60 protein-coding genes, 1 pseudogene and 1 riboswitch (2 of these 62 only partly in view) are annotated in these 57671 nt (G+C 36.5%); of the genes and pseudogenes, 50 read left to right on the forward strand and 11 right to left on the reverse strand.

Translation table 11 applies throughout. The annotated features are described in order from the left end of the window. Window positions 1–107, forward strand: partial view of a 5'-3' exonuclease gene (locus tag H131_RS02305; RefSeq protein ID WP_196228854.1) — the final stretch only. 781 nt of this gene lie to the left of the window's left edge; 107 of the gene's 888 nt are visible here — the last part of the coding sequence; its start codon lies off the left edge, out of view; it ends in the stop codon at window positions 105–107. On the opposite strand, the gene H131_RS02310 is transcribed toward H131_RS02305, so the two are convergent. Together H131_RS02310 and H131_RS02315 are read right to left on the reverse strand one after the other, a co-directional pair. Next, on the reverse strand, window positions 100–609 hold the full coding sequence (locus H131_RS02310; RefSeq protein WP_010857434.1) for a C39 family peptidase: 510 nt from the start codon (window positions 607–609) through the stop codon (window positions 100–102). The genes H131_RS02305 and H131_RS02310 overlap by 8 nt on opposite strands. Before the next feature lie 99 nt (window positions 610–708). Then, window positions 709–1023 carry a thioredoxin family protein gene (locus tag H131_RS02315; RefSeq protein ID WP_010857435.1) on the reverse strand — a complete coding sequence of 105 codons (315 nt, stop codon included), beginning with the start codon at window positions 1021–1023 and terminating at the stop codon, window positions 709–711. A 467-nt stretch (window positions 1024–1490) separates the two neighbouring features. Between H131_RS02315 and H131_RS02320 the strand changes: the two genes are divergently transcribed. From H131_RS02320 to H131_RS22965, 16 genes are all read left to right on the forward strand, one after another. Next, a complete protein-coding gene (locus H131_RS02320) occupies window positions 1491–3875 on the forward strand; it encodes a 3-hydroxyacyl-CoA dehydrogenase/enoyl-CoA hydratase family protein (RefSeq protein WP_036130953.1) in 2385 nt (794 codons plus the stop codon). Window positions 3876–3927: 52 nt separating this feature from the next. Next, window positions 3928–5100 (forward strand): acetyl-CoA C-acetyltransferase, encoded by a 1173-nt coding sequence (locus H131_RS02325; protein WP_010857437.1) that lies wholly within the window; start codon window positions 3928–3930, stop codon window positions 5098–5100. Window positions 5101–5236: 136 nt separating this feature from the next. Next, on the forward strand, window positions 5237–7021 hold the full coding sequence (locus H131_RS02330; RefSeq protein WP_010857438.1) for an acyl-CoA dehydrogenase family protein: 1785 nt from the start codon (window positions 5237–5239) through the stop codon (window positions 7019–7021). Window positions 7022–7202: 181 nt separating this feature from the next. Further along, window positions 7203–7559, forward strand: coding sequence for an arsenate reductase family protein (locus H131_RS02335; protein ID WP_010857439.1), 357 nt, complete (start codon window positions 7203–7205; stop codon window positions 7557–7559). 81 nt (window positions 7560–7640) lie between these two features. Next, entirely contained in the window at window positions 7641–8021 is a 381-nt protein-coding gene (gene gcvH / locus H131_RS02340; RefSeq protein ID WP_010857440.1) for a glycine cleavage system protein GcvH, read from the forward strand. A gap of 96 nt (window positions 8022–8117) precedes the next feature. After that, complete coding sequence (locus H131_RS02345) at window positions 8118–8459, forward strand: small primase-like protein (protein ID WP_010857441.1); 342 nt, start codon at window positions 8118–8120, stop codon at window positions 8457–8459. A 14-nt stretch (window positions 8460–8473) separates the two neighbouring features. After that, window positions 8474–8785, forward strand: a complete 312-nt coding sequence (locus H131_RS02350) for a thioredoxin family protein (RefSeq protein WP_010857442.1) — start codon at window positions 8474–8476, stop codon at window positions 8783–8785. A gap of 76 nt (window positions 8786–8861) precedes the next feature. After that, a riboswitch (SAM riboswitch) is annotated at window positions 8862–8967 on the forward strand. 84 nt (window positions 8968–9051) lie between these two features. Next, window positions 9052–10080 (forward strand): methionine ABC transporter ATP-binding protein, encoded by a 1029-nt coding sequence (locus H131_RS02355; protein ID WP_010857443.1) that lies wholly within the window; start codon window positions 9052–9054, stop codon window positions 10078–10080. Further along, window positions 10070–10738, forward strand: a complete 669-nt coding sequence (locus tag H131_RS02360; RefSeq protein WP_010857444.1) for a methionine ABC transporter permease — start codon at window positions 10070–10072, stop codon at window positions 10736–10738. Before H131_RS02355 ends, H131_RS02360 begins: the two co-directional genes overlap by 11 nt. A 61-nt stretch (window positions 10739–10799) precedes the next feature. Further along, on the forward strand, window positions 10800–11651 hold the full coding sequence (locus H131_RS02365) for a MetQ/NlpA family ABC transporter substrate-binding protein (protein WP_010857445.1): 852 nt from the start codon (window positions 10800–10802) through the stop codon (window positions 11649–11651). A 264-nt stretch (window positions 11652–11915) separates the two neighbouring features. Next, entirely contained in the window at window positions 11916–12749 is an 834-nt protein-coding gene (locus tag H131_RS02370; RefSeq protein WP_010857446.1) for a hypothetical protein, read from the forward strand. Between the two features lie 761 nt (window positions 12750–13510). Further along, window positions 13511–14407 carry a response regulator gene (locus tag H131_RS02375; RefSeq protein WP_010857447.1) on the forward strand — a complete coding sequence of 299 codons (897 nt, stop codon included), beginning with the start codon at window positions 13511–13513 and terminating at the stop codon, window positions 14405–14407. A gap of 2 nt (window positions 14408–14409) precedes the next feature. Continuing rightward, a complete protein-coding gene (locus tag H131_RS02380) occupies window positions 14410–15453 on the forward strand; it encodes a HEAT repeat domain-containing protein (protein WP_010857448.1) in 1044 nt (347 codons plus the stop codon). After that, window positions 15450–16874: a glycosyltransferase family 2 protein gene (locus H131_RS02385; RefSeq protein WP_010857449.1), complete on the forward strand. Its 1425-nt coding sequence runs from the start codon at window positions 15450–15452 to the stop codon at window positions 16872–16874. The genes H131_RS02380 and H131_RS02385 overlap by 4 nt, the downstream gene beginning before the upstream one ends. Next, window positions 16871–20062: a hypothetical protein gene (locus tag H131_RS02390; RefSeq protein WP_010857450.1), complete on the forward strand. Its 3192-nt coding sequence runs from the start codon at window positions 16871–16873 to the stop codon at window positions 20060–20062. The genes H131_RS02385 and H131_RS02390 overlap by 4 nt, the downstream gene beginning before the upstream one ends. A gap of 22 nt (window positions 20063–20084) precedes the next feature. After that, window positions 20085–21179, forward strand: a complete 1095-nt coding sequence (locus tag H131_RS22965; protein WP_010857451.1) for a polysaccharide deacetylase family protein — start codon at window positions 20085–20087, stop codon at window positions 21177–21179. A 216-nt stretch (window positions 21180–21395) separates the two neighbouring features. Here H131_RS22965 and H131_RS02400 read toward each other — a convergent pair whose 3' ends face one another. Next, the gene (locus tag H131_RS02400; protein ID WP_010857452.1) at window positions 21396–22298 is read right to left on the reverse strand and encodes a glutamate biosynthesis transcriptional regulator GltC; all 903 of its coding nucleotides are present in this window, start codon (window positions 22296–22298) and stop codon (window positions 21396–21398) included. 589 nt (window positions 22299–22887) lie between these two features. Here H131_RS02400 and sufC point away from each other — a divergent pair. From sufC to H131_RS02455, 11 genes are all read left to right on the forward strand, one after another. Beyond that, a complete protein-coding gene (gene sufC, locus H131_RS02405; RefSeq protein WP_196228903.1) occupies window positions 22888–23673 on the forward strand; it encodes a Fe-S cluster assembly ATPase SufC in 786 nt (261 codons plus the stop codon). Between the two features lie 18 nt (window positions 23674–23691). Further along, window positions 23692–24999, forward strand: a complete 1308-nt coding sequence (gene sufD, locus H131_RS02410) for a Fe-S cluster assembly protein SufD (RefSeq protein ID WP_010857454.1) — start codon at window positions 23692–23694, stop codon at window positions 24997–24999. Further along, window positions 24999–26228 carry a cysteine desulfurase gene (locus H131_RS02415; protein WP_010857455.1) on the forward strand — a complete coding sequence of 410 codons (1230 nt, stop codon included), beginning with the start codon at window positions 24999–25001 and terminating at the stop codon, window positions 26226–26228. Before sufD ends, H131_RS02415 begins: the two co-directional genes overlap by 1 nt. Then, window positions 26218–26646: a Fe-S cluster assembly sulfur transfer protein SufU gene (gene sufU / locus H131_RS02420; RefSeq protein ID WP_010857456.1), complete on the forward strand. Its 429-nt coding sequence runs from the start codon at window positions 26218–26220 to the stop codon at window positions 26644–26646. Before H131_RS02415 ends, sufU begins: the two co-directional genes overlap by 11 nt. Before the next feature lie 130 nt (window positions 26647–26776). Next, window positions 26777–28174, forward strand: coding sequence for a Fe-S cluster assembly protein SufB (gene sufB, locus H131_RS02425; RefSeq protein WP_010857457.1), 1398 nt, complete (start codon window positions 26777–26779; stop codon window positions 28172–28174). Window positions 28175–28476: 302 nt separating this feature from the next. Then, the gene (locus H131_RS02430; protein WP_036130960.1) at window positions 28477–28914 is read left to right on the forward strand and encodes an Rrf2 family transcriptional regulator; all 438 of its coding nucleotides are present in this window, start codon (window positions 28477–28479) and stop codon (window positions 28912–28914) included. Between the two features lie 90 nt (window positions 28915–29004). After that, the gene (locus H131_RS02435) at window positions 29005–29604 is read left to right on the forward strand and encodes a DsbA family oxidoreductase (protein ID WP_010857459.1); all 600 of its coding nucleotides are present in this window, start codon (window positions 29005–29007) and stop codon (window positions 29602–29604) included. A 188-nt stretch (window positions 29605–29792) separates the two neighbouring features. Then, window positions 29793–30395 (forward strand): nitroreductase family protein, encoded by a 603-nt coding sequence (locus H131_RS02440; RefSeq protein WP_010857460.1) that lies wholly within the window; start codon window positions 29793–29795, stop codon window positions 30393–30395. A gap of 239 nt (window positions 30396–30634) precedes the next feature. After that, window positions 30635–32068 carry an ABC transporter permease gene (locus H131_RS02445; RefSeq protein ID WP_010857461.1) on the forward strand — a complete coding sequence of 478 codons (1434 nt, stop codon included), beginning with the start codon at window positions 30635–30637 and terminating at the stop codon, window positions 32066–32068. Window positions 32069–32077: 9 nt separating this feature from the next. After that, entirely contained in the window at window positions 32078–32755 is a 678-nt protein-coding gene (locus tag H131_RS02450) for an ABC transporter ATP-binding protein (RefSeq protein WP_010857462.1), read from the forward strand. Between the two features lie 124 nt (window positions 32756–32879). Then, window positions 32880–33239, forward strand: coding sequence for a hypothetical protein (locus H131_RS02455; protein ID WP_010857463.1), 360 nt, complete (start codon window positions 32880–32882; stop codon window positions 33237–33239). A gap of 513 nt (window positions 33240–33752) precedes the next feature. Here H131_RS02455 and H131_RS02465 read toward each other — a convergent pair. Then, on the reverse strand, window positions 33753–35213 hold the full coding sequence (locus tag H131_RS02465; RefSeq protein WP_010857464.1) for a sensor histidine kinase: 1461 nt from the start codon (window positions 35211–35213) through the stop codon (window positions 33753–33755). Further along, complete coding sequence (locus H131_RS02470; protein ID WP_036129750.1) at window positions 35206–35871, reverse strand: response regulator transcription factor; 666 nt, start codon at window positions 35869–35871, stop codon at window positions 35206–35208. Before H131_RS02470 ends, H131_RS02465 begins: the two co-directional genes overlap by 8 nt. 195 nt (window positions 35872–36066) lie before the next feature. On the opposite strand from H131_RS02470, the gene H131_RS02475 reads away from it, so the two are divergent. The 9 genes from H131_RS02475 to H131_RS02515 all read left to right on the forward strand — a co-directional run bounded on the left by H131_RS02475 (window position 36067) and on the right by H131_RS02515 (window position 43434). After that, window positions 36067–36924: a DUF72 domain-containing protein gene (locus H131_RS02475; protein WP_010857466.1), complete on the forward strand. Its 858-nt coding sequence runs from the start codon at window positions 36067–36069 to the stop codon at window positions 36922–36924. Beyond that, window positions 36924–37745, forward strand: a complete 822-nt coding sequence (locus H131_RS02480) for a sulfite exporter TauE/SafE family protein (protein WP_010857467.1) — start codon at window positions 36924–36926, stop codon at window positions 37743–37745. Before H131_RS02475 ends, H131_RS02480 begins: the two co-directional genes overlap by 1 nt. Window positions 37746–37762: 17 nt before the next feature. Beyond that, window positions 37763–39130 (forward strand): bifunctional metallophosphatase/5'-nucleotidase, encoded by a 1368-nt coding sequence (locus tag H131_RS02485; protein ID WP_010857468.1) that lies wholly within the window; start codon window positions 37763–37765, stop codon window positions 39128–39130. Between the two features lie 36 nt (window positions 39131–39166). Beyond that, window positions 39167–40276 carry an HD-GYP domain-containing protein gene (locus tag H131_RS02490; RefSeq protein ID WP_010857469.1) on the forward strand — a complete coding sequence of 370 codons (1110 nt, stop codon included), beginning with the start codon at window positions 39167–39169 and terminating at the stop codon, window positions 40274–40276. Window positions 40277–40299: 23 nt separating this feature from the next. Beyond that, window positions 40300–41097: a sporulation protein YunB gene (gene yunB, locus H131_RS02495; RefSeq protein ID WP_080647613.1), complete on the forward strand. Its 798-nt coding sequence runs from the start codon at window positions 40300–40302 to the stop codon at window positions 41095–41097. A 116-nt stretch (window positions 41098–41213) separates the two neighbouring features. Then, window positions 41214–42137: a lipoyl synthase gene (lipA, locus tag H131_RS02500; RefSeq protein ID WP_010857471.1), complete on the forward strand. Its 924-nt coding sequence runs from the start codon at window positions 41214–41216 to the stop codon at window positions 42135–42137. A gap of 33 nt (window positions 42138–42170) precedes the next feature. Continuing rightward, window positions 42171–42524 carry a YutD family protein gene (locus H131_RS02505; RefSeq protein ID WP_010857472.1) on the forward strand — a complete coding sequence of 118 codons (354 nt, stop codon included), beginning with the start codon at window positions 42171–42173 and terminating at the stop codon, window positions 42522–42524. 125 nt (window positions 42525–42649) lie between these two features. Then, entirely contained in the window at window positions 42650–43177 is a 528-nt protein-coding gene (locus H131_RS02510; protein ID WP_010857473.1) for a D-glycero-alpha-D-manno-heptose-1,7-bisphosphate 7-phosphatase, read from the forward strand. 77 nt (window positions 43178–43254) lie between these two features. Next, window positions 43255–43434 (forward strand): hypothetical protein, encoded by a 180-nt coding sequence (locus H131_RS02515; RefSeq protein WP_010857474.1) that lies wholly within the window; start codon window positions 43255–43257, stop codon window positions 43432–43434. 228 nt (window positions 43435–43662) lie between these two features. Here the strand turns inward: H131_RS02515 and H131_RS02520 are convergent, their stop codons facing one another. Continuing rightward, window positions 43663–43929 carry a DUF3055 domain-containing protein gene (locus tag H131_RS02520; protein WP_010857475.1) on the reverse strand — a complete coding sequence of 89 codons (267 nt, stop codon included), beginning with the start codon at window positions 43927–43929 and terminating at the stop codon, window positions 43663–43665. Between the two features lie 88 nt (window positions 43930–44017). Between H131_RS02520 and H131_RS02525 the strand changes: the two genes are divergently transcribed. Both H131_RS02525 and H131_RS02530 read left to right on the forward strand, forming a co-directional pair. Next, window positions 44018–44470, forward strand: coding sequence for a DUF86 domain-containing protein (locus H131_RS02525; protein ID WP_010857476.1), 453 nt, complete (start codon window positions 44018–44020; stop codon window positions 44468–44470). Next, window positions 44467–45219: a TIGR01457 family HAD-type hydrolase gene (locus H131_RS02530; RefSeq protein WP_010857477.1), complete on the forward strand. Its 753-nt coding sequence runs from the start codon at window positions 44467–44469 to the stop codon at window positions 45217–45219. The genes H131_RS02525 and H131_RS02530 overlap by 4 nt, the downstream gene beginning before the upstream one ends. 76 nt (window positions 45220–45295) lie before the next feature. Here H131_RS02530 and H131_RS02535 read toward each other — a convergent pair whose 3' ends face one another. Next, window positions 45296–45532: a YuzB family protein gene (locus tag H131_RS02535; RefSeq protein ID WP_010857478.1), complete on the reverse strand. Its 237-nt coding sequence runs from the start codon at window positions 45530–45532 to the stop codon at window positions 45296–45298. A 174-nt stretch (window positions 45533–45706) separates the two neighbouring features. Here H131_RS02535 and H131_RS02540 point away from each other — a divergent pair, with 174 nt between their 5' ends. Then, complete coding sequence (locus H131_RS02540) at window positions 45707–46774, forward strand: NAD(P)/FAD-dependent oxidoreductase (RefSeq protein ID WP_010857479.1); 1068 nt, start codon at window positions 45707–45709, stop codon at window positions 46772–46774. Between the two features lie 73 nt (window positions 46775–46847). Here H131_RS02540 and H131_RS02545 read toward each other — a convergent pair whose 3' ends face one another. Beyond that, window positions 46848–47183 carry a YuzD family protein gene (locus H131_RS02545; RefSeq protein ID WP_010857480.1) on the reverse strand — a complete coding sequence of 112 codons (336 nt, stop codon included), beginning with the start codon at window positions 47181–47183 and terminating at the stop codon, window positions 46848–46850. Between the two features lie 82 nt (window positions 47184–47265). On the opposite strand from H131_RS02545, the gene H131_RS02550 reads away from it, so the two are divergent. Next, window positions 47266–47502 (forward strand): NifU family protein, encoded by a 237-nt coding sequence (locus H131_RS02550; RefSeq protein WP_010857481.1) that lies wholly within the window; start codon window positions 47266–47268, stop codon window positions 47500–47502. 55 nt (window positions 47503–47557) lie between these two features. On the opposite strand, the gene H131_RS02555 is transcribed toward H131_RS02550, so the two are convergent. Then, window positions 47558–48250 carry a DUF2225 domain-containing protein gene (locus H131_RS02555; RefSeq protein WP_010857482.1) on the reverse strand — a complete coding sequence of 231 codons (693 nt, stop codon included), beginning with the start codon at window positions 48248–48250 and terminating at the stop codon, window positions 47558–47560. Between the two features lie 184 nt (window positions 48251–48434). Between H131_RS02555 and H131_RS02560 the strand changes: the two genes are divergently transcribed. Both H131_RS02560 and H131_RS25175 read left to right on the forward strand, forming a co-directional pair. Beyond that, entirely contained in the window at window positions 48435–48809 is a 375-nt protein-coding gene (locus H131_RS02560) for a HesB/IscA family protein (protein ID WP_010857483.1), read from the forward strand. A 310-nt stretch (window positions 48810–49119) separates the two neighbouring features. Continuing rightward, window positions 49120–49347 (forward strand): annotated as a pseudogene (locus H131_RS25175) (class I SAM-dependent methyltransferase); the annotation flags it as partial. Window positions 49348–49476: 129 nt separating this feature from the next. Here the strand turns inward: H131_RS25175 and H131_RS02565 are convergent. Next, on the reverse strand, window positions 49477–49968 hold the full coding sequence (locus H131_RS02565; RefSeq protein WP_010857484.1) for a CarD family transcriptional regulator: 492 nt from the start codon (window positions 49966–49968) through the stop codon (window positions 49477–49479). A gap of 156 nt (window positions 49969–50124) precedes the next feature. Here H131_RS02565 and H131_RS02570 point away from each other — a divergent pair, with 156 nt between their 5' ends. The 6 genes from H131_RS02570 (at window position 50125) to H131_RS02595 (ending at window position 56373) form a co-directional block, all read left to right on the forward strand. Beyond that, window positions 50125–50556, forward strand: coding sequence for a MarR family winged helix-turn-helix transcriptional regulator (locus H131_RS02570; protein ID WP_230491812.1), 432 nt, complete (start codon window positions 50125–50127; stop codon window positions 50554–50556). A 281-nt stretch (window positions 50557–50837) separates the two neighbouring features. Next, entirely contained in the window at window positions 50838–51335 is a 498-nt protein-coding gene (locus tag H131_RS02575) for an NUDIX hydrolase (protein WP_036129752.1), read from the forward strand. 23 nt (window positions 51336–51358) lie between these two features. After that, on the forward strand, window positions 51359–53110 hold the full coding sequence (locus H131_RS02580) for a sensor histidine kinase (RefSeq protein WP_010857487.1): 1752 nt from the start codon (window positions 51359–51361) through the stop codon (window positions 53108–53110). 4 nt (window positions 53111–53114) lie between these two features. Continuing rightward, window positions 53115–53861, forward strand: coding sequence for a LytR/AlgR family response regulator transcription factor (locus H131_RS02585; RefSeq protein WP_010857488.1), 747 nt, complete (start codon window positions 53115–53117; stop codon window positions 53859–53861). 118 nt (window positions 53862–53979) lie between these two features. After that, window positions 53980–55773 (forward strand): carbon starvation CstA family protein, encoded by a 1794-nt coding sequence (locus tag H131_RS02590; protein ID WP_010857489.1) that lies wholly within the window; start codon window positions 53980–53982, stop codon window positions 55771–55773. 270 nt (window positions 55774–56043) lie between these two features. Next, window positions 56044–56373 carry a YuiB family protein gene (locus H131_RS02595; RefSeq protein WP_010857490.1) on the forward strand — a complete coding sequence of 110 codons (330 nt, stop codon included), beginning with the start codon at window positions 56044–56046 and terminating at the stop codon, window positions 56371–56373. Window positions 56374–56475: 102 nt separating this feature from the next. On the opposite strand, the gene H131_RS02600 is transcribed toward H131_RS02595, so the two are convergent. Then, window positions 56476–56958, reverse strand: a complete 483-nt coding sequence (locus H131_RS02600; protein WP_036129753.1) for a divergent PAP2 family protein — start codon at window positions 56956–56958, stop codon at window positions 56476–56478. Window positions 56959–57083: 125 nt separating this feature from the next. Here H131_RS02600 and H131_RS02605 point away from each other — a divergent pair, with 125 nt between their 5' ends. Beyond that, on the forward strand, window positions 57084–57671 hold the beginning of the coding sequence (locus H131_RS02605; protein ID WP_010857492.1) for a leucyl aminopeptidase. Its footprint extends 921 nt past the window's final position; the window shows 588 of its 1509 coding nt (coding positions 1–588); the start codon lies at window positions 57084–57086; its stop codon lies beyond the right edge, outside the window.

Raw genomic sequence — 57671 nt, forward strand, 5'->3', positions numbered from 1 at the left:
CGAGTTTAGCAGTGCCAGGTTACGAGCAACATACATTTAAAGCGTTAGAAGAGCGAGGTTTTACCTTAATCGCTAAGCAGGCACGCACATTATATTCACTTAGTTAGGAGCAATTTTAACAAAGCGTAAAACGTGCTTGTTATCTTTAAAAAAGGTGGTACGTATTGTACTATCACGATCGGGACCACCATTATCATGGAAAATTAATAATAGCTCATCGTTGTAGATTTCATAGCCAATGAGAGGTACCCAATGATAGGCATAAGCAGATTTTTTATCGCGCCATTGCCAGCTAAAATAACGGTCGAAACGCATCGCTACAGAGCGACCTTCATCGATTTCCTTCATCGCTTCTTTTATTGAACAGTCGCGAATCTCCCATGTTGGAAACATCTTGCGAAGATTATAGATTAAGCGCCATTTAAAGAGACCAATTTTGGTACCACCAAGCATTTTGTACAGTTCGTTGATAGCAGGCGTTTTTTTGTTTACCTGTAAGTATTGTAATATGACATGAACAGTTGTTGGCCCACAGGCAGAATTACGATAGTTTGGTGAAATAGATGCATCATATTGTGATTTTCCTTGTAAAGGTAATTGACAGCGCATAAATAGCTCCTTTCAAAAAATAGCTGCATTTCTAATGAAGAAATGCAGCTACTTTTTTATTACTTGGCTCTCGCAGCAGATAGTAGAACCTAAAAATGATTATTGAGCAGATAGAAACTCGATTACTTGCTGCGGCGATTTAGCGTTTGCACTATGTAAATGTGCTAATTTTTCGCCATTTTGGAATATTAATAAGCTTGGAATACCCATAACATCATATTTTTCTGCAATATCTGGAAGCTCATCACGGTTAAGCTCGTACCAGTCGTATTGATTGTATTCTTCGATAATTGGGTCGATGAACATATTCATACGTGTGCAGTCGGGGCACCAGCCAGCGTAAAATTTCACAAGGACCTTTTGCTCGCCAGAGATAAGCTCGTTAAATTGTTCTGTAGTTGTAATTGTTTTCATTAGTATTTCACTCTCCTTGTTTAACATTCTACACATTTTTTCTTAATCCTGAAAGTTTTCTGTTTGCGCTTATTGGGACGCTACTTATTGTCGTGTTTTCGCTCGTAAATAACGAAAAAAGTTGTATATTGCGAAAAAAATTAGAGAAAAAAGATTGCTAAATTTAACAAAATAATCTACACTAAAAACAGAAAAAGTAGTTTTATCTTCATTCAGCGGAAGACTTGGACCACGATAGGTGAAAGGTGAATACTAGTTAATTTTTTATTCATCATGTGTCAAAACGCCAACTGAACGAAGATAAGCCTCAGATGTATTTCACAGATTTTTATGCGCGAAAGCGGTAAATCTTGAATTGGGCTAGCCGAATTCAACTTCTGAAAAAAATGCGTCAAGGCAAATTTGATTTTTTTTGGCCAAAAAATGAATGGCTATTCATTCAATGGGAGAATAAGGGGGAATTGCTTGTGACTTACAACATTAAAAAGGCAGCTGTTCTAGGTTCTGGTGTAATGGGTTCTGGAATTGCAGCACATTTAGCAAACATTGGTATTCCAACATTATTATTAGATATCGCGCCGAAAGAACTAACGAAAGAGGAAGAAGCAAAGGGACTTACTCTCGAGCATCCAGCTGTGCGTAACCGCTTTGCGCAAGGAGCTCTTCAAAAGTTAGTGAAGCAAAAGCCGGCACCACTTACTTCTAAGAAAAATTTATCACTATTATCGGTAGGCAACTTTGAGGACGATTTAGAAAAGCTAAAGGACGTCGATTGGATTATTGAAGTAGTCGTTGAAAATTTAGCAATCAAGCAGAACTTATATGAAAAAATTGATGCTGTGCGTAAACCAGGTACAATCATTAGCTCGAATACATCGGGAATTAGTATTAATGCAATGGCGGAAGGACGTTCAGAAGATTTCCAAAAGCATTTCCTAGGAACGCATTTCTTCAATCCGCCACGTTATTTAAAATTACTTGAAGTGATCCCAGCAAATACGACAGCACCTGAAGTGATTAATTTTATGAAGGCATTTGGTGAAGACATCCTTGGAAAAGGTGTTGTCCTGGCTAAGGATACGCCAAACTTCATTGCTAACCGCATTGGGACGTATGGTTTACTTGTCACTTTACAAGAAATGGTGAAAGGTGGCTATTCAGTCGGAGAAGTAGATTCTGTAACAGGTCCACTAATTGGTCGCCCGAAATCCGCAACCTTCCGCACACTAGATGTTGTCGGTCTAGATACATTCATTCATGTAGCGAAAAATGTGTATGACCAAACAACAGGTGAAGAGCAACAGGTGTTTACAGTGCCGGAATTCCTGCAAAAAATGGTAACGAATGGCTGGCTAGGGGCGAAATCAGGGCAAGGTTTCTTCGTGAAAAAAGGCAAAGAAATATTAGAAATTGACCCAAATACGCTGGAGTATAGTCCAACAAAAAAATTACAAACACCTGCTATTGAATTAGCAAAACAGGCACGTGGTCTAGCAAACAAAGTCAAGGCTTTGACCTATGCGAAGGATCGTACAGGGGAATTATTATGGAGTATCTTCGCACCAACATTAATTTACTCTGCACAGCTACACGGTGAAATTGCTGATGATATTGTAGCCATCGACAATGCCATGAAATGGGGCTTCGGCTGGCAACAAGGTCCATTCGAAATTTGGGACGCAATCGGCGTTAAAGAATCCGTGGCAAAAATGGAAGCGGAAAATCGTGTAGTACCAACGTTCGTCAAAGATATGTTAGCGAATGGCTTTGATACTTTCTACTCTGAAATCGATGGTAATCTAGCGTACTACAATGGTACAGAATACGTGAAAGTACCAGTAAATGAAAAAGAATTTAACCTAAAGCGCTATAAGAAAAAGCACGGCGTTATTAAGTCAAATACAGGTGCCAGCTTAATAGATTTAGGTGATGGCATTGCATTGCTAGAGTTCCATTCTCAATCCAATGCTATTGGCTTAGATATCATTCAAATGATTAACTTCGCGATTGATGAAGTAGAAGCTAACTATAAAGGCTTAGTCATCGGTAACCAAGGCAAAAATTTCTGTGTGGGTGCTAATCTAGGTATGATTTTAGTAGAAGCACAGGATGATAACATTTTTGAACTCGATTTCGTCATAAAAGCTTTCCAAGATGCGATGCAAAAAATCAAGTACTCTCGCAAGCCTGTTGTTGCGGCACCATTTGCAATGACGCTTGGTGGAGGCGCAGAGGTTTGCTTGCCGGCTGCACATATCCAAGCAACGATGGAAACTTATATGGGCTTAGTGGAAGTTGGCGTAGGATTAATCCCTGGCGGTGGAGGTAATAAAGCGCTTTACCAAAAATTCATCAAAGGCTTACCAAATGGCGTTGAAGTAGACTATCAAAATATTGCGAATAAAGTCTTTGAAACAATTGCAATGGCAAAAGTCTCTACATCAGGGGAAGAAGCGCATGTTAATAACTTCCTAGATTTTGCAGATGGTATTTCGGTCAATCCGGATCACCAAATTTATGATGCAAAGCAAGCTGCATTAGCACTATATGAAGCGGGCTACCAAGCACCAGTGCCAGCAAAAATCCCTGTTGTAGGTGCATCAGGTTATGGAACGCTACTAATCGGCGCACAAGGTATGTTTGAATCAGGCTTTATTAGTGAGCATGATTTGAAAATTGCGAAAAAGTTAGCTTATGTTATCGCGGGTGGAAAAGTTCCATATGGCACATTAGTTGATGAACAATACCTATTAAATCTTGAGCGTGAGGCTTTCTTAAGCTTAGTAGCTGAACCACTGTCACAACAAAGAATGCAACACATGCTTTTAAAAGGAAAGCCACTTCGCAACTAATGAAGACTTTAATGACTAAATTTTGCACAGGACACAAAGGGGGATTTATAGAATGCGTGAAGCCGTTATTGTAGCAGGAGCACGAACTCCTATTGGAAAAGCGAAAAAAGGTTCTTTAGCAACAGTTAGACCAGATGATTTTGGGGCAATCGTTGTCAAAGAAACATTAAAAAGAGCGGGTTATGAAGGGCCGGTAGATGATTTAATATTAGGCTGTGCGATGCCAGAAGCAGAACAAGGAATGAACGTAGCACGGAGCATCGGGGCGCTTGCGGGATTACCAGATGCAACACCTGCTCTAACGATTAACCGATTTTGTTCTTCGGGTTTACAAGCAATTGCTTACGCTGCTGAGCGCATTATGCTTGGCCATTCAAAGGCGATTCTTGCAGGTGGCGTTGAATCGATGAGTATGGTACCAATGGTGGGCAATACACCTCGTTTAAATCCGGCATTAGCTGAAACTGCACCACAATATTACATGGGGATGGGGCATACAGCTGAGGAAGTGGCACGTCAATACAATGTAAGTCGTGAAGATCAGGATGCTTTTGCTGTACGTTCACATGAGCTAGCAGAAAAAGCCATTAAAGAAGGTAAGTTCAATGATGAAATCGTGCCTATCGAAGTGGAACAACATTATGTGGACGACAATAATAAACCACAAGTAAAGAAATTTACATTCAGTAAGGATGAAGGTGTACGTCCTGGTACATCTGTCGAAGGTTTAGCGAAGCTTCGTCCAGCATTCCATGTTAAAGGAAGTGTTACAGCAGGGAACGCTTCACAAACTTCTGATGGAGCAGCGGCTGTGCTAGTTATGGATCGTGAGGAAGCCGAAAAGCAAGGAATGACACCAATGGCGAAGTTTTTAGGCTTTGCAGTTGGCGGTGTGCCACCTGAAGTAATGGGGATTGGTCCAATCGTAGCTGTTCCAAAAGCGCTTGAAATTGCAGGTCTTTCTATCGAAGATATTGATCTGTGGGAAATTAACGAAGCATTTGCCTCACAATCATTACAGGTTGTACGTCATTTAGGTATCGACCAAGAGAAGGTCAATGTAAATGGTGGAGCAATTGCATTAGGACACCCGCTAGGCGCAACAGGTGCAATTTTAACATTGAAGCTAATTCATGAACTAAAACGTCAAGGCAAGAAGTATGGTGTCGTGACAATGTGTATCGGCGGCGGTATGGGCGCTGCTGGCGTATTTGAAATAGTATAAGGTTACTAGTTAAGCTCGGGGTCTGGCGTTTTCGGTTGCCTCCGAACAAAATACTCCGAGCTTTTCTATATATGAGATTGTAATTGTGTGAAAATTGTGTGAGTGCCAGGCACCATAAAAATAGGAGGAATTTAAAATGACAGAAAAAACAACGGATATCATTAAAGGCGGCGGATTTATCATTGAAGACGTGGAATTAGATCGTGTATTTACACCTGAAGATTTCACAGATGAGCACAAAATGATTGCAAAAACGACTGAAGAGTATGTAGCAAACGAAGTATTACCTGTCGTTGAAAACTTAGAACATCATGAATTCGAACATTCAGTACGTTTGTTAAAAAGCGCTGGTGAGCTTGGTTTATTAGGCGCAGATGTTCCTGAGGAATACGAAGGTCTTGGCCTAGACAAAGTTTCTTCTGCATTAATCGCAGAGAAAATGTCAGTAGCAGGTGGTTTCTCCATTACGCATGGTGCGCACGTTGGAATTGGTTCATTGCCAATCGTACTTTTCGGAAACGAAGAACAGAAGAAAAAGTATTTACCAAAGCTTGCTTCAGGTGAATTAATTGCAGCATATGCATTAACAGAACCAGGTTCAGGGTCTGATGCACTAGGTGCGAAAACGACTGCAAAACTAAATGCTGCAGGAACACATTTTGTATTAAACGGTGAAAAACAATGGATTACAAACGCTGGCTTTGCGGATGTATTTGTTGTCTATGCAAAAATCGATGGCGATAAATTCTCAGCATTTATCGTAGAACGTGCTTATAATGGCGTTTCTGTAGGTCCAGAGGAAAAGAAAATGGGCATTAAATCTTCATCGACTCGTACATTAGTACTTGAAGATGCGGAAGTACCAGTTGAGAACTTATTAGGCGAAGTTGGTCGTGGCCACGTGATCGCATTCAACATCTTAAACATCGGTCGTTATAAATTAGGTGTGGGAACAATCGGTGGGTCAAAACGCGCCTTAGAGCTTGCCATTCAGTATACAAATCAACGTCAGCAATTCAAAACGAAATTATCTGACTTCAATTTAACAAAAGAAAAATTATCGACTATGGCGTCTCAATTATATGCGTCAGAATCATTAAATTATCGTACAGTTGGACTATTTGAGGATCGTTTAAGCCAGTTAAGCCCTGAAGAGCAAAAGCAAGGAAAAGTGATTGCAAATGCGATTGCAGAGTATGCAATTGAATGCTCGATTGCTAAAGTTTTTGGTTCAGAAACATTGGACTACATTGCTGATGAAGCAGTGCAATTACATGGTGGCTATGGTTTCATGGCAGAGTATGAAGTAGAGCGTATTTACCGTGATTCTCGTATTAACCGTATTTTCGAAGGAACAAACGAAATTAATCGAATGATTGTACCAGGTACATTCATGAAAAAAGCATTAAAAGGCGAGCTTCCTTTGTTGCAGGCTGCACAAAATTTACAACAAGAGCTTCTGATGTTAATGCCTGAGGAAGTGGGCACAGAAGCCTTAGCACAAGAAAAATACCTTGTGAAAAATGCGAAGAAAATTGCCGTATTAGCTGCTGGTATGGCGGCACAACGCTTTGGCGCAAAACTTGATCAAGAACAAGAAGTACTTGTGAACATCGCTAATATTGCTAACCAATTATTTGCAATGGAATCAACTGTATTACGTACTGAAAAGGCCATTGCACGTGACGGTGAAGAGAAAGCACATCAAAAACTTCTTTATACACAAATCTTCTGCCAAGAGGCCTTTGCAGAAATTGAGAAAGAAGCGAAAGATACAATTCTTGCTTCAGCAGACGGAGATGCTGCACGTATGACATTGTCTGCATTACGTAAGCTAACGCGCAACAATCCATATAATTTAATCACGAAGAAACGTGAAGCTTCAGTTAAGCTAATCGAAGCAGAAAAATTCATCGTATAAAAAATATTATGAACGAGCTACGCATTATCGGTAGCTCGTTTTTTATCTTTAGACGGATAAAACTGAAAAAGTGCCGGATAGAATCGAAATACTGACGGAAAAACATGAAACAATGGTTTCATTTTGGTTCACGACAAGTATGATGGTATACTACAGAAAATGACTGTAGAGGAGCCTACATATGACGATTCAATTTATCCATTATCCAAAATGTACGACATGTAAAAAAGCGCAAAAATGGTTAACCGACAATGGTATTTCATTTGAAGAGGTACACATTGTGGAGCAACCACCAACAAAGGAACAATTAAAGAACTATTGGCAGGTAAGTGGGTTACCATTGAAAAAGTTTTTTAATACTTCAGGCATGAAATATCGGGAGCTTGGTTTGAAGGATAAACTAGCTGAAATGCCAGAAGAAGAGCAACTTACACTGCTTGCATCAGATGGTATGCTTATTAAAAGACCTATCGTAACTGATGGAGAAAAAGTGACACTCGGGTTTAAAGAATCAGATTTTGAGCAAGCTTGGAAATAACCGCCTTTATCCTTGTTTTTATGGGAGAAGTATGGCACACTGATAGTGAATATATTACATATTTATGGAGGGGTTTTTTGCATGAGCACACCTAAAGACTTACGATACTCTGAAGAACATGAATGGGTAAAAGTAGAAGACGGTAAAGTACGTATCGGTATTTCACACTTCGCACAATCTGAACTTGGAGATATCGTGTTCGTTGAGCTTCCACAAGTTGGCGATGAAATCAAAACAGATGATCCATTCGGTAGTGTTGAATCAGTAAAAACTGTTTCTGAATTATACGCGCCTATCTCAGGTAAAGTGGTTGAAGTAAATGCTGATTTAGAAGATAGCCCGGAATTCGTAAATGAATCACCATATGAAAAAGCATGGATGATCGTTGTAGAGCCTGCTGACGCATCAGAAATTGAAAAACTTATGACAGCAGATCAATACGAAGAAATGATTGCTGAATAAAGACAAGCTTGTAGCACCTGAAAACGTCGGAAAACACCGACGTTTTTTATTATATAATGAGAAATAAAGGGTAGAAGTCTAAATGGGGGTGGCGTGATGTTCGAGGGGAAATGTTTAATCGTGGAAGGCCGTTCGGATAAGCTTCAAATTGAACCTATTTTGAGTGGAAATGTTATAATACTGTGTACAAATGGTACTATCGGTGTTCATCAATTAGAAGAGTTATTGGATCCTTATGAGGGCTGTGAGCTATACACATTTTTTGATGCTGATCCATCAGGTGATAAGCTGCGGGCACTAATGGACAGACATTATCCAGAGGCGGAGCATTTACGAACGATGCCAACCTATAAAGAAGTAGAGACGACACCAAGGAAAGTGCTAGCAATGATTTTACTGCGCGCACATTTCTCAATCCATAATGAATATATTTTGTAAGGTTGCGTGAAAAGATGGAAGAATGGTCAAAAGAGCAGTGGGAAGTTGCTATGCAGTCTGGTAAAAAAACTGCCTTTTATTTATATACACCTATGTGTGGGACGTGTGCAGTCGCATCTAAAATGATAAATATCGTTGAGCAACTGTTGCCACAGATTCAGTTTGGTAAAGCTAATATGAATTTTTTGGAGCCTTTAGCTTATGAGCACCAAATTGAAAGTGTACCATGCTTACTTATTAGTGATGGCGATAAAGTTACAGAAAAGGTATATGCTTTTCAATCCGTACCATTTTTATACGAATTGTTAAAAAAACCGATTGACTGAACTTTGCTAGCGTGGTAAAGTATCAATTATATTAATTTTATTCAGCATACGTTCTAAATGAAAATAAAATATCGAACTCTTATGAAGAGTGGCGGAGGGAAGTGCCCGATGAAGCCCGGCAACCATCACATATGTGAAAAGGTGCCAAATCACCCAAAGAAATTTTCTTTGAAAGATGAGAGAACGGTTCAACGTATAAAGTACGTGACCCCTTCAACTTGTCTGCAAGTGAAGGGGTTTTCTATATGAGAAAAGGAGTATTTGCTATGATACAGCTTCAAAATATTACGAAGAAGTACAAAACCACGAATGGCGAATTAACAGCAGTCAAAGATGTCAACCTTTCCATTAATAAAGGTGAAATCTTTGGTATTATCGGCTATAGTGGCGCTGGTAAAAGTACGATGATTCGGTTATTAAACGGTTTAGAAAAGCCGACATCTGGTACGGTGACGGTTAACAACGAAGAATTTTCATCTATTAAAGGGCAAAAGCTCCGAAATGCTAGACAAAAAGTAAGTATGATTTTTCAACATTTTAACTTACTTTGGTCTCGAACAGTTGCGGAAAATATTGCTTTCCCATTAGAAATTGCAGGTATACCTAAAGCACAACGAGAGGCACGCGTGAATGAATTGATTGCACTTGTTGGTCTAGAGGGCCGTGACAAAGCGTATCCATCACAGCTATCGGGTGGACAAAAACAACGCGTTGGTATCGCACGTGCGTTGGCCAATAATCCTGAAGTATTGTTATGTGATGAAGCAACATCAGCACTGGATCCAGAGACAACAGATGCAATTCTTGATTTGCTTGTAGACATTAACGAACGATTAGGCCTAACAATTGTCTTAATCACACATGAGATGCATGTAATTCGTAAAATTTGTCATCGTGTGGCGGTGATGGAGGCTGGAGAAATTGTTGAACGTGGTGAGGTATTGCAAGTATTCCAAGCACCGCAAGCGGCTATAACGAAAAAGTTTGTATCTCAAATTACCGATACGAAGGAAACACAGGAAACCGTGGCTCAGCTAAGGCTGAATTATCCTACTGGTCAACTTGTCAAACTTGTCTTTGTAGGTGAAAAAACAAAGCAGCCTGTTATTTCACATCTAGTGAAGCAGTTTGATGTTGACATGAGTATTGTTCATGGTAACATTTCGCAAACTAAAAATGGCGCATACGGTACGCTCATTGTACAAATTGATGGTTCAGAGACCAATGTGACTGCTGCTTTAAGTTATTTAAATACAGTAGAAGTACAAACGGAGGTGATTACAGATGCTAACTAGTCTCTTTCCGAATGTCGACTGGGAAAAAATGTGGGAAGCGACATATGAAACACTATATATGACTTCTATCTCAGCAGTTGTAACCTTTATTCTTGGGTTAGCAATTGGCATCATCCTATTTCTAACAAGTCCTAACCAACTATGGGCTAATAAATTGGTTAACTTTTTAACAGGCTCGGTCGTTAATATATTCCGCTCGATTCCGTTTATCGTGTTAATCATCTTATTAATTCCATTCACGAAATTTTTACTTGGGACAATCCGTGGGGCAGATGCAGCCTTACCTGCACTAATTATAGGTGCCGCACCGTTCTATGCACGAATGGTATTAATAGCTTTACGTGAAATTGATAGAGGTGTCATTGAGGCGGCTCGTTCAATGGGGGCAAAAACTTCTACAATTATTTGGAAAGTTTTAATTCCTGAATCCTTGCCTGCACTTATTTCGGGCCTTACAGTAACTGCAGTTGCACTTGTCGGCTATACAGCAATGGCAGGCATTATTGGTGCTGGTGGTCTCGGGAACTTAGCCTTTTTAGATGGTTTCCAACGTAATCGTCAAGACGTAACATTAATGGCAACGATTTTAATTTTAGTAGTAGTATTTATCATTCAATGGATTGGCGACATGATAACAGCCAAAACAGACAAACGTTAAGGTTATTCCGGTTTCATACCGCTAACATATTTTTGAACAAGATAAAAGGGAGTGTAAACAAATGAAGAAGTTTTTAGCAGGTTTATTCTTATCAGTCCTTGTACTAGCTCTAGCAGCTTGTGGTGCCGATAAAAAAGAAGATGCAGGTTCAACAACTGGAGATAAAGCAGACGATAAGGAAAATGTAACATTAACTGTAGGTGCATCTAATACACCACATGCAGTCATCTTAGAAGAAGCAAAATCAATTTTAGCTGAACAAGGTATTGATCTAAAAATTGAAACGTATACAGATTATGTACTACCAAACCAAGATTTAGAATCTAAAACTCTTGATGCAAACTATTTCCAACATATTCCTTACTTAGATTTACAAATCAAAGATAATGGTTATGATTTCGTCAATGCTGGCGGTGTTCACATCGAGCCAATCGGAATTTACTCTAAAAAATATAAGACTCTTGAGGACCTGCCAGAAGGTGCAACGATCTTACTTTCTAACTCTGTTTCAGACCACGGGCGTATGCTTTCATTATTAGAAGCTAAAGGCTTAATTAAATTAAAAGAGGGTATCGACAAAACAGCAGCTGAAATCAAAGACATCGCAGAAAATCCTAAAAACTTTAAATTCGATGCAAATACTGCACCAGAAATGCTGGTACAAATGTTTGAAAATGAAGAAGGCGACGCAGTTCTTATCAACTCCAACTTCGCAATTGATAACGGTTTAAACCCAACGGAAGATGCAATCTCTCTTGAAGATAAAGAGTCACCATATGTAAACATTATCGCAGTACGCGCTGGCGATGAAACAAAACCAGGAATTAAAAAATTATTAGAAGTATTAACGTCTAAAGAAATCCAAGACTTCATCATTGAAGAGTGGAAGGGCGCAGTTGTACCAGTTAAGTAATTTATTTTAGTAAAGAGTATATGATTAAATAGTACAAACTTTGGTTTGTACTATTTTTTTTGTAAAAATAGAGATAGGTTGCACATTCCTTTAAGACAAAATTCCTACTTTATGAGGAACAATAATAAAAAGAAATATATCCTTCTTTTTGTTTATTTCTATTTTTGAAAATTTTCGGTACGGTATAACTAGTTTGAACGAATGGGGCTGTGTAAAATTATTAATAGTCGAAAGTTTAAGTTGGTAATCATATGCATATTATTTATGTCACTGAATAGTACAACTATAAAGGCAGATAGTATTACAGAAGATGAACGTTCTACATGGATTTGGAATCCGTGGATACTTGTGGATAACGAAATTGATACATTACAATTTTTGGAAAACAAACAAATAAACAAAGTTTATTTGCAAATTGATTATGAAATATCAAGAAGCGTTTATCAAAACTTTATTGAAAAGGCTACAGCGAAAAACATCCTAATATACGCACTTGCTGGGGAAACTTATTGGATTACAGAGAATGGCATGGAGTATCAAAATCAACTTATGGATTGGCTTGAGCTTTATCAACGTGAAGCAACCGAGGCACAACGTTTTTTAGGAATACATTTAGATATTGAGCCATATGATACAAATATTTGGTCTACAAAACAAACAATCGCGATTCAAACTTATCAACAGTTAGTTATACATGCTAAAAAGAAAGCACGACCATTAAAATTAACACTAGAATTAGATATACCTTTTTGGTATGACGAAATCTCATATGAGACTAAATATGGTAAAGGTATTTTATCAGAATGGTTAATTAACTATTCAGATGGTGTGACGATAATGGCTTATCGAGATAATTCACAGGACATTATACAAATCGTAAAAAATGAAATTGAATATGCTAAACGAATGGATAAAAAAGTTGTTGTAGGTGTTGAAACTTTGAAGTCAGCAGAGGGCGACTTAGTTAGCTTCTCAGAAGAAGGAGAAGCATATATGGATCGACAATTGAAAAAAGTTCAAAAACATTTTTTAAAAAAACAGAGCTTTAAAGGTATTGCAATCCACCATCTTGAAAGTTGGATGGAAATGCGACCGTAAATGCCAGTTAGTCTTAACGGCTATTCAATTAATCGGGACAAAGTTGTCTTGTAATCAGCAATAAAAGGGCATTTTCCTTCATTTGTTCGTTGTCATAAAAGGAAAGAATCTGCAAAACTTCCTCGTCTTATCTGAGGAATGCAGCAGATTTTTTCTTTTATTTAATGCAATTTTTTTAATTTTTTATTTGTTTAGAATTTGTTTAGAATTTGTTTAGTTCGAACTGTTATATTCTTATAAAAGGATACTAATATGATATACTGTAAAACGTTGAAAAAGCTCATAACCACATCAAGTAAAAAGCAATATCCTACCTTTATCTTATCTCCAAAAAAGCACATATTAATATATAAATATAACTAGTACGTATTAGTGTGATAGTTTAATTATTTTTTCTTCTTTCGGTAGTTTTGCTGCGAAAGCGGAGCGTCAGATACAGAATACTACTTGTACCTCTATACAGAAATTTCTAGAAGCAGTCATACTCATTTGATAATAAGGTTTTTTAAATATAGCTAAGTTTGTTTTTTATTTATTGTTTAGAATGAATGAAAAATTGTTGAGCCTATACAAATTTGTTATAGAGGATATTATATTAAAAATCGTCAATTTATTGTGGAATATATTCTCCTTATTTAACAGTAATGAATGAATTAAAAAGAAGGGAATTTGATGAAAATATGACGAAAAACACCTATTGATCATAATAGTTCCACAGTGCAAATAAATATCATATTAAGAAAATGTAAGAGGAGTATAGGATGGACACTTTAATTAAAGCGACACAAAAAGTAAATATTTCTAATGAAAGTTATATTGTACCAATTTTCGATGTGTTAAAGGCAAATGTTATTCGTTCACATATGGAATTGACAGTTATTTTTTTAAAGGCAACTGTAACCGACCCCCATCAAAATAATATGATTGAAGATTTAGAAGAACAAATTGCTCATTTTCTTGTATCCGAAGTTCGGAATACCGATATGCTTTTTAGGTTAGAGGGAAGTTTACGATGGGGAATTTTGTTACCACAAAATGGTGAGGAGGAGGGAAAAGCATTTTTAAATCGAATTTTTCAACTCGTAATAAATGAGAACTTCCCTTTAAAAATCGATTCAACTTTTACATTTCAGGGAATTATTGTAGAGGTTAAAAATGATCAAGTAATGTTTGAAGATTTAAAAGATAAACAGTTTGAAGTTTTTAGTCAACTATCAGAACCTTGGAAAATCGAAATCGTGACGAGCTTTAAGGCACAACCAATTAAAAAAGTGAAAGTAAGTATTTTAGAGGAAAATACTATTTTTAGCGAAGTATTAGAATTGACAGTTCAAAAAATGGTAGTAGATCACTTTCAATTGGAAACAAAAATATTTTCAGATGGGCACGAATTTTTACAGTCAGATTGGTATTTATCTGGACATACGCATATTGTCATTATGAATGATATTTTGCCTCGTAAAAATGGCCTCAATGTCTTGCACACATTAAGGCAAATGGCTAATCAAAAGAAATTTATTATTTATATGATGACAAATAGAAAGTCTCAGGGAGATATGATCTATGCATATGAAAGTGGCGTTGATGAGTATTTAATTAAGCCATTCGATTTAAATTTATTTCAAGCACAATTAAAACGAACATTTGCGAGGTTATGATTATGATTGAATTATCTATTCAATTATTATTATATATTATTGCTATTCTCTTAGTATTTTGCGGTGTAGCAATGATTTATTTAATCTATCAAAGAGGGTATGAAGAAAGAAAGAAGCATGAGATTGAAAAGTATATACAAAAAACAAAAATAATTTGGCAGGAGTACTTTCTAGAGGACGACCAATTTACTGTTACGCTAATTCCTAAAAATAAAAATCAAATATTAGCGGTAGAACACATATTTTTATCGTATTTAAGAAATATTTCCAATCCGATTATTCAACAAAAAATATATAATTTTGCACAAATGTATTTAAAGGACTATTACCAAAATGAATTAAAATCCAAAAACGGGAGTAAGAAAATGAATGCAATGTACCGCATTGCTGATTTCCATATAAAAGAGCTTATCAGTACTTGCGAAGTATCCATTAAACACAAACATTCTATAGAAGTATTTCAGCTATTAAAAATATATTCTATTCTTGAAAAAGAAAAATTTATACATGAAATATTGCTATGTAATTATTCTTTTTCAGAAAGTGAATATAAAAAGTTATTTTCATATTTAGATGTAGAAATGCTCCAACAATTTATGGGGAAATTGGAAAATTTACATCAAGCGGCACAATATGCTTTGATTGATACAATTGCAGCAAAAGGCAGTATGGAAGTTATAGAGGGACTTGAGGAATTATTAGCAAGTGAGGATACTGAAATTCGCATTCGGACTCTTAGAGGACTAGAAAGAATTGGGGTTATCCGAGATTTAGAGACGTATATTCCATTTGTTAATTCGTCAATATGGGAAGAAAGATTAATGGTCGCAAAATTATTTAAGTATGCACCTTTAACATATACTTCCGGGCATTTAGAAAAATTGTTACAAGATAGTAATTGGTGGGTGCGGTCACAAGCAGCAAGTACGATAATTGAAGATCCCAGAGGTTATCAGAGATTAAAAAAATTCATTGAAACAACAAATGACCAATATGCAATTGATATGGCTAATGAAGTATTAGAAAAAAGGATGCGTGCAGTATGATTATACTTGACTATTTAATGTGGTTTTTTGGTGGGTTAATCATAATTTATATGCTACTGGTTATAGTAACGTATGGACTTATGTTCTTCTTTGCCTTTTTTAAGCTACGAAAAGAATATAGGCTTGATCACACTGAAATGGATGATACGTATATTGATGCGTTCTATTCTAAACCAGTATCTGTAATTATACCTGCTTATAATGAAGAAGTAGGTATTGTGGATAGTATTCATTCTCTACTTAGTTTACACTATCCAGAATTTGAAATAATCATTGTCAATGATGGTTCTACTGATCGTACTCAAGAAATAGTTATTGAGCATTTTCAAATGCAAAAAATTGAAAAAGTAATAAAGATGGAAATCCCAGCAAGTCCTATTAATCAAATCTATCAATCACAAATTCACCCAAATTGTTTTTTAGTAGAGAAAGAGAATGGTGGAAAGGCAGATGCTTTGAATGTAGGCATTAATGTGGCAAGATATCCTTATTTTTGTTCTGTTGATGGAGATTCAATTCTGGAGAGTACATCTTTATTACGTTTAATGAAACCCATTGCCTTATCTGATGGTGAGGTAATTGCGGCAGGAGGAAATGTTCAAATTGCCAATGGAATGAATATGCAACTTGGCTCCATTTTAGAAACAAACTTATCTAAAAATTATTTAGTTACTATGCAAATTATTGAATACTTTAGAGCTTTTTTAATAGGACGAATTACGCTAAGTAAATTTAACTTGGTTTTAATTATTTCAGGTGCATTTAGTCTGTTTTCAAAAAAATGGGTAGTAGAAGCAGGTGGCTATACTAAAAGTATGATTGGTGAAGATATGGAGCTCGTAGTAAAACTGCATCAATATATCCGTAAAAAGAAAGAAAATAAACGTATTGAATTTGTAGAGAACCCTGTTTGTTGGACAGAGGCACCAGAAACAATGGCTGTTTTAAGGCGACAAAGAAGAAGGTGGCATCAAGGATTATTAGAGAGTTTATGGAGTCATAAAACAATGACTTTTAATCCAAAATATGGAGGTATTGGGTTATTATCCTTCCCCTATTTTTGGCTCATTGAAGGCTTAGGACCGATTGTCGAACTTGGTGGGTATATTTATATTGTTTTTGCTTTTTTCTTAGGTGACATCTATTATGAGATAGCCATTTTGCTACTTTTATCATTTGTACTGTATGGTGTTGTATTTTCAATAATGGCTGTGTTATTTGAAGCATGGAGCAAAAATAAAACATTCAAGGTTGCTGACTTAATACGTATGATGTTACTAAGTTTTACAGAAATGTTTTGGTATCGTCCTATTACACTTATTTGGCGTTGTGAAGGTCTTTTGAACTTTTTAGTAAGAAGACGAGAGTGGGGCAAAATGGATCGTAAAGGTATTTCAAGCAAGGAGCAAGAATCGATATGAAGCGTATTTATTTGGGAATTATAGTAGTGTTATTACTTATAGTGATACCAATTGCTCTTTGGTTTGTGTCACCTAATAAACAACTGAATGTTGCAATCATTGATAAAACAGTGAAGGATGAATCATATCGAGAGCATTTAGGGTTAACTTGGCTATTAAATTTTTTGAAGTACGAACATAAAGAAGGTCAATATGATGAATCCAAGGATTATTTTGGGACAATTCCAGATGAACAAAATAACAGTGTGTCTACTTCTCAAATGCCAAAGGATTACAAAGATTATGATGTAATTTATTTAGCGGATACGTACGGTGTCTATGAAGATGATCTCAACCCGAAGCAAGAAAGATTGGGGGCACGCACAAAGAAAATTGTTGGTGGATTAGAATCGCAAGAATGGGATGCTATGATGAAACGTTTAACTAGTGCCGAAAAAAGTTTATTTATTGCAGAATTTAACTCTATTGCATCACCAACGTCTCCTGAAGTGCGAAATCAAGTGCTAGATTATTTGAAAATAGATTGGTCTGGCTGGATTGGTCGCTATTTTGAAGAATTAGATTATAGAAAAAATAATGAAATTCCACAATGGGTTGTTGATAAATTTAAGGATGACTGGAAATATGAAGGTGGGGGCTTCATATTAGTAAATGACTTTACAGATGAGGTTTTTGTTTTAGAATTAAATAAACATATTGATAAAGAAGGTATTTATCTTAACTTCATTAAAGCAGGACAAAAGTTCTTGAATGTTTCATCAAGCACACGATATGATTACTGGTTTGATATTGTTACGGCGCAAAATGAGCAAGATGTTTTAGCGAATTATGAGTGGAGTTTAACTGATGAAGGAGAAAAATTATTAAATGAACATGATGTTCCTCTTTCATTCGCAGCCGTTGTTTCAGGTGAACAAAAAAATGCTACAAAATATTATTTTGCAGGCGATTTTAATGATATGAATAAAGTGCCATTTTTCTATAAGATGAAAGGGCTAGCATCAGTCTATAAAGTTTTACAAAATTTTTCAGATGATGCTTTCTATTGGTCAGCATATGTACCGATGATGAAGTCTATTTTGGAAGAATTCGAGAAAAAAGAAGTTAAGCAGAAATCTGACGGTTCATCAATAAATAATTTAGGTTATAATGCACGTATTAATGATCAAACATTTGAAATTTTAAAAGATGGGCAATGGGAAGCTATCACCCTCAAAGGCGTTAATATGGGGATGGGAAAACCAGGTTATTTCCCTGGAGAGGCGGCCATTACGGAGGATGAATATTATCGCTGGTTCCAACAGATTGGTAAAATGAATGCCAATACAATCCGAGTCTATACGTTACATCCACCTGGCTTTTATAGAGCTTTAAAAAGATATAATGAAGAAGCAGAAAATCCTTTATATGTGCTACATGGAGTGTGGATTGAAGAAGAAGGTTTAGAGGAAACTTTAGATGCTTATGATCCTGCAACGCTTGAGAAATTCCGAGCAGAAATGAAAACCCTTGTAGATGTCATTCACGGTAATAAATATGTAGAGCACGTAGTAGGACATGCATCTGGTTATTATGATACGGATGTTTCACAGTATATAATCGGTTGGGTTATTGGTATCGAATGGTACCCTCATATGGTGAACGGAACAAATGAAAAGCATGCTACTATTGGACAATATGATGGTGTTTATTTCCAAACAAAAAATGCTTCCCCATTTGAATATTGGATTGCAGAACAAATGGATTATATTACGCAATATGAACAAAATAATTATGGCTGGATGCATCCTATGAGCTTTACAAACTGGGTTACAACAGATTTATTAGATCATCCATCTGAGCCGAATACAGATGAAGATATTGCAAGTGTTAATCCGAATGTCGTTTATACGAAAGGGTTAGCGAAACAAACAGGTCAATTTGCATCGTACCATGTGTATCCATACTATCCAGATTTCTTTAACTATGATCAAAAATACTTGTCGTATGTGGATCATCGTGGAGAAAAAAATAGTTATGCAGGCTATTTAGCAGAATTACACGCTGCACATCGTATGCCAATATTAATCGCTGAGTTTGGAATCCCTGGTTCACGTGGTTTAACCCATGATAATCCATATGGCTGGACTCAGGGATTTGTATCAGAGCGGGAGCAAGGTGAAATATTAACCCATCTGTTTGAGGATATTATGGCAGAGGATTTACTTGGCGGATTAGTATTTACTTGGCAAGATGAGTGGTTTAAACGTACTTGGAATACGATGGACTATGATAATCCAAACCAACGCCCTTATTGGTCTAATGCACAAACAAATGAACAACAATTTGGTTTACTAAGCTTTGATCGGCATAAGGTACAGGTTGACGGAGATATATCAGAATGGAAAGCTCCCCTTTTATATAAACAGCAAAAAAACAAGCCTTCAATGAGCGTTGATTATGATGAAAGATACTTGTACCTTCAATTAAAAGGAGATGTACTCAATAAAATATCTACTACTCAAATTCTATTAGATGTTATGCCGAATCAGGGAAAAACAGCAAAATCAGATTTGAAAGGAGTAACGTTCAAAAATGGCATTGAGTTTGTTGTCGAGCTTAATAAGAATAAGGAGTCACGTATCGTCATCGATCCTTATTATGATTTCTATTCTTATTTATATGGACATGAATTAAAGCTTATCGACATTCCATCTTCAAGTGTTATGAAAAAGAACACTACGTTCAGTCCGATTTACTATGCTTTAAATAAAGAGCTATACTTGCCAGAACAGGATATAGATGTACCTTTTTCAGCATATGAAACAGGCAAATTAATAGAGGGAAATGGTAATCCGAAGGCAGAGGATTATAATTCTCTTGTCGATTATAATTGGAGCGACAAAGGAACTATAGAATTACGTATTCCTTGGTTACTTCTTCAATCAAAGGATCCCAGTCATAAAGAATTTATAGGGGATTTCTATAAAGAAAACGGAGAAGTATCAGTTTTTGTAGATAAAATAAATATAGGTGCATTGTTTGTTAATGATAAGCATGAGGTTGTATCTTCATTGCCAGAGATTGAAAAAGGTGTACTTAATCAATTGCATAGTTATACATGGGATAATTGGAATCTGCCTAAAACTGAAGAACGGTTAAAAAATTCCTATGGCATTATGAAAGAAACATTTAAGAGATTTGAATAGTGGTTTAAAGGAGAGAGAAAGATTGATTCAGTGGAGAAAGATTATCGTTATATTAGCGACACCATTTGTGCTTTTATGCATAAATGGTATAACTATAACGAAAGCGGTATCTTTTATAGAGCAACAAGAAATTACAGATTTAAATAAGGAATGGACGATTACATTTAATCATCCAATTAATAAAGCATCGATTACTAGCTCTTCAATTACGATTAAAGATGAAGCAGGAAATGATTTTCCGACTACATTAGAGATTAATAAAAATAAAGTTAAAGTGAAGCCTAAAAAATCATACGAAAACTATACGACATATACTTTAAATGTCCAAAATAATATTGAAAATGATCAATCAAATCGCTTGAAAAATAGTTTCAAGTTGATTTTTACTACCAATTTTGCAATTGAGGATATTAAAAAAATCACGCCTTTAAATACTTCTGATTATTACGGACAGGCACTTGTAACACTATCCTATGACGATGGCTATCGAGATTGGTATGATAAAGCACTACCACTCCATTCGAAATATAATATGCCTGGAACTTTTAATATTATCGGTGATAAATTGTACTCAGATGATGAAATTTATATGACATCATCTCAAGTATGGGTTGCACATGATTTAGGTTTAGAAATTGCATCGCATACACAAAATCATGTTTTTCTAACAAAAAAATCAGTGGACGATATTCGTTATGAATTTGCTGAAAGCATAAATACAATCGAATCTTTACTAGGCAAAGGTGTCGTTTCAACTGTTGCGATTCCTTATTCCGATTATAATGAAGAAGTAAGGAAAATTGCTATGCAATATTTCGACGGTATTCGTGTATTAGGTAGAGAAACGAATATACCTAATAATTATGATCCGTACTGGTTAAAATCATATGCTATTACAAATACAACAGAATTTTCAGATGTGAAACAATGGATTGATAAAGCGGTTGCTGAGAAATCTTGGGTCATTATTATGTTGCACGGTATTAAAGAAGATCGATTGGAAGAGTATGAAACAACGCCAGAAATTTTAGAACAGATGATGAAATATATTAATGGATTAGGTAAAGATTCTATTTTACCAGTAAATACAAAGGAAGGATTACAGCTTACAAAATAAAAAAACTGAATCCAAAAATCAGCAGCAGTTTATGTTTTGGTTATGTGTGTCTAGCATACAACTTGAACGTAACGAATGAAGCTTATCCTTTGCTAAGCCACAAATTCTCTAAGTAGTAAATTGAAAAAGGAACCTTAAAGAAGACACATTGCCATTCAAATTTAATGGGGTTTAGAATTGACGAAGGGAAAAAAATCGCCGTAAACGGCGATTTTTTTATTGGAATTGCGAAAGTCGTGAAAAGAAGTTTTTGACGAAGTCTAAGAATATTTTTTCGGAAGGCGCAATTTCACGGTTAACTGGTGAGATAATTCCCACAGTTCTAGGTATTGTGGGAGACTCGATTGGCACTTTTACCGTAAATCGAGCGGCTGAATCGTATAGTGAGCTTTCTGGTAATAAGCTGACCCCGATTCCAGCGGCCACGAGGCCTTTTAGTGCATCTAAGTCCTCTCCTTGTGAAATGACATTTGGTGAAAAGCCAGCTGCACGGCATGCATCCATTGCGACTTTATGTAAAATATAGCCGTCTGGGAATAACACAAATAGATCATTGCGTAATTCAGCCAGCTGAATACTTTCTTTTTTAGCTAATGGGTGGTTTGCTGGTAGTAGTGCCGCAATATTTTCAGTAAATAAAACGGTTGATTGAATAGTCTCATCTTTTGGTGGAAGCGGCCCAAGGAATGCTAAGTTTAACTCACGGTTTTTGACAGCATCTATTAAGAAACGATAAGAGCCTTGACGGAGCTGGAATTGTAAGTCGGGGTATTCACGCTTAAAGGCCGAAATAACGGTTGGTAGTACATAACTAGCTAAGCTTGTTGGAAAACCAATTTTAATAGTACCTTTTGCTGGATCCAAGTATTCTTCTACCTGCTTGGCAGCAAAATCAATTGCTTTTAAGGCAGTAATTGTATGTTCAAGAAAAGTTCTTCCAATCGGTGTCAATTTTACATTTCGTCCGACACGTTCAAAAAGTGGTGTACCTAATTCATCTTCTAAATTGGCAATTTGACGGCTAATTGCTGATTGTGCAACATGAAGATGTTCTGCGGCTTCTGAAATATGCTCACGTTCAGCCACTTCAACAAAATAACGTAATTGACGTAACTCCACTTGATACTCACCTCTATTTATCGAAAAATACGATTGTTTATATTGTAATTATATAATATTTAGTATTAAAAATAACTGTAAACATGTAGATAAGCTAAATAAAAGTTAAATAGATGTTTAGAACTGCTTAGCTTTTAGTTACGCTAGGAGTTATTTTGTGTGGAATCTCAGTGTAATTTCTTAGCAAAATAGTTGGAGGACAAAAATACTTGAACTAGTACTCTATAATTTTTCTTCTCTGTAATTGATTCCATTCTAAAGAAAAAGGATATAGTATAGATATTGTTGTTTATGCAAAATGTCACAAAACCGCTACAATTAGCGCTTCCTGATAGGTTTCCACTATGTTGCTAGATGAAATCCATTCTCAATTAGTTATATTTTATTGAAAATGAAGTAAGTTGATTCTCATTGTCAGCATCCTTTAGCAATAAACTGAAAATGCTTACAAAGTCTTTGTTTTGCAAGATGTCATTAGAGAAGTTGGAAAGTGATTGAAATGGTTTGCATAGAGAACGATTTTCAGTTAAGATTAGAATGATGATAATTAAGGAATGGTTCCCCATTCAATGAACACACTATGGAGGTAATTTTAATGTCAACTTTAGTAATTAAAGATCTTCACGTTGAAATCGACGGGAAAGAGATTTTAAAAGGCGTAAACCTTACAATCAATACAAATGAAATCCATGCAATCATGGGACCAAATGGTACGGGTAAATCTACATTAGCTTCTGCTATTATGGGTCACCCTAAATACGAAGTAACTTCTGGTACAGTTGAGCTTGATGGCGAAAACGTACTTGAAATGGAAGTAGACGAACGTGCACAAGCTGGATTATTCCTAGCAATGCAGTACCCATCAGAAATTGCTGGTGTTACAAATGCAGACTTCTTACGCTCAGCTATCAATGCTCGTCGTGAAGAAGGCGATGAAATTTCACTGATGAAATTCATCCGCGAATTAGATAAAAACATGGAATTCCTTGAAATGCATGAAGATATGGCACAACGCTACTTAAACGAAGGTTTCTCAGGCGGTGAGAAAAAACGTAACGAAATTCTTCAGTTAATGATGATTAAGCCAGCATTTGCAATTTTAGATGAAATCGACTCTGGTCTTGATATTGATGCACTGAAAGTTGTATCTAAAGGCATTAACGCAATGCGTGGCGAAGGCTTTGGATGCTTGATGATTACACACTATCAACGTTTACTGAACTACATTACGCCTGATCATGTACACGTAATGATGCAAGGTCGTGTTGTAAAATCTGGTGGAGCAGAGCTAGCTCAACGCTTAGAAGCAGAAGGCTATGACTGGATTAAAAGAGAACTAGGTATCGAAGAAGAAACAGAAGAACAAGAAGCATAAGAAGGAGGACGAACTAGCATGACAGTGGAAATTAACTTGCCTGTAACTGTACAGGACGTGCGCTCGTTCTCTGAAGCTAATGGTGAACCAACTTGGTTTACAGAGTTTCGCGCGGCAGCACTAGACAAAGCAGCTGGTTTAGAAATGCCAAAACCAGATAAAACAAATATTACAAAATGGGATTTCATGAACTTCCCAACGCACACAGTAGAAAGTGAAGGTTTTGCTTCACTTGATGCACTACCAGAAGAAGCTAAAGGCTTAATTGACCTTGAAGCACAAGAAAACTTATATATCCAACGCAATAACACACCAGCATTCATTAAAACATCACAGGAACTTTCTGATAAAGGTGTTATTTTTACAGATATGTTAACTGCTGTACGTGAACATGGTGAGCTTCTTAAAAAGTATTTCATGACTGAAGCAGTAAAAGTTGATGAACATAAATTAACAGCGCTTCACGCAGCACTTGTTAATGGAGGCGTATTCGTCTACGTACCAAAAAATGTAATTATCGAACAGCCGCTACAAGTGGTATTCTTAAATGATAATGCAGATGCTTCACTTTATAACCACGTATTAGTGGTAGCTGAAGCAAATGCTGCTGTAACATATGTTGAAACATACATTTCAACAGTTGAAGAAGCAAAGGGCCAAGCTAACATCATTGCAGAAGTCGTTGTTCAAGATAATGCACAAGTAACTTACGGTGCGGTTGATGTACTAGCAAAAGGTTATACTACTTATGTTAATCGTCGTGGACGTTTAGCACGTGACGGAAAAATTGACTGGGCACTTGGTTTAATGAATGATTCAGATACTATTTCTGAAAACATTACACACCTGATTGGTGATGGTTCTCATGCTGATACAAAAACAGTAGTAGTTGGTCGTGGAGAACAAAAACTAAACTTCACAACTGAAGTTCGTCACTGGGGTAAAAATTCAAATGGTCACATCTTAAAACATGGTGTGATGAAAGACGCAGCACAATCAATCTTTAACGGTATTGGCTATATTGAGCACGGTGCAACAAAAGCCGACGCACAACAAGAATCACGCGTGTTAATGCTTTCTGAAAAAGCACGTGGCGATGCTAACCCGATTCTTTTAATCGATGAAGACGATGTAACAGCAGGACACGCAGCATCTGTTGGCCGAGTAGATCCACTTCAATTATATTATTTAATGAGCCGTGGTATCTCGAAAACAGAAGCAGAGCGCCTTGTTATCCATGGATTCCTTGCGCCAGTTGTTACGCAATTACCAATTGAGGGCGTTCAAAAGCAACTGACGGAGGTTATCGAAAGGAAAGTTCGCTAATGATGAATAAAGACATTAAAAGCTATTTCCCCATTTTAAATCAGGAAGTCAACGGACATAAGCTCGTTTACCTGGATAGCGCTGCAACTTCACAAAAGCCTATTCAAGTAATTGAAGCGATGAAGCATTATTATGAATTTGATAACTCAAATGTTCACCGTGGTGTGCATACATTAGGGAACCGTGCAACAGATAAATATGAAGGTGCGCGTGACAAGGTTCGTAATTTTATTAATGCTAAAACAACAGAAGAAATCATTTTCACTCGCGGTACAACAACTGCGTTGAATACTGTAGCATCTAGTTATGGTCGTGCCAATATTGTAGAAGGCGATGAGATTGTCATCACTCATATGGAGCACCATTCAAACATTATTCCTTGGCAGCAACTTGCGAAAGAAAAAAATGCAACATTAAAATATATTGAACTTGAGGCAGATGGTACCCTTAACCTAGATAAAGTACGTGCGACGATGACACCGAAAACAAAAATTGTTTCAGTGTCAATGGCGTCCAATGTTCTTGGTACCATTAATCCTATTAAAGAGATTGCTCAAATTGCACATGCTAATGGTGCAGTAATGGTAGCAGATTGTGCACAAGCAGCACCACATATGAAAATTGATGTGCAAGATTTAGATGTGGATTTCTTAGGATTTTCAGGACATAAAATGTGCGGCCCGACTGGAATAGGTGTACTATATGGTAAAAAAGAGCACCTTGAAAAGATGGAGCCAATTGAATTTGGTGGCGAAATGATCGACTTTGTTGGACTTCATGATTCAACGTGGAAGGAACTACCTTGGAAATTTGAAGGTGGAACACCGATTATTGCAGGTGCCATTGGTTTAGGTGCTGCCATTGATTTCTTAAATGAAATAGGGCTTGATCAGATTGCGCAGCATGAACATAAACTGGTAGGCTATGCAATGGATCAGCTTGAAACAATTGAGGGACTTAAAATTTTTGGTCCACGTGATCCAATGAAGCGTTGTGGCCTTGTTACATTTAACTTAGACGATGTACATCCACATGATGTAGCAACAGTTCTAGACATGAATGGTATCGCTGTTCGTGCAGGACACCATTGCGCACAGCCACTAATGAAATGTCTTCAACAAGTAGCGACAGCGCGGGCAAGTTTCTATCTGTATAACTCAGAGGAAGATATTGACCGACTAGTTACAGGGTTGCGTTCTGCGAAGGAGTATTTTGGCGATGTCTTTTAATAATTTAGATCAACTATACCGTTCAGTCATTATGGATCACTATAAAAATCCTCGTAATAAGGGATCTTTAGAAACAGATGCTGTAACGATTGATATGAACAATCCGACCTGTGGCGACCGTATTCACTTAACGCTAAAAGTGACTGATGGCGTTGTAGAAGATGCGAAGTTTGATGGTGAAGGCTGTTCAATTTCGATGTCTTCTGCATCAATGATGACACAAATTATCAAAGGGAAAAAAGTAGATGAAGCATTAGAGCTAGCTGACATTTTCTCTAAAATGATGATGGGCGAAGAATACAGCGAAAAATACGACCTAGAGGATGTTGAGGCACTACAAGGTGTTTCTCAATTTCCTGCACGTATAAAATGCGCGACATTGGCTTGGAAAGCAATGGAAAAAGGCGTAAAAGAATAAACGAACTAAAGCATCCATTATCCCCTTAAAGCACTGGATTTCAGCTTCACTTGAGGGATCGAAGCAATCTTTAGGGGATGGCGACTTTAGACTAGATAAAGAACATTAATTCGTGAACGGAGGAGAAATAATGGCTAAAAAAATGCCTGATATTGGCGATTACAAATACGGATTCCATGACAAGGACGTATCAATTTTCCGTTCAAAACGTGGTTTAACTGAAGAAATCGTCCGTGAAATTTCAAATATGAAACAAGAGCCAGAGTGGATGCTTGAATACCGGTTAAAAGCACTTGAAACTTTCTATGCAAAACCAATGCCACAGTGGGGTGGCGAACTCGGCGATTTAGACTTTGATGAAATTACGTATTACGTAAAACCATCAGAAGCAACACAAAAATCTTGGGATGAAGTACCTGAAGAAATCAAAGCAACTTTTGACAAATTAGGCATTCCAGAAGCAGAACAAAAATATCTTGCAGGTGTATCAGCTCAATATGAATCTGAGGTAGTATACCACAACATGAAACAAGATCTTGAAGATATGGGAATTGTCTTTAAAGATACAGACTCAGCACTTCGTGAAAACGAAGACATCTTCAAAAAATATTGGGGTACAGTGATTCCTTACTCTGACAATAAGTTCTCTGCTCTTAACTCAGCAGTATGGTCAGGTGGTTCATTTATCTATGTACCACCAGGTGTAAAAGTGGAAACACCTCTTCAAGCTTACTTCCGAATTAACTCTGAAAACATGGGGCAATTCGAACGTACGTTAATTATCGTAGACGAAGGTGCACACGTACACTATGTTGAAGGTTGTACAGCACCTGTTTACACAACGAACTCTTTACACTCAGCGGTAGTAGAAATTGTTGTACGTAAAGATGCATACTGCCGTTATACAACGATTCAAAACTGGGCGAACAACGTTTACAACCTAGTAACAAAACGTACAATTGTTGAAGCAAACGGTACAATGGAATGGATCGACGGTAACATTGGTTCTAAATTAACAATGAAATACCCAGCTTGTATCCTTAAAGGAGAAGGCGCTCGTGGTATGACGTTATCAATCGCATTAGCAGGTAAAGGACAACATCAACATGCTGGAGCGAAAATGATTCACTTAGCGCCAAATACGTCTTCCACAATCGTATCTAAATCGATTGCAAAACAAGGTGGTAAAGTAACATATATGGGTCAAGTACGTTTCGGTCCTAAAGCGAGTGGCGCACGTGCGAACATTGAATGTGATACGTTAATCATGGATAACGAATCTACTTCAGATACAATTCCATACAACGAAATTTTAAATGATAATGTTTCTTTAGAGCATGAAGCGAAAGTTTCGAAAGTATCAGAAGAACAATTATTCTACTTAATGTCTCGTGGTATTTCTGAAGAAGAAGCGACAGAAATGATCGTTATGGGCTTCATCGAGCCATTCACAAAAGAATTACCAATGGAATATGCAGTAGAAATGAACCGTCTTATCAAGTTCGAGATGGAAGGTTCAATCGGATAACACAACAAAACCCTTGTCACAACAATGTTTGTGACAAGGGTTTTTTTTATAAAACTTGGGGGATTATTCAACAAATTGACATTATGAAGAATTTGCCTTTGTCTTGTAAGCTGACCTGGTAACCTCTTAAAATATATTCTTCGCTTTACGACTCTGCAAAGGTTTAGAAATGGCCTGTTTGTCTAAAGCTAATCACACATCTTTTGTTTGAAGTCACTTATCAGTCAACAATTATTTTATCGTTAGGTGGTTGACATTTTTATTAGTTGTAACTATAATAGTTACAACAGGAGGTGCTAAATATAAAAATTAGTAGTCGTTTTACAATGGCTGTTCATATTTTATCAATTTTAAAACACAATCCATCAACTGTGTGTACTTCTGAATACATGGCAGAAAGCGTAAATACAAATCCAGTAGTGATTAGGAAAATTGTCTCCTATCTTAAAAAGGCAGGTCTTGTGCAAGTGCGTCGTGGAATGGGAGGAGCATTTTTACTGAAAGATTTACATCTTATTCCGTTGTTAGATGTGTATCGTGCTGTTGAAGTTGTAGAAGAAGATAGATTATTTCATTTTCATGATCAACCGAATCCTAATTGTCCTATAGGTGCAAATATCCAATCTGTTTTAGAACTAATACTAGTTCAAGCACAGGAGGCCATGGAACAAGTTTTAAAAAACATCACAATGGAACATGTAGTGACATCGTTAATAGATGAAATCCATAACAAACAGTAATGTGAATGCATTCATTTTAGAGAATGCATATTTATTTGCAATAGTTGTAACCAAAATAGTTACAACTATAGAGAAAGTGAGGGACTTAAGATGACACTAAAAATTAAAGCCTATTCGGATTTTATATGTCCCTTTTGTTTTTTAGGAAAAGGGCCATTAGATGAGCTTGTAAAAGAAAAAGATGTTGAAGTAGAATGGATGCCATTTGAATTACGTCCTACCCCTTTTCCGAAAATCGACCCATGGAAAGAACCCGAAAAATTAGGGTCATGGGATTCTTTTATACTTCCTACTGCGAAAAAGCTTGGAATCGAAATGCGTTTACCACGTGTTTCCCCGCATCCATACACGCATGTAGCTTTTGAAGGATATCAATTCGCAAAAGAACAAGGAAAAGGAAATGAATTTCATCATAGAGTCTTTACTGCGTTTTTCCAGGAAGAACAAAATATTGAGGACATTGAAGTATTAACACATTTGGCGAGCGAAGTAGGTCTCCCGAGCGATTATTTTAAAGAAGCTTTACTTTCAGGGAAATATCGCGAAGTCCATCAAAAGGCTTTAAATCATGCATATGAAGAAGCAAATATTACGGCTGTTCCGACGCTAATCATTGGTGATGAAGTGATCCAAGGATTAGCTAGTAAAGAAAGATTAGCGCAAATCATCGATAAACAATTAGCAAAATAAACAAAATCATGACAATGTGTAAGTGGCTTAGCTATTAGTGATGAACCAGTAAGAGGTTGTTCCAAAAGAAAAACAATATGCTTAGAGGTATCATATTATTTTTTGATACAAAGGTAAAAAAGAGGTTTGAAGACTGTTTAGACAGCCCATCATAAAAATAAATCAGTTAAAACTTGGAGGAATTTAAAATGTCAGTAACTACATCAAATGTAAAAGAAGCAATTATCAACCGTCGTTCAATTCGTAAAGTGAAAAAGAACGAAACAATCACTAAAGAAAGAATCAATGAACTGTTAAAAACAGCTGTACATGCACCATCATCTTTTAATATGCAAAGTGCACGTGTCGTTGTAGTGATGGATAAGGAGCATGATAAGTTCTGGAATATTGTAAAAGAAACACTAAGCTTACGTGTTCCAGAAGAAAGCTTTGCTGCTACTGTAGAAAGACTACAAGGATTTAAAGATGGAGTAGGAACAATTCTATTCTTTGAAAATCAAGCAACAATAAAACAAATGCAAGAAAACGCACCATCATATAAAGAGCAATTCCCATATTGGTCACATCAAGGAAGTGCAATGTTACAATACGCTACATGGTTATCTTTAACTGCTGAAGGCATTGGAGCATCCATACAGCACTATAACCCAATTATTGATGAGGAAGTAAAACAAACTTGGGATATCCCAGGTGAATGGAGCTTAATAGCACAAATGCCATTTGGTGAACCAAATGAACAACCAGGAGAAAAAACAGCATTACCTTATGAAGATATTGTGAGATTTTATTAATATTAAAAAAACAATTTACAACACTAAATAATGATTTAAACGTAAAGGCACCCTATATAGTAGACCATAAAAGTTTACTTTATAGGGTGTTTTTTGTTATTCCAAGTGAAATTTATTTAGAGAAGCGCTATAGAGCTCTTCACATAAACTCTTTGATATCTCCAGATAAACTTCGAATTATCTTCATATAAGCTTCAGATTGCTCTTATATAGTTAGAGTTATCAAGGAGGTAATGTAAATGAATTTTATCAAACGTGCAGTTTTGAGTGTCAAAGCAAGAAAGGGGAAATCGCTAATTTTATTCGCCGTATTTTTAGTTGTCGCTAATTTAGTATTAGCGGGATTTGCCATACAAAATGTCTCAAAGACTGCAAATGATCTAGCTAGACAAAAGTTAGGAGTTGACGTGAGTCTTAGGTTGGACGAGGAAAAACTGATGCAAAATGTAGCGAAACAGCGAGAAGAAAATCCAGGTGGGAGAATAAAACATCCGGAGCTTTCTGCAGAAGAAGCAGACCAATTAGCTAAATTATCATACGTAGAAGATTTTAATTATCTAAAAAGTGAGATGCTTGTTGCGGACGGTTACACACCCGTTAATGCTGACAAAGGTGGAGAGGCAGTAGGTGGATCGGTAGGGGGCAATAATAATGGCAGCATGAAAATGCCAGATACTTTCTTTCAAGGTGTGAGAAGTTCTGATTTATTGAAGGATTTTAAAGAGGGAACAAATAAAATTGTTGAGGGACGCCCAATAACACCAGAAGATAAGAATAAGAAAGTAGTCTTGATTGAAGAACGGTTAGCAGAACAAAACGAGCTTCAAGTTGGTGATAAGTTAAAGATCAAATCAACTGATGAAGTTTCGAAAGTGGAATTGGAAATTGTAGGAATTTACAAAAATTCTGACATAACTAACTTTGAGGAATCATTACCACCAATGATGCATCCATCAAATAGAGTGTATGCCAATTATGATTCGATGAAAGAATTTAATGAAAATGATAATGTCAATGATACAACAATTAACGAAGCAATTTACTACTTAAAAGATCCCGAAAGTATTGCGGACTTTAAAGCAGAAGGAAAGAAAACAACTATTGATTTTGATTTATTTAAATTAGATGCACATGATGCGTTGTATCAAAAAATGGTAGGCCCTATTGAGAATATAGCCTCCACTTCAAAGTGGATCGTATACTTAGTTTCCATTAGTGGATCCATCATTTTAGGTTTAATAATTATGTTGACAATAAAAGAGCGACGGAAAGAACTCGGGATTTTATTGGCAATTGGTGAGAAAAAAAGAAAATTAGTTGGACAACTTTTAGTAGAAGTATTATGTGTAGCTGTATTAGCATTTGGCATTTCGATAATTACAGGTGAAACAGTATCTCAAAAAATGGGAGACAGTTTATTACAGAAAGAAGTTATTGCTTCTGAAGAGCAACAACAAGAATCAAATAATCTAGGGTTCTCGTTTGGTATGATGAATGGCCAAGATAAAAACAAAGATGTGGATCCTATTGACAATATAGATGTAAGTATATCATCCCAAGATGTCTTGAATTTAGGGGGATTAGGTCTATTAATTGTGGTTTTATCAACACTTCTTCCAGCATTATCGATTCTTCGATTAAATCCAAAAGAAATTTTATTAAAAGATGAATAGGAGAGACTAATGGATACTATTTTACAGTTTAGAAATCTACAATACTATTATCAAAGTAATAATAAGAAAAACACGCTTTTAGAGAATGTAAATTTTACGTTTGAAGCGGGGTGCTTTTATAGCATTTTAGGACCATCAGGGTCAGGAAAAACAACAGCCCTTAGCTTAGCAAGTGGATTAGATAATCCAAAAGAAGGACATGTGCTCTACAAAGGAAAAGATATACGAAAGATTGGACTAAATACTTATCGAAATAAATACGTTTCGATAATCTTTCAATCATATAATCTCATTACGTATATGACTGCTCTTCAAAATGTAGTCACGGCAATGGAAATTACAGGGGTTAATGTGAAAGATAAAAAGGGAAGAGCGCTAGAGTTATTAGGAAAAGTTGGCTTAACGGAAGTAGAAGCAAAACGAAAGGTATTACAATTAAGCGGTGGTCAACAACAGCGTGTAGCAATTGCTCGTGCATTATCTAGCAATGTAGATTTATTAATTGCTGATGAACCCACTGGGAATCTCGATGAGAAGACTTCTGTGGAAATTGTTGAGTTATTTAAAGATCTAGCCCATAAAGAAAATAAATGCATCATTGTCGTCACGCATTCTCAGGAAGTAGCTAAACAATCAGATAAAGTAGTGTATCTTGAAAAAAGAAATTTAGTTTGCAAAAATTTGTAGGGGAAATAGATAATAAAACCTTTATCAAAACTCGTTTTGATAAAGGTTTTAAAATATACTAGCGGCCAACCAATCGATATAAACAACTTTTAATAATCTAGAAAATTAAAAAGGAGAGTTAACAATGTGGGGAAAACTAGCATTTTCCATTGGGTTAGTGTCAATGGGAATAGTAATTGGTTCGTTAACGAATTTGGTGAATTTAAGTGGGAGTGAAGAATCGAATCCATGCGAAGCAAATATGCAGCAAGATAATAGAATACAAAATCCAGGAGAAATGAAACCTGAACAGTTTGGGGAGTATAGTCCAGGTCCAGGAGAGATGAGGCCAGAACAATGGGGGGAATATGACCTAAATCAAGAAATGATACCAGAACAGTGGGATGAGAACTCTTCAAATCCAAGAGAAATGTCACCAGAACAACCGGGAAATGACGCTCTAAACCAAGATGGCACTATGTCAGGAGCAGCGTCTCCTAACTAATATTTATAGATTAGTTTAATAAATTTCTGTCGAGACATCTAGTAAAAAAAATACACCCTAAAGAGAGCGATGTAAAAGTGACTATACCATCTTTAATAAAATCTTCATCATAGTATAAACCAACCATTAATAAGCTTTTTATGCAGAAAATAGTTATTTAAACGCTGCTTACTAAAAACTCGCTTCTTGGGCATGGCAATTATACTAGTTGATTGGAGCGTAGCGACGAGGAGACTGAAGCCGTGCCCGCGAAAAGCGTCCGCCGTAGCAGAAATCAACGGGTTCATATAAATACTTCTATTTGAAAAGAAATAAGAATTTAAACAAACTACTCTATTTTTTGAGTTTGTCTACAATCTGAAGATAGGAAAAAGCTGCGAGACTCCTGCGGGAGAATGAACTAGCTAGACCTCGCACGAAACGTAGTGAAGGAGGAGGCTAGCTAGTTCATATGCGGAAAGCGAGTTGCTTTATCCGGACCTGATTATCATCTTCTTATTCAGAGTCAATTGTTTACGTTAACCTTTCCTTAATGGAAAAAGGGATAGTAACTGTAAATTGTATGCCCTGATCGGAATTATTCAAAGAATAGGTGATAGAAAGGGAATCAAAAATTTGCCTTACTATATAGAGTCCAAGCCCACTTCCACCAGTATTGCGGTTTCTTGATTTTTCGATTCGATAAAATGGTTCGAATATCTGTTGTATATCCTCTTCTTTAATTTTGACACCTGTATTGATGACTTGTATTTGGATAGTATTTTGATTTGGGTGCTCAGTTAGCTCTATATAAACTGTCTCTCCTTGTGGCGAATACATAATGGCATTATGAATAATGTTTTTTAAGGCTTTTTCTAATAAATCACAATCTGTACGTACTGAGAGATGAGGAGCAATTTGTTTTATAATTGTAATATTTTTTTGAGAAGCAAAAAAACCGAGATCTTTTGTCATTGTATCAATCAATTCTAAAAGTTTTACTTCTCCCAATTTCAGTTTAAAGGTATCTTGTTCTAGTTTTGACATACTTAAAATTTCGCGGACCAGTAGCTCCATTTCTTCGATAATTTTATGATTTTTCTCCAAATATTGGTCACGATTTTTATAAGGACCAATATTATAAATCATCCCTTCTAAGTAACCCTTCATAACAGTGAGCGGTGTTTTGAGTTCATGAGCAACCGTTGTAAAAAATTCTCTGCGTTTTATTTCGGCTTCTCGCTCTTTTTCGATATCACTTTTTAATTGCTCATTGGCCTTTTGTAAATCGAGCATGGTTTGCTGTAAATTTTTTGACATATCATTCAAGCTATTAGATAGTTCTCCTAATTCATCCGTAGAATGGAGTTGGATTTTTTTTGAAAAATCCAAGTTTGCCAGCTTTTGTGCGCCCTCATTAATATAGATAAGTGGTTTTGTTATGAACCTGGAATAAAAATAAGCACTTCCTAGACCAATTACAATGACAATTATACTTATATAAGGAAGGAAACGTACTAAGACCTGTGATGCTTCATCAATAGGTTGAAAAGTTGCAAACACAACAAGCTCTAAATTACCATCTTGGAATTGAATCGGCATGGTAACATTAAATGAATTACCAAGAATATCAGGATTCTTTGCTGGAGACGTTTTAGCAATCACTTTTGATTGAGTACCTTCCTGAACAAAGAAAGAAGGCGAATAAACAATTGTTCCTTCTTTATTTTGAAGGTAGATGAAGGCATTATTTTGTTTTGAGTATTCATCAAAGAGTGGAATAGCATCTCTAAATGTAAGATTCTTAGATTTATCAATTATTTCTTCTATGCCTGATTGAAGCTGATTTGTTTTATATTGCTCATGAAATGTTGGAAGAAAAAAGTATAATGTTAGATAAATCATGACAGCAAAAGCTAACAAGATGAGAGAGGTTATGATAAAGAGTTTATAGGTAATCCTCTTCATCTTCAGGAGTTTTAGTATATTATTCATCGATTTTATAACCAATACCCTTTACGGTTTTAATACAGGGTACATCTAATTTCTTCCGTATATTTTTTATATGCGTATCAATCATGCGTGTTTCACCAGAATAATCGTATCCCCAAACTTTTTCTACGATGATTTCTCTTGTGATTACTTTTTGCTTATTTTGAAGTAGCAGTTGAAGAATTTCAAACTCCTTTGTCGTTAATGGTATTTCAATATCATTAACATATACTTTGTAGGCGTCACAATCGACACGTATTTCATTAAAATTTAATTGATTTCCAGTATTTTGAAGGCAACTTCTTCTCAGGACAGCCTCGACTCGCCTAATCAAAACATGAAAGGAAAAGGGCTTCGTTATATAATCATCGATTCCGACATCAAAGCCTTGCATTTGATCTTGCTCTTCCTCTAATGCAGTGAGCATAATAATCGGTACATTTGACTGACTTCTAATCATTTTAGCTACTTCAAAGCCATTAAGGTTAGGCATCATCACATCTAATAGAATTAAATCAAAGGATTGCGCATTAAAGCGTTTCATGCCTTCTAAGCCATCTGATGCCACTTCAATCGTGTATTTTTGTGTCATTAAAAACTGTGTAATTAATTCTTGTATTTCTTGGTCGTCTTCTACTACAAGAATATGATAGTTCATCATTACATCACCTCATGAAGACATTATAACCTTGCAATCTGTAGTTTATGTGAAGATGTATTATATATAGTAATAATATAAAGACTTCAGGGTATACATGTGACTAACGCTACTCAGCTTTAGTCGCATTTTTTGTTGTACGGTCATTCGAAGTTAGAAAGTGTGTGCTATGATAATGTACATAGAGGAGGGAGTCACATGATTCGAGTTGGATTAACAGGCTGGGGCGATCATCCTTCACTGTATAGTGGAGTGACTGCCTCAAAGGAAAAATTATTCGATTATACTGGTCATTTTCTAACTGTCGAAGTAGATACTTCGTTTTATGCCATTCCATCTGTTGAAAATATACGTAAATGGTGTGAAAATACACCGGATCACTTCGGCTTTGTCGTAAAGGCCTATCAGGGAATGACAGGGCATTTACGTGGAGACATTCCATTTGAATCGAAAAATGATATGTTTAATGCATTTATTGCATGTGCGAATGAGTTTAAACGTCATGGTAAGTTAGCGATGATTTTAGCTCAATTCCCACCATGGTTTGATTGTCAGGCTAAAAATGTACAATATTTATTGTATATTAGGCAGCAATTGAAGGAGTTTGAGGTGGCGATTGAGTTTCGTAATCAGACATGGTATGCAGACAAGGTAGTACAGCAAACAATCGACTTTTTACGAGAGCATCAATTTATTCATACAATTTGTGATGAACCCCAGGCTGGAGTAGGCTCTGTGCCATTTTATCCAGAAGCGACTGCAAATAAAGCGCTCGTACGCATACATGGACGAAATATTCATGGCTGGCGTAATACGGGCAATACCGAAAATTGGCGCAAAGTTCGTTTTTTATACGATTATAATAAGGAAGAACTACAACAACTAGGGCAATATATTAAAAGCCTACAATTACAGGTGCAGGAGCTGTTTGTGTTATTTAACAACAATTCAGGTCAACATGCTGCAAAAAATGCAAAAGAATTACAAGAAATTTTAGCCATTAGAGATATTGGTTTGGCACCAAAGCAATTAAATATCTTTGAAGGGGAAATATAATGGAGTTTTTGCTACTAGTTTTTATTGCCATACTTTCAGGCTTGATAGGCTCACTTGTTGGGCTTGGTGGAGGTATTATATTAGTGCCAGCAACATTATTTATCGGATTAAATCTAGGGATGATTCCAGAGTTAACTCCGCAGAAAGTGGTTGGCTTATCTGTTGTGATGATGATTTTTACAGGTCTTGCATCAACACTGAGTTATATGAAATCCAAAACAGTTGATTATAAAAGTGGCTTTGTTTTTTTTATAGGAAGTATACCCGGCACAGTACTGGGCGCATGGGTAAACAAAGGCTTAGATTTGCCATCATTTAACTTATATTTTGGTATTCTTCTGATAATTTTGGCGACAATTTTACTTGTACGTGACAAATTGAAGCCAGTACGATGGTTTGTGGAAAATGGCACGAAACAACAATTTACAGATGCATCTGGTAAAACATATGTATACGGCTATCCAATTTGGTTTGCAGTGACAATCACGTTTGCAATCGGCTTTGCCTCAGGATTATTTGGCATCGGTGGAGGCTCCATGATTGTACCAGCTATGATTATTTTATTTTTATTTCCTCCTCACGTGGCAGTGGCGACATCCATGTTCATGGTGTTTTTATCGTCGATAGTTAGTTCAGCGAGTCATATTTATTTAGGACATGTCCCATGGCTCTATACAATACCTGTTATTCCAGGTGCATATATCGGTGCAAAGCTGGGGGCAGCGTTAAACAAAAGAATTAAATCAGATACGCTTGTGCTAGCCCTTCGAATTATTTTATTATTATTAGGAATTCGCTCAATACTTGATGGTTTATTATAAAAAAAGAGGTGGCTTGAATGCTTGAAAAAATTCATATTTTTCACACGAATGATTTGCACAGTCACTTTAAGTATTGGCCGCGAATGCAAAACTATGTGAAAGAAAAACGTGCAGAGTTTGCAGCTATTGGAGAAACAAGCTTTTTATTTGATGTCGGGGATCATTTAGATCGCTCAAACATATATACAGAAGCAACAATTGGACAGGGCAATGTTAAATTATTAAATGAAGCTGGCTACGATGTTGTGACAATAGGTAATAATGAAGGTATTACACTGTCTCATGAAGAGCTTTATCATTTATATGACGAGGCTACATTTGACGTCGTAGTAGCGAACGTCCATGCCACACAGGGGGAAAATCCCACGTGGATGAAGCCTTACGTTGTATTAACGACCGCATATGGCACAAAGATGGCAGTTATTGCAGCGACGGCAATGTTTGAAATCTATTATAAAGAACTAAACTGGCAGATGGATGAGGCACGAAGCACATTAATCCGCTTAGCCCTTCAACTTCGCAAAGAAGTAGATATCGTTGTTTGTTTGTCTCACTTAGGCATTACTGAAGATGAGCTTTTAGCACAAGAATGTCCTGAAATCGATGTGATTTTTGGGTCACACACACATCATGTATTTCCTAATGGCAAACTTGTGAATGATGTGCTACTTACAGGTGGAGGGAAGTTTGGGCAATTTACTGGCTATCTTGTAGTCGAGTATGATAAAAAAACGAGGAAAATTGTTGAAAAAAAGGATACTTTAATTCATAATAAGGACTTGCCTGAGGTTGAAAACGAAGAAGATTTACTGTTTTCATTCAAGGAAAAAGCTGAAAAATTACTAGATAAACCAGTTTTTCGAACTGAAAAATTTTATAATAAAGAGTGGTTCCATTATTCGCAATTATCTCATTTATTTGCACAAGCCATTTTAGAGAAAAGTGGTGCAGACGGTGCATTGTTTAATGCAGGTATTTTTCTAGATAGTCTACCAAAAGGAACTGTGACTGCTCTCGATTTGCATAAAATTTTTCCACATCCGATTAATTTATGTACTATTGAATTGTCCGTTTCAGAGCTGAAAGAAATTTTACAGCAATCCAAAAACGAAGAATGGCCTTATATTGAACTAAAAGGTTTAGGCTTTAGGGGTGTTATTTTTGGTAAGATGCTAATCTACGGTTTTTCAATGAATGAGGATCGACAAATACTCATTAATGGAAAGATTGCAGATAGCGACCGTATATACAAATTAGTAACACTTGATATGTTTACCTTTGGTTATTTTTATCCAAGCTTTAAATATGCTAAGAAAAAATATATACTACCTGATTTTTTACGAAATATTATGTTAGATTATGGGCAAAAGTTCTTTAAGCAATAGATAAATAAGCTTTAAGAATAGATTGGGGAAGAAATCATGCGATTAATTTCAATCGAAGTATTAAAAGAAGGAATGGTATTAGGAAGAACCATTTGGAATGAAGCGGGTCACCCTCTTTTAAAGAAGGACGTTGTCATTAACGAACGTATTATTCAAAGACTTCTACAGTTGAATACGCATTATTTATATATTGACGACGAAATTTCTGAAGGAATTGAAGTAATGGAGACCGTTCCTCCTGCTGTCCGAAATAAAACCGTCTCGACCATTAAAGATTCTTTCCAATCTTTAGATGGTTTAAATGCAGTTAGTGCCTCTTATGTGCTTGATCAGCAATCGAAAGCGATTGTTTCTATTGTGGATGAACTATTGGCGGCTGTAACGGGTAATGATGAAATTTTAACAATTTTAACCGATGCTTATTTATTCGATGAATACTTATACCAACACTCCTTTCAAGTAACACTTTATTCAATAGCCATTGCAAAAGAGCTGGGACATACTGCAGAGGATCTGCGCTTAATCGGTATTGGCGCTTTACTGCATGATGTCGGAAAGCTTATGGTACCGAAAGATGTCTTAACAAAACCAGGTCGCTTGACACATGAGGAGTTTGAAATCATGAAAATGCACACCAGGTATGGTTTTGATTTGTTACGAAATTTACACTCCATTTCTTTACTTGTTGCACACTGTGCCTTCCAACATCATGAACGTATCGATGGAAGTGGCTACCCACGCGGCTTAGTCGATTTTGAAATTCATCCATTCGCAAAAATTATAGGGGTAGCAGATGTTTTTGATGCGGTAACAACAAATCGTGTATATCGTGAAAAAATGCTTCCATCACAGGGGTTAGCGATTGTTGAAGCGGGCTCTGGCACCATTTATGATGCACGAATTGTTAATGCGCTGAAAAAGGCTGTTGTCCATTATCCAAATGGTGTGATTTTAAAATTATCAGATGGAAGAAGAGGCATTGTATCCAAACAAAATCCATTCAATGCCGCATTACCTTGGATTCGTATTTTTGAAGAACAAGATATATTACTATCAGCTACATATGAAATTAATTTAGTGGACTACCCAACGATGACCATTGCAAGTATTGAAACGGACTACATAGTACCAGCGAAAGCTGAATAATTTCCTCCTCCTGTTCATACGTTATGGAACAGGAGGAGATTTTTTTGTTTTTCCCTCGAAAAAGAATGAGATTAAGAACAAATAGTAAAAAAGGATTGCCGTTAAATCGTATAACAGTGCTGATTGTCAGTAGTATCGTCTGTCTATTACTATTCTTGTATTTTTTGAATGAACGTCTTATGCCGACCTATTTACAATATGCAGAAGTACAAACCAATAAAATTGCATCCTATGTTGTGAGTAAAGCTATCAACTCACGTACCTCAAATGTATTAGACGTCAATGATATTATTGAAGATATACCAGCTGGTTCGTCTGAAATGGTCACGACAAAATTTAATACAGAAATTATTAATCGTGTCCGTGCAGAAACATTAGAACTCGTGAAAATGTATTTAGAACAGGCTGAGCAAGGAGAATTAGCGCATTTACCGGAATTAGAAAACGTCGAATACGACATCAATAAGATACAAGATGGTGATGGCATTGTTTTTTTTGTACCACTTGGGCAAGCTGCAAACATTCCATTGCTCGGAAATTTAGGACCTAAAATACCGATTCGTTTTCATGTAATTGGCAATGTGCATAGCAATGTTACATCAAGCATTCAAGAGTTTGGCATTAATAGCGCCTATGTGGAAGTAGGAATTCATATAGAGGTTAACGTGCAAATTATTGTACCATTTGCAAGTAAATCTACCTCAGTTTCACAGGATATTCCAGTAGCAATGGGTTTGACAAGAGGACCAGTACCACATATTTATACAAATGGCAGCGAGGCACCACAGCCATCACTTGAGGTACCTGTACCTTATGATTAGAAATGTCGCTCGAATAGTAAATGTTAGTTGTTGCCGTTCGTATATTATGTTACATTGACAACAGTGAAGGTAGATGATATTTAACAATATATAATTTTGATAGGGGCGAAATTTGTATGACATCTTGTAAACCTACAAGCAATGAAAAAGAAGAACATTTAAGAAAACCAGACTGGCTAAAAATCAAACTAAACACGAACGATGAATATAAAGGGCTAAAAAAGCTCATGCGTGAAAAAAATCTACACACAGTTTGCGAAGAAGCACGCTGTCCAAATATTCATGAGTGCTGGGGTGAACGCCGTACAGCTACCATGATGATTTTAGGCTCCGTTTGCACACGTGCTTGTCGTTTCTGTGCTGTAAAAACAGGTTTACCGAATGAGCTAGATTTAGCTGAACCAGAACGAGTGGCAGATTCTGTAGCCATCATGAACTTAAAGCATGTTGTGATTACAATGGTTGCTCGTGACGATTTAAAAGATGGTGGTGCAGAGGTATTAGCCGAAACGGTACGTGCGATTCGTCGCAAAAGCCCTTTCACTTCTGTCGAGGTTTTACCATCTGACCTAGGCGGTATTGAGGAAAACCTTCAATTTTTAATGGATGCTAAGCCAGATATTTTAAATCATAATATTGAAACTGTCCGTCGTTTAACGCCAAGAGTACGCGCGCGTGCCAAGTATGAGCGTTCGTTAGAATTTCTTCGTTTAGCTAAAGAAATGCAACCAGACATTCCAACGAAGTCATCATTAATGATTGGCTTAGGAGAAACACACGAAGAAATTTTAGAGGTTATGGATGATTTGCGTGCTAATAACGTAGACATAATGACAATTGGTCAATATTTACAACCAACGAAAAAGCATTTACCTGTAAAAAAATATTATTCTCCAATAGAATTTGGTAAATTACGCAAAATTGCAATGGAAAAGGGTTTTAAGCATTGCGAAGCAGGACCGCTTGTACGTAGTAGTTATCATGCGGATGAGCAAGTGAATGCAGCAACAAAAGAGCGCCAGCTACAAGCAGATGTGTAAAGTTAAACGTTAGAAAAGAAAGGTGGTGTCACTTTGATTATTATTGAAGGATATGAATACGAGCTTATCAACGATTTCCGAGAGGCTTTTCAAGAGGACTTATTTAAAGAACGGTACTCGGATATTTTAGCAAAATATGATTATATTGTAGGGGACTGGGGTTATAATCAGTTACGTTTAAAAGGCTTTTTTGATGATAAAAATCAAAAATCAACCTTTGATACAAAAATCAGTACACTGCAAGATTACTTATATGAGTATTGTAATTTTGGCTGTGCTTATTTCGTCTTACGTAAATGTGGTAAATCAATACAGCAACCTGAAATGGCAATGGACGAAGCAACCGAAGTGGCAATGCCTATTGAAGACCCACAAATAACAGAATAATGATCATGACCTGATGTGAAAATTTGCATCAGGTTTTTTATATTGGTAGGTTTTATAAAATTGGTAACAATATAAAAGGAATGACGTACTGTGAAAACTAATTTTGGCATGAAGGTGTGAGATAAATGAAAAGAGCTGTCTTTTTAGATCGTGATGGCGTAATAAATGAAGTGTTAACGAATCGAGTTAAGTTTGTGAATAAACCGCAGGATCTATATTTTTTACCAGCTGTTCCACAAGCAATTAAAAAATTGAATAAGTACTTTGATTTTGTATTTGTAGTGACCAATCAAGGTGGTGTTGGATTGGGATTTATGAAGGAATCGAAACTCCAACAAATACATGTCCATATGATAAATGAATTGAAAAAACAAGGGGCAATTATACATGAAGTAGCTTATTGCCCGCATAAACCAAAGGCCGGCTGCTCTTGTCGCAAGCCGAATAGCAAATTAATAGTTGATTTAGGTAAAAAATACAATATTGATTTAGTGAAATCCTATATGGTTGGAGATACTGATACAGACATTATTGCAGGAAAAAGAGCAGGTACAAAAGGCGTTTTTCTCGGAAAAAGTGATCCCCTTGCTGATGCAATTTTCCCGGACTTAATCAGCGCTGTCGATTGGATTATAGAAGACGTAACTGCATAATTAGCCAGATTATAATTGTTTTTTCACAAGTATAAATCACATGAATAAGGTTAATTTATGTAGTGGAGGTGATTATTTTGGCTAATGAGAAACGAAAAAAAAGACAATTAGATCGTGAAGAATACGGATATGGTTTTGATATTAGTGTTGATGATTTAGGCGTAATTGGACAAAATAAACAAGCAAAGAAACAACATGATAATGAAAATAAAGATAAGCCTCACAATAAAGACAATCCATCCATTATCAATAAATAATAAAAAGTACTATGGATCAAACAATCCATAGTACTTTTTATGTAGGAAATAAGGGAAGGCTGTAGTGTTTATTAGGATATATTAGAGCCGAAATGTTCCCTCAATATCGGTCAATAAGCCGCCCACCACAAGAACCTCCACTGATTGAATGAGAGGGTTTACAGTGTCTATTTTGTCGCTTATACTCTGGGCACAGTAAACATTAAAAAAACACCCATGTGTAGGGTGTTAGTTAAGTAATTCTCGTAAATATTCACGCAGCTCGACTGTTTCTTCTTCTGAGCGATTGTATACGTGTTCAAGGTAGCCAGGCTCTTCCACATCGTCTGGACCAAGTATAGCGAAGCGGCCAAATTGAATGTCCATCACAAGCACTTTACCAAAGAAACGGCCTGATTGTAAAATCGCTAAGTCGTAACGAAGCTTTTGTCCTGCAAAACTGACAAAGCGTGTTTTTGTATCTTCTACATCATCATATAAGAAAAATCGTTCCATCTTTTAATCTCCTTCCAGTCCTATAGATATGGTACTATAGAAGAGAAATGACTATCAACTTTAAATGATTTGAATGGGGGCTTTCCTTGTGTATTTTGTAGATCGTAATAAAATCACAAAAAATTTACAGTACTTAGATGAACTATTAGCGATTTTTGAGGCAGAGGATAACTGGCTACAAAATGATATTAAAAAGTTAGCAATCGAGCGAATCGGCCATAATGTGATGGAATCAATGATGGATGTTGGTAACTTAATGATTGATGGCTTCATAATGCGTGATCCAGGTAGCTATGAAGATATTATTGATATTTTAATCGATGAAAAAGTCGTAACTACTGAAATGGAAGCTTCTTTAAAAGCAGTTGTTGGCTTACGCAAAATGCTTGTTCGTGAATTTATAAATGTAGATGTTGAAGAAGTTGTGAATGTCTTAACAATCAGTTTATCAACATTAAAACAGTTTTCAACAGCAGTAAATAATTACGTAACGAATGAGCTAGGTCCTGTTTCAGCATTTTTACCAGAGGATCATCAATGAGAACCTATAAGGCATATTGCTTTGATTTAGACGGCACTGTGTACCGCGGGAAGGAAGGCATTCCTTCAGCGATTGCTTTTATTCAAAGATTACAGGAAACGGGAATCGAGCCTTATTACGTGACGAATAATTCATCGAAAACGAGAGAGCAGCTACAAGAGGCTTTACGTGCTATTGGTGTAGATGCACCACTTCAACATATCTATTCAAGTGCATTGGTAACTGCGAAATATATAGCCCTAAATTTTCCTGGCCAAAAAGTAGCGATGATGGGTTCGGATGGTATCCTAACGGCGTTATATAATGAAGGAATAGAACTTGTAGACACTGAGTCAGATGTCTTTGTAATGGGAATTGATCGAACACTGGATTATATGGCACTTGCTAAGGCCACAATTGCTGTACAAAACGGCGCTACATTTATTGCAACTAATCAAGACATTAAATTTCCGACAGAGTATGGCTTTTTACCAGGGAATGGGTCATTTGCACGTTTAGTAGGGGAAGTTGCAGATGTTGAGCCAACTTACATTGGTAAACCATCACCTGCTATGCTTGAAGTGATTGCCACAGAACATGGCTTTACAAAAGATGAAATGGTGATGATTGGCGATAATTATGACACGGATATTATGTGCGGTATACGCTTCGGCTGTGATACAATCCATGTTAACACAGGTGTGACTCCGACAAAAATTGTCCATGAGAAAGAACTTCAACCAACTTATTGTCTTGAGACATTACTATAAAATATAAAAAAGGATGTTTATGTCGACATAAACATCCTTTTTCTATGTTTAAAAGAATTGATTTTTGTAAATAAAATTACCATAATGGATTTTCTTCGATAAATTGATAAATGGCTTTTGTTAGCTCTTCCGGAGAATCTGCCTCTACTAAATCACCATTAACGATGGCGTAAAAGGATTCTGAACACTTCGTACAATAACTAAGGCAGCCATATTCCAAAACGTCGATATTTGGATCGCGTTCGAGTATTTCATAAGTTTTTTGAGAGCCATTTGCTAAATTACTTACACAAAATTCAACCATTGGATTCATAATGTCACCTCGCCATTGTAATGCTACTCGCTTTTGAAACGTTCGTCAACGATTGATTTTGTGAAAACTTTCACAAATTTGCATTCTTATATTGTGAAACATCTCACAATCGGTTATACTCGTTTGTGGATACTTTGTGAACAATTATAATTAGTGATATAAAAGGAGACTATTATGGGGAAATTAGTACTTTTAGGTGGCGGCTATGGCAATATGCGTGTCATGCTTCGTCTATTACCAAATAACTTACCTTTAGACACGGAAATCGTGCTAGTAGACCGAGCACCTTTCCATAGTTTAAAAACAGAATTTTATGCATTGGCAGCAGGGACTTCGACAGATAAAGAAATTCGTGTAAGCTTCCCAGAGCATGATCGTTTAACGGCTGTATATGGAGAAGTCGTTGACATCAATCGTACAGAAAAAGTAGTTATACTAGAAGATGGGCAACGAATTGAATATGATGATTTAGTCATTGGACTAGGCTGTGAAGATAAATATCATGATGTACCGGGTGCAGAAGAGTACACATATAGCATTCAAACAATGGCAAAATCACGTGCTACATTCCAAGCGCTATGTGGCTTACCTGCAGGTTCTACTGTCGGTATTGTAGGTGCAGGTTTAAGTGGTATTGAGCTTGCAAGTGAGCTACGTGAAAGTCGAGCAGATTTAAACATAAAATTATTTGACCGTGGCCAGCGTATTTTAAAGGACTTCCCAGAGAAGCTAAGTAAATACGTAAAAGAATGGTTTACCAAACATAATGTAGATGTTATCGCAAATTCCAATATTACAAAAGTGGAACCAGGTAAAATTTTTAATCACGAAGAGGAAATCCCACTTGATGCTGTCGTTTGGACTGCTGGCGTACAGCCTGTGAAAATTGTCCGTGATTTGGATGTCGACAAGGATCGTCAAGGTCGTCCAATCGTAACACAATACTTTAATGTACTTGATGATGAGCACGTATATGTTGTAGGAGATTGCGCCTCTTCGGAATTTTCTCCAAGTGCACAATTAGCAGAGGAACAAGCTGAACAAATTGTCAAAGTACTTCGCATGCGTTGGAAAGGTGAGCATTTACCGGAGAAAATGCCAGATATTAAATTAAAAGGTTTCATGGGTTCTCTTGGTAAAAAACAAGGTTTTGCTTATTTAGCAGATACAACTGTCACTGGACGTATTGCACGTTTAATGAAATCCGGATTACTATGGATGTATAAATACCAAAACGATTAAGAATTGAACGAAATTACTAGCATTGACAAAGGGATTGTTCGAAGGTTAACTTCGAACAATCCCTTTCATTCGTTTATACGGTTTCGTCTGGCGTGAATCCTAAATTTTCAAGTGCTGTCAAGACTGGTTTTAATTGCACATAGCCTTCACCAACCACCTCGTCATTAATGAGTACAAGTGGATAGAAAAATTCATCTTCTTGAATACGCGTAGCATAATCTTGATCACGTTCATTCTCAATTGGACCTTCTATATCGACATAGCGAATGTCATATGCTTGGTTCGGGTATTTGCGATCAATAGCAGCTTGTAGCCATTCATATGTATCCTTTGAAGATGGAGCATTAACACAGCTTGCGCAAATGACAGCTGTTCCAAAAATTTCAATAATTGGTTTAGTGTGTTCCATAGTATTTCTCTCCCCGTGATTCAATATTGGATTTTTTCTGTTGCTAACATTATAATCATTATAAGGAAAGGAGTCGAGACAAATGGCAGAAGCAACAATTAACGACCAAGTTCAAGAAGTATTAGATAAATTACGTCCATTCTTATTACGAGACGGTGGAGACTGTGAATTAGTAGATGTAGAAGATGGCATTGTAAAATTACGTTTATTAGGTGCATGTGGTAGTTGCCCAAGTTCTACGATTACACTAAAAGCAGGTATCGAACGCGCATTATTAGAAGAAGTACCAGGTATTATTGAAGTAGAACAAGTTTTCTAATTCGTGTGTCTTAAAAAGTTCTAGCCAACTAACATGGCTAGAACTTTTTTTATGTTTATGCTTGACGTGCTTCTTCTTTTTCTTTACGAATAATGGCCCATTGTTCTTTAGCCATATCAATGATTTTTGCTTCTCCACCAGTGCTTTGCTTTTCGATAACTCTTGAAAAGAAGCGTGTCGCATTTTCTAAATCACCAACACGTCGTGATAATTCTGCAATCATATACATAATTCGTATATCTGACATTTGCGTAGAGCTATAATCATCTGTAGAATAAGATTCCATATAATGGTCCCGGGAAATTAACATAAAACGCTGCTCTTGCCCGCCATTCTTCAGCGAACGATACAGCCATGCAAGACGCAATGCAAGACCTGCTGTTGCTACAAATTTCTCTTTTTTTATCGTTCCACAAAGAAAAGCCAATTTATATGCTTGAATAGCCTGGAATACGGTGCGTTCTCCTTTAAAATCATGATGCACCCATTTTTCAGTGATTTGAGCACGTATATCATCTTGTACGCCAGGAGCAAAATATCTAGTAAAGTCTTCTGTAAACGAGAATCCACAATGCTCACAGACGAATACATTGTAGTAAAGGGCATTGACGCCGTCTGCATAAATCGGATGAAAATCTGTTTCGGTATGATCTACTTTTATGAATTTAGAGCGTACTTTTAATGTTGGAAATTCTTTTTTGCAATTAAGACATTGGACTTTTTTTTCGTAAAACGGTGAAATCTCCATAATTTATACCTCTTTCATCAACATTGTTATAACTATTATACCAATTCATTTGTTAAGTACATGAATAAAAAAAACTAATTAAGTGAAAAAAACGGCAATATTGCAAAAAATACACTTGAAGCTGAATGTTTGTCATACAATAGTCAAAATTGATATGATAATGAATAAGAAAGAAGGTGAAGGGATGACAAGTTTAAAGCAAGTAATAGAAGTGACGGAGGCTGCCGTCTTTCATATTAATGAAATGATGGAGCATAATGCGGAGCAAGGCTCTTTTTTGCGTGTGGTTGTTAATGGTGGTGGATGTAGTGGCCTATCGTACGGTATGCATTTCGATAAAGAGAAAAAAGATGATGATTTAGAAGATGTACAATACGGTTTAACTATTCTTGTTACCCGTGAAGATGCGCCTATTCTAACGGGAACGAAAATTGACTATAAACAATCGCTTATGGGCGGTGGCTTCACCATCGATAATCCGAATGCGATTGCATCATGTGGCTGTGGCACAAGCTTTAAAGCGGCAAAACGTGAAGGTACGCCTGAGGTTTGTGATTGATGTTTAAGAAAAGTATTTAGTGGATGATAAAAGACAGGTAAAATTGATATGTACACACCCCTTGTTAGCCCTATATATGCCTAACAAGGGGTGTGAATAATGAGCTTCTTTGATTTGTGATGTTGCAAAACATGATAAATGAAAGGGGCTTTTTTATCTTATAGTAGAAATGTACAGCCATATTTTGTTAGTCACTTTAATTTATTCATTTGGTTTTATAGCATTATTTTTGTTTGAAAGAAAGATCTTTCACTAGTTTTGTGGCATATATTAGGAATTTTGTGCGGTAATATAAGGAGGGGCAATATATATGTCTTTTAGTTATTATGGAGAACTTTGAACTGAAGTTTATGAATTAACGAAAAAGGTCGGACAATCATTGAGCGGCGATATAGAATATTATTGTGACAGACTGAAAGATTGTAAAGGCGCATTCTTGAAGCAATGGTTGGTTCTAGACGCGTAATTATTCCTCTTTTAGAATCGGGGTCTTAATGTTGATGGAGTGGATTATTCTAGCAACGAGAAAATAAAGTGCGGCAATCCAAATGTGTTTTCATTCATATGGATGTGACACATGCGCTAAAAGATTGATTGACTATGAAAGAAGCCACGATAATTTCTGGAGAGAAATAATCGTGGCTTCTTTATGTACCGTCAAAAAAGCTTAGTTAAGCTGTGTTAATACATATTCATAAATTTCATCTGAAGGTTTATCTAGTGCAATGGAGAATTCTGAAAAGATGACTTCTTGTAAAGATTGTAGTAATTTTTCTTCTTGATTTGGGAATTTTTTTTCGTTCGCCTCATATTCAAACTTTTTACGAAGCAAAGTGTTTAAGAGGTTTGCTTGCTTTTGTCTATCGCCGGTTTTAATAATTTCTACGTGAAATCTCATACGATGTGTGTTTTGTTCAATCCATTCCACGCCAGGAGACGTAAATGAGTGTAAAATTTGAATAGCTTCTTCTTTTTCAATAATATTTCTAAGCTGTTTTTTTGCATTGTCAGTAGGGGTACGAATAGTTAATTTTGAATCATTGTGTGGTTGTAAAACGTAGTAAGTTTTTGTAATGTCGCTAAAGGTTTGTTCACAAATATCTTCAATTGAACAAAGTCCATGTGATGAATAAATGACTACATCGCCAACATTGTACATGTATATTCCCTCCATCAAACATTATTGTCAACTTGGTTGACTAAATTAATTGTAAGCAATTAAATGACTTTTGTCAACTTAGTTGACGAATGGTATTTTTTTTTGTATAGTGATTACGAAAAATATGGAATGAAGGTGAATTAGTTGGAGGACGAATTGCAAAATCGAGATGTAGTTGATTTGTTGAGCGAACGTCACGAAATACTTCGACGACTTGCTGAAGATAAGTGGAATAATAATAATAATATCTATATCTCTAATTCAGAATGGTATATTTTAGGAAAAATTTATAAGGATCAACCGACGATTTCTGATGTAACTAAAGGCGTTGATTTTTCTCGACAAGCCACTCATAAATTTATAAAAAGTTTAGAAGCCAAAGGATTGGTAGAGGTTAGCAATGCCGAACATAGTAAAAAACACAAAGTCATTCGTATGACAGAATTTGGTGAAGTATGCTTTGAGAAAAATGAGCTTTATAAATCAGAAATTGAACAGCAACTGGTCAATATCATTGGAGAAGAACAAGTGACGAATTTAAAAAACATTTTAAATCTTAATTGGAGTATTGAGCATTTGGAAGTGTAAAACGTTATCGCTTAGCCATAATATGTGTTTGTTCACGTTCTTGAAAGGTAACCTAACTATCAATTAGTGCCAGCAAGAAAAAGGCATACATAACATGCACTATGTTTAGTTGGTCCTTTAAAAGCTACTGTGAAAAAATTTAATGGCCTCTCTCGCATTTTTGCGAAAGAGGCTTTTGACTGTGGAGAAGGATGTGAAACATTAAATATCTTAAAATTCTGAATTAATGCTTCTAACAATAGAAATTGACAAGTTATAATAAGGACATAGAGGTGAAGGGTATGAAGATGGATAGAGGGAAAGTTTGGCTAGGGGTGGCAGGGGTCACTGTCAATGCGCTTGGGCAATGGCTCGTTGTAAAAAAAGCATATAGTGGTTTACAAGGACGTTGGTCTTTACCTGCTGGTTTTGTCAATGCAGGTGAAACAATTGATGAAGCAGTTGTACGAGAAATAAAAGAAGAGACAGGTATCGATTGTGTCGTATCTGGATTGATTGGTTTCCGTACAGGGGTTATTCGCGAGGAAATCAGTGATAATATGGCCATTTTTTATTGTAGGATGAGTGACGAACAACAGGCATTATATATTCAAAAAAATGAATTGCTAGAAGCGAAATGGCTATATCCAAAGGAGCTAGCCCAGGATGTAATGACATCTGTGATGTTGAAGGAAATGGTGTCCAATCAATTTGAACAACATCAACTAGATGCGATAGATGGCATTAATCCTGGAGAGGTATTTGGTTACTCATCTTATAAATTGTTCTTTAAAAAGTAATGCAATAGCGGAGGGGACCTATGATGGATCTGTTTTTGTTTATGTTGGAGCGGGTAGGCCTTATCATCGTCTTTGCTTTTTTAATGTCAAGATGGCGCCTCTTCAGAGAAATGCTATTCCAAGAACAAGGATTTACAGAAAAAATATGGCTTGTCGTCATTTTCAGTGCCTTGAGTATTATCAGTAGCTATACGGGCATTAAAATTGAAAGAGGTACAATCCATCCACTTCATCAGATGATACATAGTAATATAAATGCGGAAGAGGCCATTGCAAATACGAGACTAATCGGTGTGGCTATTGCAGGAATATTTGGTGGTCCCTTTGTTGGAGTATGTGTTGGCATAATTGCGGGGATTCATCGCATTACACTTGGTGGTTTTACTGCCATTGCATGCGGTGTATCGACAATCCTAGCGGGATTTATCACAGGAGGATTAAGTCAGCAGTTAAAAATTCGTCAAACTTTCGCCTATAAAAAGGCTGTCATTATAGGAATTTGTGCAGAAACTTTGCAAATGGTCGTTATTTTAGCCGTAGCGAAGCCCTTTGAACAGGCATTACAATTAGTGTCGTTAATTGCGCTGCCAATGATTATGATGAATGCCTTTGGGATCTTTTTATTTTTCATGATTATTAAAACGGTTATTGATGAAGAAGAACGTACAAAGGCATTACAAACACACCAAGCCTTTTCCATTGCTCAGCTTACTATCGAGCATTTTCGCAAAGGGTTGAATGAAGAATCCTGTCAGACAGTTGCAAAAATAATCAAAAGAGAAATAAAGGTCGATGCAGTAGCCATTACGGATACTAAGGGAATTTTGGCACACGTCGGAGTTGGTGAAGATCACCATTTAATTCATCGTCAAATCATGACGGCACTTACGAAACGGGTTTTAGTAGAGGGGCGTATTATTACTGCTACGTCTGCAAAAGAAATCCATTGTCCACACGATGACTGTCCATTAAATGCAGCGATAGTTTTACCATTAAAGGTACAGCATCAAACGGTAGGCACTTTAAAGCTTTATTTTATGAATGCAGCTTCATTAACAGGAGTAAAGAAGGAGCTAGCAGAGGGGCTAAGTCGGCTATTTTCATCACAGCTTGAATATGCTGAAATTGAAAGGCAACGCAAACTATTAAAGGACGCTGAAATTAAAGCACTTCAAGCACAGGTACATCCTCACTTTTTCTTTAATAGCTTAAACACGATTTCAAGCTTAATTCGAACAGATGCAAATGAGGCAAGAGCATTATTGTTAAAACTTAGTACATTTTTTAGAAGCAATTTACAAGGAGCTCGTCAAATGCTCATCCCGTTAAAAAATGAAATCGACCATATTGAGGCTTATTTGTCGATTGAGCAGACCAGATTTCCTAATCGCTATGAAGTGCAATTTCAACTAGATGAGACACTTTTTGATGTGCACATCCCTCCTTTTACTTTACAGCCACTTGTCGAAAATGCAATTTATCATGCGTTTAAAAATCGCAAGGAAGGCAAAATTTTAGTGAAGGTACAACGAGTCGGTAATAAACTATTACTGCTAACTGAGGATAATGGTTGTGGCATGAGGAAAGAGCAAGTTAAACAGCTCGGAAAAAGTATTATGCAATCGGAACAAGGAACGGGCACAGCCTTATGGAATATTTATCAGCGTATTCATGAAATTTATGGCAAGGAAGCAAATTTTCAAATTTCAAGTACGTTAGATGTTGGGACAAAAATTAAAATTCAACTACCTTTAAAAGCCACAAGATGGGAGTAGAAACATGTTGAATGTATTTATTGTAGATGATGAACCGTTAGCACGAGCTGAGTTACGTTATTTACTAGAGCAAACAAAGCTAGTCGAGGTCAGAGGAGAAGCAGATAATATAGAGGAATTATTAAGTAACTCTCAATTTACACAAATAGATTGTGTTTTTTTAGATATCGAACTGGGCGTAGAGAATGGTCTGGATTTAGCGAAGAAGCTTGTGCAAACAGTACATAAGCCTGAAATTATCTTTGCAACGGCTTATGATGAGTATGCATTACAAGCATTTGAAGTGAATGCATTTGATTATATGTTGAAGCCTTTTGAAGCGGAGCGTGTTCAGCATGCAGTGGAAAGGTTAACGGCGAAAAGAAATGCTACACATGCAAAAACGATGAAAGCGTTAAAAAATCTGCAATTGGACAAGCTTGATAAGCTGACCGTGTTTATTAATGATCGAATTTTACTTATTAACATACAAGAAATTTTGTACTGTACTTCTGAAGATAGTAAGACCATTGTTGTCACTGACAAAGGGAGCTATTTTGCTTCAGAATCTTTAGCATCACTTGAAAAAAAGCTTGCTTTAAAAGGTTTTATACGCGTACATCGTGCGTTTATCGTCAATTTAGAGCATATTGTAGAACTGGAGCCCTGGAGTAGCGCTAAATATAATTTGATTTTACATAATAGGCATTCGATACCAGTGAGTCGCCTATACATGAAGGACGTTCGCAAGATTTTTGACTTATCAAAATAAGTGCATCTCAACCCATGAAAGTCTCCTTTTAACTTTAAATTCTGACATTTCAGTGAATTTAACGAATATTTGTTTAACTCTTTTGCTATGATGTGAAAAAAGTAAAAGGAGTGATGGAATGAATGCGATTACAATTGTAATTGGCTCCATTTGTGTACTTATGATTAGCTATCGTTTGTATGGCATATTCTTTACAAAGAAAGTCTTGAAAATTACAGATGATACACCCACCCCGGCGCACACTTTGGAAGATGGTAAAGACTATGTTCCGACGAATAAATGGGTAACATTTGGGCACCATTTTGCGGCAATTGCTGCTGCTGGCCCGTTAGTAGGACCAATTTTAGCAGCACAATTTGGTTATTTGCCTGGTTTACTTTGGTTATTAATAGGTGCAGTAATCGGTGGTGCGGTACATGATGCCGTTGTGTTATTTGCATCTATGCGCCATGGCGGTAAATCGTTATCTGAAGTAATGAAAGAGGAGTTAGGTCCCGTCGCAGGTTTCTGTACAGGACTTGCCATGCTATTCATTATTACGATTACCATGGCCGGGCTATCTATGGTTGTCCTTGGGGCGTTAGAGCGTAATCCTTGGGGAACATTTGCAGTAGGTATTACGATACCCATTGCAATGCTGATTGGTATAGCATATCGAAAAACGGGCAATTTACTTGTCACTTCTACTGTTGGCTTTATATTGCTCATGATCGGTGTATTTATGGGCCCAATGATTCAAGGAACAGCTTTTGGAGACTTTTTAACGTTTGATCGTGATACTTTAGCTATTATTCTACCTATTTATGCATTTTTTGCCGCAGCTTTACCTGTTTGGCTATTATTAGCGCCGCGTGATTATTTAAGTAGCTTTATGAAAATTGGCGTATTTATTGCCTTAATCATTGGTGTGTTCTTCGTAAATCCAATGATTCAATTCCCACCAATTACAGAGTTTATTCATGGGGGTGGCCCTGTCATTGCGGGTCCAGTGTGGCCATTCGTTTCCATTACTATTGCTTGTGGTGCGATTTCCGGCTTCCATGCCTTTGTTGGTTCAGGGACAACCCCCAAAATGATTAATCGTTGGGAAGATATTCGAATTGTCGGTTTTGGTGCAATGTTAGTGGAATCATTAGTAGGCGTCATGGCATTAATTGCTGCGACAGCCCTTCATCCTGCAGATTATTTTGCAATTAATTCAGCACCAGCTGTCTTTGCAACATTAGGTATGGAAACGGTTCATTTACAAACATTAGCCCAAAGCATAGGAATGGATTTAGAAGGTCGAACAGGTGGTGCTGTTACCCTTGCTGTAGGAATGACTGATATTTTCACAGGTATTCCATGGTTCGCTGAAATGTCCTCCTTTTTCTATCAGTTTGTCATCATGTTTGAAGCGGTCTTTATTTTAACTGCCATTGATGCAGGAACACGTGTAGCACGTTATTTAATTCAAGATTTTGGTGGAAATGTTTATAAGCCGTTAAAGCGTACAGATTGGATTCCAGGTACGATTATCGCGAGTGCACTAGCATGCTTTATGTGGGGCTACTTATTGTATTCTGGGGACATTAGTTCCATTTGGGTACTATTTGGTGTATCGAATCAGTTAATGGCTTCGATTGGGTTGGTATGTGGTGTCACAATGGTACTAAAAGTAGCAGACAAGCGAATATACGCGCTAACATGCTTTATTCCTTTGGCTTATTTATATGTCACAGTGAATGTAGCAGGCTATTGGATGATTAAGAATGTGTATTGGAATTCAGCAGCTGCTGGTTACAATGTACTGAACGGTATATTGTCGATTATAATGTTGGTACTAGGTTTAATAATTGTTATTACGGCTATCAAAAAATGGACAGAGCTTTGGAAAGCGCCCAAATTTTTATTAACACCAACTTCATCTTAATTCATAGAATAAGGCTATTGAAAATTAGTATTGTACTAGTTTTCGATAGCCTTTTGTTGAAATTAAAGGTAATAGGTCTACATTTAAGCGTAATGGATAAACTTGTTTCAAGGGAGCAAATGCTGGTAGACCAAGATCGAACACCAATCTGTAAACGAATATTTTTTTCTTTAGCTAAATATGACAAACAAGCGACATCAAAGACTTGTTCATTGAAAGCATCCTTTTTATCAGGTAAACTAATGAGAGGAAAACGGAGGTTATACATAGATGGATGGTCCAGTTTCATTAGTACAGTTAATCATTTCAATTGTGTTATTTTTCGTCATGTTTTTTGGTATCGGGTTCTTGCTGAATATGTTACTGCGTATGACATGGTTAATGGCGGTTGTGTATCCAATTGTTGTTGTCTTTATTGTAGATGATGTAAGCTTTTTAGATTATATTTTTAAACCAGGTACAGCATTTCCAGCCCTTTTAGATAAATTGCAAGCACTACAAGTTGTAGATATTTCAATTTTAACTGGTGGCTTTGCAGGTGCAATTGTGGCAGGCATTGTGATGATTTTTTTACGCAAAAATGGCTATCGTATGTTTTAACGATTTTCAGTACAGGTCTATTGGGAAACCTGGAGACAATGTCGTCGAGGCGTTGAATAGAACAAAGGAGTTGACTCAAAAATTTGAGTTAACTCCTTTTCTTTATTGTATGAATTGATAGATGATGATGGCGATAAAAATGCCAGTCAGTGCTCCGAAAAATACCTCACTACGCTTGTGACCAAGTAATGTTTTTAACTCTTCCATTTTTTCTTGCCCATCCATTTGTGGCCATTCTTTAATATCTCGTATCAATGTTTCAAAATCTTTGCGGAGTTGATTTAATACTACTGCATGTTGTCCGGCTTGATAGCGAACACCACTTGCATCATACATAACGATGAATGAAAACATGGCAGCTACTGCAAAAACTGGTGAGTTTAGACCAGCTTCGTAGGCAATTGAGGTTGTTAGTCCTGTGACGGATGCAGAGTGTGAACTAGGCATTCCCCCAGTCGATGTAAAAAGGCCCCACTTAATCTGTTTTGTCATTAAAAAATGAATAGGAATTTTTACAAATTGTGCAAAGAGGACACAAAAGAGGGCGACCAGTAAAGGGGTATTTTGAAGTATACTCACACACATCACAACCTTCGCTTGAAATTACTTTTATTATAACATTCATTATTTTCTAAAAAAAGAAATAGCCAAATATTACGCTCTTTTTTGAAAGTTAGGTATAATGGGAATATTGAAATGGAGGAATTGACATGCATATTGTAAAAGAAGCAAAAACATTTGAAACGATTGCTACAGAAGTACTGGTTGTAGGGGTCACAAAACATCGCGAACAAATGCAGGATTGGGCAAGCTTTTCAACATTTTATGGAGATTCATTGAATGCGTGGTTAAGTACAGGCGACGTATCAACAGACCTGAAAAAAATTACGAAATTGCCCTTTATGAAAGAGCACAATAAGCTTAAACGAATTTTATTTGTTGGGTTAGACGAGCGCAAAAATTTAACAGAAGGCGATTTACGTGCGGCATTTGGTTTAGTAGGTAAAGAGCTACGAACTTTAAAAGTAAAAGAGTATTCTATCTGGCTAGAATCCTTCACGACTGATGCTATTACTGTGACAGATGTTGCGTTTCTAGCTGGTGAGGGGACAGGTCTTGGTTACTATTCTATTCCTCATTATAAAACAACTTCTAATGAGGTAGATCAACGTATAGATGCTGTCCATCTTGTGACAGCTGCAGAAGATATAGATGAGGTTGTTGCAAGCTATGAAGTAGGTATTATTTATGCAAATGCAGTGAATGAAGCACGTAGCTTAATTAATCTACCACCAAAT

Origin of the sequence: Lysinibacillus sphaericus OT4b.31, assembly GCF_000392615.1 — a bacterium.
Taxonomy (GTDB): domain Bacteria; phylum Bacillota; class Bacilli; order Bacillales_A; family Planococcaceae; genus Lysinibacillus; species Lysinibacillus sphaericus_B.

Coding starts and splice junctions, on each gene's coding strand:
- H131_RS02350 (WP_010857442.1), top strand. CDS start 8,474: ATGGAAGAATGGTCAAAAGAGCAGTGGGAAGTTGCTATGCAGTCTGGT.
- H131_RS02590 (WP_010857489.1), top strand. CDS start 53,980: ATGAATGCGATTACAATTGTAATTGGCTCCATTTGTGTACTTATGATT.
- H131_RS02510 (WP_010857473.1), top strand. CDS start 42,650: ATGAAAAGAGCTGTCTTTTTAGATCGTGATGGCGTAATAAATGAAGTG.
- yunB (WP_080647613.1), top strand. CDS start 40,300: ATGGAACAGGAGGAGATTTTTTTGTTTTTCCCTCGAAAAAGAATGAGA.
- H131_RS02325 (WP_010857437.1), top strand. CDS start 3,928: ATGCGTGAAGCCGTTATTGTAGCAGGAGCACGAACTCCTATTGGAAAA.
- lipA (WP_010857471.1), top strand. CDS start 41,214: ATGACATCTTGTAAACCTACAAGCAATGAAAAAGAAGAACATTTAAGA.
- H131_RS02535 (WP_010857478.1), bottom strand. CDS start 45,532: ATGAATCCAATGGTTGAATTTTGTGTAAGTAATTTAGCAAATGGCTCT.
- sufB (WP_010857457.1), top strand. CDS start 26,777: ATGGCTAAAAAAATGCCTGATATTGGCGATTACAAATACGGATTCCAT.
- H131_RS02565 (WP_010857484.1), bottom strand. CDS start 49,968: ATGTACAATGTTGGCGATGTAGTCATTTATTCATCACATGGACTTTGT.
- H131_RS02435 (WP_010857459.1), top strand. CDS start 29,005: ATGACACTAAAAATTAAAGCCTATTCGGATTTTATATGTCCCTTTTGT.
- H131_RS02335 (WP_010857439.1), top strand. CDS start 7,203: ATGACGATTCAATTTATCCATTATCCAAAATGTACGACATGTAAAAAA.
- H131_RS02450 (WP_010857462.1), top strand. CDS start 32,078: ATGGATACTATTTTACAGTTTAGAAATCTACAATACTATTATCAAAGT.
- H131_RS02540 (WP_010857479.1), top strand. CDS start 45,707: ATGGGGAAATTAGTACTTTTAGGTGGCGGCTATGGCAATATGCGTGTC.
- H131_RS02480 (WP_010857467.1), top strand. CDS start 36,924: ATGGAGTTTTTGCTACTAGTTTTTATTGCCATACTTTCAGGCTTGATA.
- H131_RS02370 (WP_010857446.1), top strand. CDS start 11,916: ATGTCACTGAATAGTACAACTATAAAGGCAGATAGTATTACAGAAGAT.
- H131_RS02470 (WP_036129750.1), bottom strand. CDS start 35,871: ATGATGAACTATCATATTCTTGTAGTAGAAGACGACCAAGAAATACAA.
- sufD (WP_010857454.1), top strand. CDS start 23,692: ATGACAGTGGAAATTAACTTGCCTGTAACTGTACAGGACGTGCGCTCG.
- H131_RS02555 (WP_010857482.1), bottom strand. CDS start 48,250: ATGGAGATTTCACCGTTTTACGAAAAAAAAGTCCAATGTCTTAATTGC.
- H131_RS02530 (WP_010857477.1), top strand. CDS start 44,467: ATGAGAACCTATAAGGCATATTGCTTTGATTTAGACGGCACTGTGTAC.
- H131_RS02355 (WP_010857443.1), top strand. CDS start 9,052: ATGATACAGCTTCAAAATATTACGAAGAAGTACAAAACCACGAATGGC.
- H131_RS02330 (WP_010857438.1), top strand. CDS start 5,237: ATGACAGAAAAAACAACGGATATCATTAAAGGCGGCGGATTTATCATT.
- H131_RS02375 (WP_010857447.1), top strand. CDS start 13,511: ATGGACACTTTAATTAAAGCGACACAAAAAGTAAATATTTCTAATGAA.
- H131_RS02585 (WP_010857488.1), top strand. CDS start 53,115: ATGTTGAATGTATTTATTGTAGATGATGAACCGTTAGCACGAGCTGAG.
- H131_RS02475 (WP_010857466.1), top strand. CDS start 36,067: ATGATTCGAGTTGGATTAACAGGCTGGGGCGATCATCCTTCACTGTAT.
- H131_RS02545 (WP_010857480.1), bottom strand. CDS start 47,183: ATGGAACACACTAAACCAATTATTGAAATTTTTGGAACAGCTGTCATT.
- H131_RS02365 (WP_010857445.1), top strand. CDS start 10,800: ATGAAGAAGTTTTTAGCAGGTTTATTCTTATCAGTCCTTGTACTAGCT.
- H131_RS02560 (WP_010857483.1), top strand. CDS start 48,435: ATGACAAGTTTAAAGCAAGTAATAGAAGTGACGGAGGCTGCCGTCTTT.
- H131_RS02385 (WP_010857449.1), top strand. CDS start 15,450: ATGATTATACTTGACTATTTAATGTGGTTTTTTGGTGGGTTAATCATA.
- H131_RS02600 (WP_036129753.1), bottom strand. CDS start 56,958: ATGTGTGTGAGTATACTTCAAAATACCCCTTTACTGGTCGCCCTCTTT.
- H131_RS02550 (WP_010857481.1), top strand. CDS start 47,266: ATGGCAGAAGCAACAATTAACGACCAAGTTCAAGAAGTATTAGATAAA.
- H131_RS02360 (WP_010857444.1), top strand. CDS start 10,070: ATGCTAACTAGTCTCTTTCCGAATGTCGACTGGGAAAAAATGTGGGAA.
- H131_RS02595 (WP_010857490.1), top strand. CDS start 56,044: ATGGATGGTCCAGTTTCATTAGTACAGTTAATCATTTCAATTGTGTTA.
- H131_RS02465 (WP_010857464.1), bottom strand. CDS start 35,213: ATGAATAATATACTAAAACTCCTGAAGATGAAGAGGATTACCTATAAA.
- H131_RS02520 (WP_010857475.1), bottom strand. CDS start 43,929: ATGGAACGATTTTTCTTATATGATGATGTAGAAGATACAAAAACACGC.
- H131_RS02580 (WP_010857487.1), top strand. CDS start 51,359: ATGGATCTGTTTTTGTTTATGTTGGAGCGGGTAGGCCTTATCATCGTC.
- sufU (WP_010857456.1), top strand. CDS start 26,218: ATGTCTTTTAATAATTTAGATCAACTATACCGTTCAGTCATTATGGAT.
- H131_RS02490 (WP_010857469.1), top strand. CDS start 39,167: ATGCGATTAATTTCAATCGAAGTATTAAAAGAAGGAATGGTATTAGGA.
- H131_RS02485 (WP_010857468.1), top strand. CDS start 37,763: ATGCTTGAAAAAATTCATATTTTTCACACGAATGATTTGCACAGTCAC.
- H131_RS02345 (WP_010857441.1), top strand. CDS start 8,118: ATGTTCGAGGGGAAATGTTTAATCGTGGAAGGCCGTTCGGATAAGCTT.
- H131_RS02415 (WP_010857455.1), top strand. CDS start 24,999: ATGATGAATAAAGACATTAAAAGCTATTTCCCCATTTTAAATCAGGAA.
- gcvH (WP_010857440.1), top strand. CDS start 7,641: ATGAGCACACCTAAAGACTTACGATACTCTGAAGAACATGAATGGGTA.
- H131_RS02380 (WP_010857448.1), top strand. CDS start 14,410: ATGATTGAATTATCTATTCAATTATTATTATATATTATTGCTATTCTC.
- H131_RS02390 (WP_010857450.1), top strand. CDS start 16,871: ATGAAGCGTATTTATTTGGGAATTATAGTAGTGTTATTACTTATAGTG.
- H131_RS02310 (WP_010857434.1), bottom strand. CDS start 609: ATGCGCTGTCAATTACCTTTACAAGGAAAATCACAATATGATGCATCT.
- H131_RS02445 (WP_010857461.1), top strand. CDS start 30,635: ATGAATTTTATCAAACGTGCAGTTTTGAGTGTCAAAGCAAGAAAGGGG.
- H131_RS02440 (WP_010857460.1), top strand. CDS start 29,793: ATGTCAGTAACTACATCAAATGTAAAAGAAGCAATTATCAACCGTCGT.
- H131_RS02315 (WP_010857435.1), bottom strand. CDS start 1,023: ATGAAAACAATTACAACTACAGAACAATTTAACGAGCTTATCTCTGGC.
- H131_RS02455 (WP_010857463.1), top strand. CDS start 32,880: ATGTGGGGAAAACTAGCATTTTCCATTGGGTTAGTGTCAATGGGAATA.
- H131_RS02575 (WP_036129752.1), top strand. CDS start 50,838: ATGAAGATGGATAGAGGGAAAGTTTGGCTAGGGGTGGCAGGGGTCACT.